The organism is Dietzia sp. NPDC055343, assembly GCF_053645265.1.
In genome coordinates this window covers 73,317-128,718 of sequence record NZ_JBSHMJ010000007.1, presented here as the reverse complement: position 1 = coordinate 128,718, position 55,402 = coordinate 73,317, and the positions used below count along the sequence as shown (strand labels likewise).

45 protein-coding genes are annotated in these 55,402 nt (G+C 70.5%); 29 read left to right on the top strand and 16 right to left on the bottom strand.

Annotated elements, in window-relative coordinates; translation table 11 throughout:
- Window positions 1–45: 45 nt before the first annotated feature.
- Together ACWIE7_RS05720 and ACWIE7_RS05715 are read right to left on the bottom strand one after the other, a co-directional pair.
- Window positions 46–3,264, bottom strand: a complete 3,219-nt coding sequence (locus tag ACWIE7_RS05720) for a (Fe-S)-binding protein (protein WP_454068778.1) — start codon at window positions 3,262–3,264, stop codon at window positions 46–48.
- Window positions 3,265–3,441: 177 nt separating this feature from the next.
- Window positions 3,442–5,064 carry a S1 family peptidase gene (locus ACWIE7_RS05715; RefSeq protein WP_454068777.1) on the bottom strand — a complete coding sequence of 541 codons (1,623 nt, stop codon included), beginning with the start codon at window positions 5,062–5,064 and terminating at the stop codon, window positions 3,442–3,444.
- Between the two features lie 225 nt (window positions 5,065–5,289).
- Between ACWIE7_RS05715 and gdhA the strand changes: the two genes are divergently transcribed.
- The 7 genes from gdhA to ACWIE7_RS05680 all read left to right on the top strand — a co-directional run bounded on the left by gdhA (window position 5,290) and on the right by ACWIE7_RS05680 (window position 13,201).
- Entirely contained in the window at window positions 5,290–6,639 is a 1,350-nt protein-coding gene (gene gdhA, locus ACWIE7_RS05710; protein WP_454058479.1) for an NADP-specific glutamate dehydrogenase, read from the top strand.
- Window positions 6,640–7,029: 390 nt separating this feature from the next.
- A complete protein-coding gene (gene dnaK, locus ACWIE7_RS05705) occupies window positions 7,030–8,883 on the top strand; it encodes a molecular chaperone DnaK (RefSeq protein ID WP_454068776.1) in 1,854 nt (617 codons plus the stop codon).
- Window positions 8,880–9,458: a nucleotide exchange factor GrpE gene (gene grpE / locus ACWIE7_RS05700; RefSeq protein WP_452099928.1), complete on the top strand. Its 579-nt coding sequence runs from the start codon at window positions 8,880–8,882 to the stop codon at window positions 9,456–9,458. The genes dnaK and grpE overlap by 4 nt, the downstream gene beginning before the upstream one ends.
- Before the next feature lie 109 nt (window positions 9,459–9,567).
- The gene (gene dnaJ / locus ACWIE7_RS05695; RefSeq protein ID WP_454058478.1) at window positions 9,568–10,749 is read left to right on the top strand and encodes a molecular chaperone DnaJ; all 1,182 of its coding nucleotides are present in this window, start codon (window positions 9,568–9,570) and stop codon (window positions 10,747–10,749) included.
- Window positions 10,746–11,171, top strand: coding sequence for a heat shock protein transcriptional repressor HspR (locus ACWIE7_RS05690; protein WP_344993139.1), 426 nt, complete (start codon window positions 10,746–10,748; stop codon window positions 11,169–11,171). Before dnaJ ends, ACWIE7_RS05690 begins: the two co-directional genes overlap by 4 nt.
- A gap of 150 nt (window positions 11,172–11,321) precedes the next feature.
- A complete protein-coding gene (locus ACWIE7_RS05685) occupies window positions 11,322–12,179 on the top strand; it encodes a carbon-nitrogen hydrolase family protein (RefSeq protein ID WP_452099926.1) in 858 nt (285 codons plus the stop codon).
- Window positions 12,176–13,201 carry a hypothetical protein gene (locus tag ACWIE7_RS05680; protein ID WP_454068775.1) on the top strand — a complete coding sequence of 342 codons (1,026 nt, stop codon included), beginning with the start codon at window positions 12,176–12,178 and terminating at the stop codon, window positions 13,199–13,201. The genes ACWIE7_RS05685 and ACWIE7_RS05680 overlap by 4 nt, the downstream gene beginning before the upstream one ends.
- 40 nt (window positions 13,202–13,241) lie before the next feature.
- Here the strand turns inward: ACWIE7_RS05680 and ACWIE7_RS05675 are convergent, their stop codons facing one another.
- Both ACWIE7_RS05675 and ACWIE7_RS05670 read right to left on the bottom strand, forming a co-directional pair.
- Window positions 13,242–14,585 (bottom strand): FAD-binding oxidoreductase, encoded by a 1,344-nt coding sequence (locus ACWIE7_RS05675; protein WP_454068774.1) that lies wholly within the window; start codon window positions 14,583–14,585, stop codon window positions 13,242–13,244.
- Between the two features lie 94 nt (window positions 14,586–14,679).
- A complete protein-coding gene (locus ACWIE7_RS05670; RefSeq protein WP_454058475.1) occupies window positions 14,680–15,357 on the bottom strand; it encodes a hypothetical protein in 678 nt (225 codons plus the stop codon).
- Between the two features lie 154 nt (window positions 15,358–15,511).
- Here ACWIE7_RS05670 and ACWIE7_RS05665 point away from each other — a divergent pair, with 154 nt between their 5' ends.
- Window positions 15,512–16,576 carry a DUF368 domain-containing protein gene (locus ACWIE7_RS05665; protein WP_454058474.1) on the top strand — a complete coding sequence of 355 codons (1,065 nt, stop codon included), beginning with the start codon at window positions 15,512–15,514 and terminating at the stop codon, window positions 16,574–16,576.
- A gap of 4 nt (window positions 16,577–16,580) precedes the next feature.
- On the opposite strand, the gene ACWIE7_RS05660 is transcribed toward ACWIE7_RS05665, so the two are convergent.
- Window positions 16,581–17,852 (bottom strand): hypothetical protein, encoded by a 1,272-nt coding sequence (locus ACWIE7_RS05660; protein ID WP_454068773.1) that lies wholly within the window; start codon window positions 17,850–17,852, stop codon window positions 16,581–16,583.
- A gap of 209 nt (window positions 17,853–18,061) precedes the next feature.
- Between ACWIE7_RS05660 and ACWIE7_RS05655 the strand changes: the two genes are divergently transcribed.
- Window positions 18,062–21,469, top strand: a complete 3,408-nt coding sequence (locus ACWIE7_RS05655) for a DEAD/DEAH box helicase (protein ID WP_454068772.1) — start codon at window positions 18,062–18,064, stop codon at window positions 21,467–21,469.
- Window positions 21,470–21,506: 37 nt separating this feature from the next.
- Here ACWIE7_RS05655 and ACWIE7_RS05650 read toward each other — a convergent pair whose 3' ends face one another.
- On the bottom strand, window positions 21,507–22,298 hold the full coding sequence (locus tag ACWIE7_RS05650; RefSeq protein ID WP_452099919.1) for an ROK family protein: 792 nt from the start codon (window positions 22,296–22,298) through the stop codon (window positions 21,507–21,509).
- A 300-nt stretch (window positions 22,299–22,598) separates the two neighbouring features.
- Here ACWIE7_RS05650 and ACWIE7_RS05645 point away from each other — a divergent pair, with 300 nt between their 5' ends.
- Window positions 22,599–23,249, top strand: coding sequence for a hypothetical protein (locus tag ACWIE7_RS05645; protein WP_454068771.1), 651 nt, complete (start codon window positions 22,599–22,601; stop codon window positions 23,247–23,249).
- Window positions 23,250–23,279: 30 nt separating this feature from the next.
- Here ACWIE7_RS05645 and ACWIE7_RS05640 read toward each other — a convergent pair whose 3' ends face one another.
- Entirely contained in the window at window positions 23,280–24,464 is a 1,185-nt protein-coding gene (locus tag ACWIE7_RS05640) for a polysaccharide deacetylase family protein (RefSeq protein WP_454068770.1), read from the bottom strand.
- Window positions 24,465–24,671: 207 nt separating this feature from the next.
- Entirely contained in the window at window positions 24,672–25,502 is an 831-nt protein-coding gene (locus tag ACWIE7_RS05635) for a hypothetical protein (protein ID WP_454068769.1), read from the bottom strand.
- Between the two features lie 222 nt (window positions 25,503–25,724).
- Between ACWIE7_RS05635 and clpB the strand changes: the two genes are divergently transcribed.
- From clpB to ACWIE7_RS05600, 7 genes are all read left to right on the top strand, one after another.
- On the top strand, window positions 25,725–28,277 hold the full coding sequence (gene clpB, locus ACWIE7_RS05630) for an ATP-dependent chaperone ClpB (RefSeq protein ID WP_454068768.1): 2,553 nt from the start codon (window positions 25,725–25,727) through the stop codon (window positions 28,275–28,277).
- 151 nt (window positions 28,278–28,428) lie between these two features.
- Complete coding sequence (locus ACWIE7_RS05625) at window positions 28,429–29,313, top strand: sulfurtransferase (RefSeq protein ID WP_452099914.1); 885 nt, start codon at window positions 28,429–28,431, stop codon at window positions 29,311–29,313.
- A 60-nt stretch (window positions 29,314–29,373) separates the two neighbouring features.
- Complete coding sequence (locus ACWIE7_RS05620; RefSeq protein ID WP_454068767.1) at window positions 29,374–31,506, top strand: hypothetical protein; 2,133 nt, start codon at window positions 29,374–29,376, stop codon at window positions 31,504–31,506.
- A gap of 142 nt (window positions 31,507–31,648) precedes the next feature.
- Window positions 31,649–32,206, top strand: coding sequence for an orotate phosphoribosyltransferase (gene pyrE / locus ACWIE7_RS05615; RefSeq protein WP_452099912.1), 558 nt, complete (start codon window positions 31,649–31,651; stop codon window positions 32,204–32,206).
- A 2-nt stretch (window positions 32,207–32,208) separates the two neighbouring features.
- Window positions 32,209–32,967 carry a lysoplasmalogenase family protein gene (locus ACWIE7_RS05610; RefSeq protein ID WP_454068766.1) on the top strand — a complete coding sequence of 253 codons (759 nt, stop codon included), beginning with the start codon at window positions 32,209–32,211 and terminating at the stop codon, window positions 32,965–32,967.
- On the top strand, window positions 32,964–33,653 hold the full coding sequence (locus tag ACWIE7_RS05605) for a TrmH family RNA methyltransferase (protein ID WP_452099910.1): 690 nt from the start codon (window positions 32,964–32,966) through the stop codon (window positions 33,651–33,653). The genes ACWIE7_RS05610 and ACWIE7_RS05605 overlap by 4 nt, the downstream gene beginning before the upstream one ends.
- Before the next feature lie 18 nt (window positions 33,654–33,671).
- The gene (locus ACWIE7_RS05600) at window positions 33,672–34,667 is read left to right on the top strand and encodes an MsnO8 family LLM class oxidoreductase (protein WP_454068765.1); all 996 of its coding nucleotides are present in this window, start codon (window positions 33,672–33,674) and stop codon (window positions 34,665–34,667) included.
- Here the strand turns inward: ACWIE7_RS05600 and ACWIE7_RS05595 are convergent.
- Window positions 34,653–35,303 (bottom strand): DedA family protein, encoded by a 651-nt coding sequence (locus tag ACWIE7_RS05595; RefSeq protein ID WP_454058499.1) that lies wholly within the window; start codon window positions 35,301–35,303, stop codon window positions 34,653–34,655. The two genes, ACWIE7_RS05600 and ACWIE7_RS05595, sit on opposite strands and share 15 nt — an antisense overlap.
- A gap of 190 nt (window positions 35,304–35,493) precedes the next feature.
- On the opposite strand from ACWIE7_RS05595, the gene fbaA reads away from it, so the two are divergent.
- Window positions 35,494–36,537, top strand: coding sequence for a class II fructose-bisphosphate aldolase (gene fbaA, locus ACWIE7_RS05590; protein ID WP_452099908.1), 1,044 nt, complete (start codon window positions 35,494–35,496; stop codon window positions 36,535–36,537).
- A 151-nt stretch (window positions 36,538–36,688) separates the two neighbouring features.
- Here the strand turns inward: fbaA and ACWIE7_RS05585 are convergent, their stop codons facing one another.
- A complete protein-coding gene (locus ACWIE7_RS05585; RefSeq protein ID WP_454068764.1) occupies window positions 36,689–37,276 on the bottom strand; it encodes an Rv0361 family membrane protein in 588 nt (195 codons plus the stop codon).
- A 181-nt stretch (window positions 37,277–37,457) separates the two neighbouring features.
- On the opposite strand from ACWIE7_RS05585, the gene ACWIE7_RS05580 reads away from it, so the two are divergent.
- Window positions 37,458–38,849 (top strand): outer membrane protein assembly factor BamB family protein, encoded by a 1,392-nt coding sequence (locus tag ACWIE7_RS05580; RefSeq protein WP_454068763.1) that lies wholly within the window; start codon window positions 37,458–37,460, stop codon window positions 38,847–38,849.
- Between the two features lie 211 nt (window positions 38,850–39,060).
- Here ACWIE7_RS05580 and ACWIE7_RS05575 read toward each other — a convergent pair whose 3' ends face one another.
- A complete protein-coding gene (locus tag ACWIE7_RS05575) occupies window positions 39,061–40,791 on the bottom strand; it encodes an alkaline phosphatase D family protein (RefSeq protein WP_454058464.1) in 1,731 nt (576 codons plus the stop codon).
- A 52-nt stretch (window positions 40,792–40,843) separates the two neighbouring features.
- Entirely contained in the window at window positions 40,844–42,298 is a 1,455-nt protein-coding gene (locus ACWIE7_RS05570; RefSeq protein ID WP_454068762.1) for an NAD(P)-binding domain-containing protein, read from the bottom strand.
- A gap of 344 nt (window positions 42,299–42,642) precedes the next feature.
- On the opposite strand from ACWIE7_RS05570, the gene ACWIE7_RS05565 reads away from it, so the two are divergent.
- Both ACWIE7_RS05565 and ACWIE7_RS05560 read left to right on the top strand, forming a co-directional pair.
- On the top strand, window positions 42,643–43,059 hold the full coding sequence (locus ACWIE7_RS05565; RefSeq protein ID WP_452099903.1) for a DUF3151 domain-containing protein: 417 nt from the start codon (window positions 42,643–42,645) through the stop codon (window positions 43,057–43,059).
- Window positions 43,016–44,305 carry an FUSC family protein gene (locus tag ACWIE7_RS05560; protein WP_454068761.1) on the top strand — a complete coding sequence of 430 codons (1,290 nt, stop codon included), beginning with the start codon at window positions 43,016–43,018 and terminating at the stop codon, window positions 44,303–44,305. The genes ACWIE7_RS05565 and ACWIE7_RS05560 overlap by 44 nt, the downstream gene beginning before the upstream one ends.
- Here ACWIE7_RS05560 and ACWIE7_RS05555 read toward each other — a convergent pair.
- On the bottom strand, window positions 44,250–44,906 hold the full coding sequence (locus ACWIE7_RS05555; protein WP_454058462.1) for a hypothetical protein: 657 nt from the start codon (window positions 44,904–44,906) through the stop codon (window positions 44,250–44,252). The two genes, ACWIE7_RS05560 and ACWIE7_RS05555, sit on opposite strands and share 56 nt — an antisense overlap.
- A gap of 131 nt (window positions 44,907–45,037) precedes the next feature.
- On the opposite strand from ACWIE7_RS05555, the gene ACWIE7_RS05550 reads away from it, so the two are divergent.
- From ACWIE7_RS05550 to ACWIE7_RS05535, 4 genes are all read left to right on the top strand, one after another.
- Window positions 45,038–45,865: a LamB/YcsF family protein gene (locus ACWIE7_RS05550; RefSeq protein ID WP_454068760.1), complete on the top strand. Its 828-nt coding sequence runs from the start codon at window positions 45,038–45,040 to the stop codon at window positions 45,863–45,865.
- Between the two features lie 12 nt (window positions 45,866–45,877).
- Window positions 45,878–46,663, top strand: a complete 786-nt coding sequence (locus ACWIE7_RS05545) for a 5-oxoprolinase subunit B family protein (RefSeq protein ID WP_454068759.1) — start codon at window positions 45,878–45,880, stop codon at window positions 46,661–46,663.
- A complete protein-coding gene (locus ACWIE7_RS05540; protein WP_454068758.1) occupies window positions 46,660–47,562 on the top strand; it encodes a 5-oxoprolinase subunit C family protein in 903 nt (300 codons plus the stop codon). The genes ACWIE7_RS05545 and ACWIE7_RS05540 overlap by 4 nt, the downstream gene beginning before the upstream one ends.
- Window positions 47,563–47,673: 111 nt before the next feature.
- Window positions 47,674–48,960, top strand: coding sequence for an adenylosuccinate synthase (locus ACWIE7_RS05535; RefSeq protein ID WP_259842917.1), 1,287 nt, complete (start codon window positions 47,674–47,676; stop codon window positions 48,958–48,960).
- Between the two features lie 81 nt (window positions 48,961–49,041).
- Here the strand turns inward: ACWIE7_RS05535 and ACWIE7_RS05530 are convergent, their stop codons facing one another.
- A complete protein-coding gene (locus ACWIE7_RS05530; protein ID WP_454068757.1) occupies window positions 49,042–49,329 on the bottom strand; it encodes a hypothetical protein in 288 nt (95 codons plus the stop codon).
- Between the two features lie 416 nt (window positions 49,330–49,745).
- Here ACWIE7_RS05530 and ACWIE7_RS05525 point away from each other — a divergent pair, with 416 nt between their 5' ends.
- A complete protein-coding gene (locus ACWIE7_RS05525) occupies window positions 49,746–50,705 on the top strand; it encodes a hypothetical protein (RefSeq protein WP_454068756.1) in 960 nt (319 codons plus the stop codon).
- A gap of 162 nt (window positions 50,706–50,867) precedes the next feature.
- Here the strand turns inward: ACWIE7_RS05525 and ACWIE7_RS05520 are convergent, their stop codons facing one another.
- Complete coding sequence (locus tag ACWIE7_RS05520) at window positions 50,868–51,263, bottom strand: GntR family transcriptional regulator (RefSeq protein WP_344993660.1); 396 nt, start codon at window positions 51,261–51,263, stop codon at window positions 50,868–50,870.
- 2 nt (window positions 51,264–51,265) lie between these two features.
- Complete coding sequence (locus ACWIE7_RS05515; protein WP_344993663.1) at window positions 51,266–52,363, bottom strand: CaiB/BaiF CoA transferase family protein; 1,098 nt, start codon at window positions 52,361–52,363, stop codon at window positions 51,266–51,268.
- A 256-nt stretch (window positions 52,364–52,619) separates the two neighbouring features.
- Between ACWIE7_RS05515 and ACWIE7_RS05510 the strand changes: the two genes are divergently transcribed.
- The 3 genes from ACWIE7_RS05510 to ACWIE7_RS05500 all read left to right on the top strand — a co-directional run bounded on the left by ACWIE7_RS05510 (window position 52,620) and on the right by ACWIE7_RS05500 (window position 55,388).
- Window positions 52,620–53,429: a hypothetical protein gene (locus tag ACWIE7_RS05510; protein ID WP_454068755.1), complete on the top strand. Its 810-nt coding sequence runs from the start codon at window positions 52,620–52,622 to the stop codon at window positions 53,427–53,429.
- A gap of 107 nt (window positions 53,430–53,536) precedes the next feature.
- A complete protein-coding gene (gene purT, locus ACWIE7_RS05505) occupies window positions 53,537–54,772 on the top strand; it encodes a formate-dependent phosphoribosylglycinamide formyltransferase (protein WP_454068754.1) in 1,236 nt (411 codons plus the stop codon).
- Between the two features lie 52 nt (window positions 54,773–54,824).
- Window positions 54,825–55,388, top strand: coding sequence for a DUF1648 domain-containing protein (locus ACWIE7_RS05500; protein ID WP_454068753.1), 564 nt, complete (start codon window positions 54,825–54,827; stop codon window positions 55,386–55,388).
- Window positions 55,389–55,402: the final 14 nt, after the last annotated feature.

Genomic DNA, 55,402 nt, shown 5'->3' with positions numbered 1-55,402 from the left:
GATCAGAACTTCTGATCACGGGCCGCGGTCGCGTTGTCTCGTCGGTCAGCCGAGCGAGAGGCCGTATCCGCCGGACTTCTTCGACCGGGGGATCGCCCCGCCCGCAGCGGGCTTGGCCGGGGCCTCGGAGGCCGTGGCCTCGTCGGCGGCGTCGGCCTTCGCGAGCTCTGCCTGCGCGGACTCGGGACCCTCCGCCGGAGCCTCCGCGGGCTCCTCGCTCGCCGGAGCGGCCGCGGCCTTCGGCGCGCCCGGGGCCTCGGGGGCACCGGGAGCCTTGGCGCCACCCGGAGCCTTGGGAGCACCGGGGGCCTTGGCTCCACCCTTCAATCCCAGGCCGACGGTCGGCTTGGCGGGCTTGGCCGGCTCGGCGTCGGTGGCCGGGGCCTCCGTGGCCGACGCATCCGAAGCCGGGGCCGGGGCGTCGGACTCGGCGGGCGCCGCAGCAGCCGGAGCGGCAGCCTTCGGCGCGCCGGGAGCCTTGGCCCCACCCGGGGCCTTCGGTGCACCGGGAGCCTTGGCGCCACCGCCGAGCGAGAGACCGCCCGACTTCGGTGCGCCCTTGGCGGCACCGGTGGTGGCCGGAGCCTCCCCCTGGGCTGCCTCTCGGGTCTCCTCGGTGCGCTCGGCGTCCTTGACCTCGGACTGGGCCTCGGCGCCGACAGCGCTGGCACCACCCGGAGCCTTGGCGCCACCGGGGGCCTTGGGCCCGCCGGGCGCCTTGCCGCCGCCACCGAGCTTGAGGCCGCCCGACTTGGGCGCGCCCTTCGAATCGGCGACGGACGCGCCCGCCGCTGCGGCGCTGACCGCACCGGCGGTACCGGCAGCGGCCACCTCGGCGCCCTCGCCCTTGTCGGTCACCTCGTTGTCCGGGGCGGCCTCGGCGGGCGCCGCCGTGGCGGTGGCACCGGCCTTCTCGGCCTCGGCGGCCTCGCGCTCGGCCTGCTCGGCCTCCTTCTGCGCAGAGGTCTTCTCACGCTTGGGCTTCTCGATCCACGACGCCTCGCGCGGCTCGGGCAGGCCACCGTCGCGGGTGACGGACTCCAGCAGCAGCTGGGCCACGTCCACGACCTCGACCTGACCCTCCATCTCGGTGCCGTCGGTCTGGGCGGTGGTGCCGTCCGAGAGCATCACGCGGCAGAACGGGCAGCCCGTGGCGATCTTGGTGGGCGTGGTCGACAGCGCCTCGTCGACACGATCGACGTTGATGCGCTTACCGACCGTCTCCTCCATCCACATGCGCGCGCCACCGGCGCCACAGCACATGGAACGCTGCCCGTGACGCGGCATCTCCTTGAGGGTCACGCCCGAGCCGTCCATGAGCTCACGCGGCGCCTCGTAGACCTGGTTGTGGCGGCCGAGGTAGCACGGGTCGTGGTAGGTCACGGTGCCATCGATCGGGGCCACCGGCACCAGACGCTTGTCCCGCACGAGGCGGTTGAGCAGCTGGGTGTGGTGGACCACCTGGTAGTCGCCACCGAGCTCGCCGTACTCGTTCTTGAGTGCGTTGAGGCAGTGGGCACAGGTCACGACGACCTTGCGCTGCGCGGTGGGCACGCCGTCGAAGGCGTTGTTCATCGTCTCGATGTTCTGCTCGGCGAGCATCTGGAACAGGAACTCGTTGCCCGCGCGGCGGGCGGAGTCACCGGTACAGGTCTCGCCCTGGCCCAGCACCGCGAACTTCACTCCAGCGGTGTGCAGCAGCGTCGCCACGGCCTGCGTGGTCTTCTTGGCGCGATCCTCGAAGGCGCCGGCACAGCCGACCCAGAACAGGTATTCGGTGTCGGAGAAGTCCTCGATGTCCGAGCCGATGACCGGGATGTCGAAGTCGAGGGCGTTCATCCACTCGTCGCGGCCGGAGTTGTTCTGGCCCCACGGGTTGCCCTTGTTCTCGAGGTTCTTGAACAGGCCCGCCAGCTCGGTCGGGAACTCCGACTCGATGAGCACCTGGTAGCGACGCATGTCGATGAAGTGGTCGACGTGCTCGATGTCCACGGGGCACTGCTCGACACAGGCGCCACAGGTGGTGCAGGACCAGAGGGCCTCCGGGTCGATGATGCCGGCGAGGGTGGGGTCCTCGGAGACGTCGCCGGTGGTGCTGCCGACCAGCGGGCGCTGGGCCTCGATGCGGGCGGCCTCGGGGATCTTTGCCAGCTTGGTCTCGTCCGGGTTGCCCTCGGCGTCGACCAGTCCGGTCTCCTCGCCCATCGTGGTCTTGCCACCCGCGAGCAGGTACGGCGCCTTGGCCGCGCCGTGGTCGCGCAGCGCCATCATCATGAGTTTGGGGCTCAGCGGCTTACCGGTGTTCCAGGCGGGGCACTGCTCCTGGCAGCGGCCACACTCGGTACAGGTGGAGAAGTCCAGCCAGCCCTTCCACGAGAAGTCCTCGATCGCGCCGGCGCCCAGGAGGGGCTCGAAGTCCTCGTCCTCCTCGGTGCGCTGCTCGATCTTCTCCATGGTCAGAGCCTCGCCGTCCATGGTCATGGGCTTGAGCGCGCCGAGCGCGGTGCGGCCGTCGGCCTCGCGCTTGAAGTAGATGTTGAAGAACGCCGAGAAGCGGTGCCAGGCGACGCCCCAGGTGATGTTGCGGCCCACGACGTACAGCCAGATCATGCCGGTGAGCAGCTTGATCAGCGCGAAGATCGAGACCATGAGTTCGTTGGCGGGCAGGATCGTCGACAGCGGGCCGGTGACCCAGTCGGTGCTCCAGTGGAAGCCGTATCCGTCGGCGCGCAGCAGGGCGAGCTTGCCGGCCTTGACGAAGATCATGCCCAGGCCCTCGAGCAGCACGACGGCCTCGACGAAGTAGGCGGCCTTGCGGTCCGATCCGGTGAACCGGTTGAGGCCCTTACGCTGGTTGACCTGGCGGATGATGATAAGTACCAGAATGCCGATGACGGTGCCCAGGCCCAGGAACTCGTCGATGGCGTGGTACCAGACCTGGTCCGACAGCCACGGCCAGCCGCCGCGCGGGTTGAACGTCTGGATGTAGGCCTCGAACCAGACGATCGAGCCGAGCATGAAGCCCACCATGACGAACCAGTGGAAGAAGCCCACCGAGCGCTTACGCGCCATCCGCGTGTGGGCGGCGACCTCCACGATGACGTTCTTCAGTCGGGCGAAGACCGGCCCGAATCGATTGAAGCCGTCCTTCTGGCCGAGCATGATGCTCCGCACCATCCGCGAGACTCCTCCGATGAAGGAGGCCCAGCAGATCAAACTGAGTAGGACGCCTATCGTCCCGAGAGTGATGGTCACGCCTGACATGGTTCGCGGCCTTTCGTCGCACTTCTCGACGCACGGGCACCGTATTTCCGTATTAAAGGCACCCGTCGACAGTGTTGAGGTCAAAGGTATGCCACAAGGGCCCCGTTCCACGAGTTGAGGTCTCCCTTACCTGAGGGTTCCCCACTCGCGGACGGGGCCCGCGTGACGGTCAGTGTTTCAGTTGGTGCGCAGTGTCAGACCCTGGTGCGCGGCGAGCACGTCGGAGATCGGGACCGCCGACAGGCGCGGGGTGAACCCGGCGGCCTTGGACACCGCCTCGGCGTTGGCGCAGGTCCCGGTGTCGGCCACGTTGGAGGCGCTGGAGATGCCCAGTGCGCGGTCGCCCGAGAAGACCACGCCGCCGCTGTCGCCGGGGAGGGCGCACAGGTCGACCGTGAACGCGCCGGCGATGGTGCGTGAGCCGGCCACGTCGATGTCGGCGTCCACCTGCGAGATGGTGCCGCAGGAGAACCCGGTGCGGAAGCCGGTCTTGCAGGCCTTCTGGCCCACGACGGGCTCGGCGGTGCCGATGATCGACTGGGGCGCGTTGCCGTCGGCGCTGACGAGGTTGTTGCTGAACCGCTCGGCCGCGCTCTCGTCCACCGCGATGAGGGCGGTGTCGATCGCCTCACGCTTGGTGCCGGTCATGGTGCCGAACTCCTCGCCGTCGGCGAGGGCGGCGCGGGTGCCGTCTGCGCCGGCGCAGTGGGCGGCGGTGATGACGACGGGCTTGCCGTCCAGCTCACCGTTGAACCCGGTGGAGCACTCGAGCACCCCGTTCGGAACGCGGACCATGTAGCCGGTGCCGCCGACGACCGGGCCCCTGGGCGCCGCGTCCGCCTGGGCGCGCTGACGCGCCTGCGGCGTGGGCTGCGGGTCGGGGTTGGGCACGGTCTCGTTCATTCCGTCGATGATCGAGCCGGTCCCGGGGGTCAAGCCGGACAGCAACTCGACGATGGTGCGCATCGGGCCCTCGGGGATGAACCCGGTCTCGTTGAGTAGTGCCAGGCTTCCGAGCGAGCCGCCGTCGCCGCCGGTCAGCGCGCCGAGTCCGGCGCCCGCGCCAGCGCCGCCCGCGCCCTCACCGGTGGCGGCGGGCGTGAGTCCGTCGGTGGTCGGCTCGCCGCCGGAGCCGGTCTCGCCGCCCTGGCTCCCGAACGGCGCGGTGTCCCACGCCGGGTCGGGGGCCTCGATCATGTCGACCTCGGCGAGGTCGTGGAGCCGGGAGTCGATGGTGCCGAGCTGGGCGGCGTCACCGCCACGGGTGGTGACGACGACGGCGTTGCGGGTCGGATCGACACGCACACCGGTGACGAGTTCCCTGAGGTCGGTGGGCATGCCCTCGACGATCGCGCCGACCTGTCGTTCACGCGCATCGAGCTCGTGTGTGGTCAACGCCACGTCCCGGACGGTGAATCCGGCGTCGGTCGCCTCGTCGCGGAGGGTGTCGCCGATCGCTCCCTCGACCACGCCGACGATGCCGGTGCCGTCGTCGTCGAGCCAGACGCCGCCGAACGCCTCGCGGAACTTCTGCTCCCACCCGGGACGCGCCTCGGCGAGGCGCTGGCCGATGCCGGCCTGGTCGAGGAACTGCTCGGGCGTCAGACCGAGATCGCGCTTGAGCGCCTCGACGAGCGACGTCAGCTGGGGTCCCAACGCCCCGTCGAGCGCGGGGAGGGCCGTCGCGGAGGGGGAGGGGGGCGCCGCGGGCTCGGGGGCGGGCTCGGCGCCGGCGGGCGTCGCGGTGACGACGAGTGCCGCGGCCGCGCCGAGTGCGGCGAGTTTCGAAGAGATACGCATGGTGGCCTTCCGTGATGCACGGTGAGCGACTGGAGAGGTCGACCGGTCGCGAGCAAGATTACGGAGCTGTGATTACTGAGTCCAGTGTGACACGTGTGATTAGTGGGATTAGTTGGGCGATTTTTCAGAAGAGGCTGAGTCGAAGAATTTCGCCACTGGGCGCTAGGCTGCCTCTTCGGCAACGACGTACGCGTCATCCCCAGATACATATCGACCGGAGGTCCCATGTCCGACGCAGACGCCGCACTCCACGAGGCTCTCGACACAGTGGTGCGACGCAATCCCGGACAGGTTCTCTTCCGGCAGGCCGTGCACGAAGTCCTCGAGTCGCTCGCGCCCGTCGTGCACCAGCACCCCGAGTACGTCGAGGGGGGCATCCTCAAGCGCATCATCGAGCCCGAGCGCGTGGTCTCCTTCCGGGTGCCCTGGGTGGACGACAACGGCGTGGTGCAGGTCCAGCGCGGCTTCCGCGTGCAGTTCAGCTCGGACCTCGGCCCGTACAAGGGCGGCCTGCGCTTCCACAAGTCCGTCGATGAGGACACCCTGAAGTTCCTCGGCTTCGAGCAGGTGTTCAAGAACGCCCTCACCGGCCTCGGCCTGGGCGGCGGCAAGGGCGGTTCCGACTTCGACCCACACGGCAAGAGCAACGGCGAGGTCATGCGCTTCTGCCAGTCGTTCATGGCCGAGCTGGCCCACCACATCGGTGCCGACCTGGACGTGCCCGCCGGCGACATCGGCGTGGGCGGTCGCGAGATCGGCTACCTGTACGGGCAGTACCGCAAGGTGACCGGCCGCAACGAGGCCGGCGTGATCACCGGCAAGGGCGTCGGTTACGGCGGTTCCTGGGCGCGCACCGAGGCCACCGGCTACGGGCTGGTCTACTTCGTCCGCGAGATGCTGCGCGACTGCCCGGGGCTCACCCTCGAGGGCTCGCGCGTCGTGGTCTCGGGTTCGGGCAACGTCGCGCTGTACGCGGCCAAGAAGGCCTCGCAGCTCGGCGCCACCGTCGTGGCCTGCTCGGACAGCCAGGGTTACGTGCTGGACGAGGACGGCCTCGACCTGGACCTGCTGTCGGAGATCAAGGACGTGCGCCGCGAGCGCCTCTCGGCCTATGCCGACGAGCGCGGCAACTGCACCTACTTCGAGGGCCGGTCGGTGTGGGAGGTCGAGTGCGACATCGCGCTGCCGTGTGCCACCCAGAACGAGCTCGACGGTGACGCCGCGCGCACGCTCGCCGAGAACGGCTGCCGCCTCATCGCCGAGGGTGCCAACATGCCCTGCACCGAGGAGGCCATCGAGGTCATCCACGCCAAGGGCATCCTGTTCGGCCCCGCCAAGGCCGCCAACGCCGGCGGCGTGGCCACCAGTGGCCTGGAGATGCGGCAGAACGCCGGCCGTCTGCTGTGGGACTTCGAGCGCGTCGACTCCGAGCTCGACCGCATCATGACCAACATCCACGCGACCGCCGCCGCGACCGCCGAGGAGTACGGCCAGCCCGGCGACCTGATCGCCGGCGCCAACATCGCCGCGTTCCGCCGGGTCGCCGACGCGATGCTCGCCCAGGGCGTCATCTGACCCGAGTCCGTCGGCCCACCGGGCCACGGGCGATACGACGACGACAACGACCACCACGTCGTTGTCGTCGTCGTCCTCATTTCAGGGGCGGGTGACCCGGCAGCCCCGGGGGCACTGTCGCCGTGCGCGCCCGGCCTCGTCCGCGTCGCCCGGCCGACTTTGAGCCGGCGCGGCGCAGGTCTGTGCGTGAGTTGGCTCACTCCGGGAATGGAACCCTGCGCGTCTTAGTTATACGGAGCGTCAAACCTCAGCGGCCCAGGCTCAACTCGGGTTGACTCGCCACCGAACGGCGGGCAGTGTGGACACCACACTGTGGAGGGACGGGCCCCGGACTTGAGTCGGGGTCGCTGAACAGCAGTCATCATTCGCGGGAACAGTAAGGAGTTCACCATGGGACGTGCAGTCGGTATCGACCTCGGCACCACCAACTCGGCGGTCGCGGTCCTGGAGGGCGGCGAGGCCCAGGTCATCGCCAACGCCGAGGGGTCGCGCACGACCCCGTCGGTGGTCGCCTTCGCCAAGAACGGCGAGGTCCTCGTCGGCCAGCCGGCCAAGAACCAGGCGGTCACCAACGTCGACCGCACCATCCGCTCGGTCAAGCGGCACATCGGCACCGACTGGAAGTCGGATTCGATCGACGACAAGACCTACACCCCGCAGGAGATCAGCGCCCGTACGCTGCAGAAGCTCAAGAGGGACGCCGAGTCCTACCTGGGTGAGGACGTCACGGATGCCGTGATCACCGTTCCGGCCTACTTCAACGACGCCCAGCGTCAGGCCACCAAGGACGCCGGCCAGATCGCCGGGCTCAACGTCCTGCGCATCGTCAACGAGCCCACCGCCGCGGCCCTGGCCTACGGGCTGGACAAGGGCGAGCAGGAGCAGACCATCCTGGTCTTCGACCTCGGTGGCGGCACGTTCGACGTCTCGCTGCTCGACATCGGCGACGGCGTCGTGGAGGTCCGCGCGACCTCGGGCGACAACCACCTCGGTGGCGACGACTGGGACCAGCGGATCGTGGACTGGCTCGTCGAGAAGTTCAAGGCGCAGAACGGCATCGACCTGACCAAGGACAAGATGGCCCTGCAGCGTCTGCGGGAGGCCGCGGAGAAGGCCAAGATCGAGCTGTCCTCCGGGCAGTCCACCTCGATCAACCTGCCGTACATCACGGTCGACGCGGACAAGAACCCGCTCTTCCTGGACGAGACGCTCACCCGCGCCGAGTTCCAGAAGATCACCCAGGACCTGCTCGACCGCTGCCGTCAGCCGTTCCAGGCCGTGATCAAGGACGCCGGCATCTCGGTGTCCTCGATCGACCACGTGGTCCTGGTCGGTGGCTCGACCCGTATGCCCGCCGTGACCGACCTGGTCAAGGAGCTCACCGGGGGCAAGGAGCCCAATAAGGGCGTCAACCCGGACGAGGTCGTCGCCGTGGGTGCCGCGCTGCAGGCCGGCGTGCTCCGTGGCGAGGTCAAGGACGTCCTGCTGCTCGATGTGACCCCGCTGTCGCTGGGTATCGAGACCAAGGGCGGCGTCATGACCAAGCTCATCGAGCGCAACACCACCATCCCGACCAAGCGCTCGGAGACCTTCACCACGGCGGACGACAACCAGCCGTCGGTGCAGATCCAGGTGTTCCAGGGCGAGCGTGAGATGGCCGCGCAGAACAAGCTGCTCGGCTCCTTCGAGCTCGCCGGCATCGCCCCGGCTCCGCGTGGCGTGCCCCAGGTCGAGGTGACCTTCGACATCGACGCCAACGGCATCGTCCACGTCACCGCCAAGGACAAGGGCACCGGCAAGGAGAACACGATCGTCATCCAGGACGGCTCCGGTCTGTCCAAGGAGGAGATCGACCAGATGATCAAGGATGCGGAGGATCACGCCGCCGAGGACGCCAAGCGTCGCGAGGAGGCGGACGCCCGCAACCAGGCCGAGTCCACGATCTACCAGACGGAGAAGTTCGTCTCGGAGAACGAGGACAAGATCCCGGCCGACAAGAAGTCCACGCTCGAGTCGGCGATCGCCGAGGCCAAGACCGCTCTCGAGGGCTCGGACGTCGACGCGATCAAGGCCGCGGTCGAGAAGGTCAACACCGAGGCGCAGGCCGTCGGCCAGGCGATCTACGAGGCCTCCGCGGCCGAGGGTGCCGAGGCCGGGGAGGGCGCATCCGCGGGGTCCGATGACGACGACGTGGTGGACGCCGAGGTCGTCGACGAGGACGAGACCGGGAGCGATTCCAAGTGACCTCGCCCCACGCTGACGGACCGGAGACCGACAAGGCCGCATGGGCCGGTGCCGACGCCGAGACCGTCGACGCGGCCGAGGTGGCCGACGAGGCCGCGGCGGCTGAGGCCGCCGCGGCCGGCGGGGACGGTGCGCTCGAGGGCGAGATCGTCGACGAGGCGTCGACAGGGCTGCAGGCGCAGCTCGACGAGCGCACCGCCGACCTACAGCGGGTGTCGGCGGAGTTCGCCAACTACCGCCGCCGCATGGACCGCGAGCGCACGGCCGGCATCGAGGCCGCCCGCGCGGGGCTGCTCTCCGAGCTGCTCCCCGTGGTGGACGATCTCGACCGCGCCCGCGATCACGGCGACCTGGCCGACGGGCCGCTCAAGGCCTTCGCCGACAAGATGGTCGCGCTCCTGGCGGGCCAGGGCGTCGAGCAGTTCGGCGAGGAGGGCGACCCCTTCGACCCGAACCTGCACGAGGCCGTGCAGGACGAGTCCGACGGCGGCGAGCCCGTGCTCGGCACCGTCCTGCGCAAGGGCTACCGCATGGGCGAGCGCACCCTGCGCGCGGCGATGGTCATCGTCCGCTGACAGAGGCGACCGGCACGTGCAGGTGCGGCCCGCATCAGGCGGACCGCACCTGCACACCCCGGCAGACCTGAGAAACTAACTACAAAGCAGGACAGAAAGGAGGCGTCTGGTGAGCCAGCGCGAATGGGTCGAGAAGGACTACTACGCCGAGCTGGGCGTCTCCAAGACCGCCACGCAGGACGAGATCCGTAAGGCGTACCGCAAGCTCGCCCGCGAGAACCACCCGGACTCCAACCCGGGCAACACCGCGGCCGAGGAGAAGTTCAAGCGGATCAGCGAGGCGAACGACGTCATCGGTGATCCGGCCAAGCGCAAGGAGTACGACGAGTTCCGCGCCCAGGTCTCCTCGGGCGGGTTCGGCGGCTTCGGCGCGCCCGGAGGCGGCGGCGGTTACACCACCACCAGCGATTTCGATCTCGGCGACCTGTTCGGCGGCGGCGGACCGGCCGGCGGGGCCGGAGGCTTCTCCGACCTGTTCGGCGGGTTGTTCAACCAGGGACGCGCCGGCGGCGGCGGAACCGGTCGGTCCCGGGCGCAGCGCCCGCGCGGAGGTCAGGACGTGGAGACCGCGCTGACGCTCTCGTTCCGCGAGGCCGCGCTCGGTGAGACCGTCCAGATCAAGCTCTCCTCGGCGTCGCCCTGCCTGACCTGTCACGGCAGCGGCGCCAAGCCCGGCACCAGCCCCAAGGTGTGCGGCACCTGCCACGGCGCCGGCGTCACCCAGCGCAACCAGGGTGCGTTCGGCTTCGCCGAGCCCTGCACCGACTGCGGCGGTACCGGGTCCAAGATCGACGACCCGTGCACCGACTGCGGAGGCAGTGGCGTCACCGACCGCACCCGCACGATCAACGTCAAGGTGCCGGCGGGGGTCTCCGACGGCCAGCGCATCCGGCTCTCCGGACAGGGCGAGGCCGGCTTCCGGGGTGCGCCCTCCGGCGACCTGTACGTCACGGTGACGGTACAGAAGGACGCGGTTTTCCAGCGCGACGGCGCGGACCTGCTGGTCGACCTGCCCGTGTCCTATCCCGAGCTCGTGCAGGGTGCACAGGTGTCCGTCCCGACCCTGACCGGCCGGGTGACCGTCAAGGTCCCCGCCGGATCGCGGGACGGCCAGATCCTGCGGGTGCGGGGCCGGGGCATCGCACGCAAGTCCGGAACCGGCGACCTCAAGGTCACGCTCCGGGTGGCCACGCCCCCCGCCGGGATGGCCGAAGCCGAACTCGCCGCATACGACGAGGCGCTCCGCGCGGCAGGCTTCGATCCGCGGTCGGGCTGGGCCGGGTCGGCATGAGCCCCCGGCTGGACGTCGAGGACCTCGGTCCCGACGACAGCGTGCTCGTGATCTCCATGGCCGCGGAGCTGTCGGGGCTGCACGCCCAGACGCTGCGCACCTACGACAGGCTCGGGATCGTCACCCCCGAACGCACCCGGGGCGGCGGCCGCCGCTACTCGCTGCGCGACGTGGCCATGCTGCGCGAGGTGCAGCGGCTCAGCCAGGAGGAGGGCGTGAACCTCGCCGGCATCAAGCGGATCATCGAGTTGACCAATCAGGTCGACGCGCTGCGCAGCCGTGTGGCCGACCTGATCGACGAGCTCGCCGACCTGCAGCGGAGGCAGGGACGACCCGGCCGCTCCGGCGAGTTGGTGCACGTGCCGCGTTCCACCTCCGTGGTGGTCTGGCGGCCCCGCCACCAGCGTGACGACGAGGACTGAGGCCGGGGCGCGCGTGGTCAGGCGCACAGTCGGCCGACGGGTCCGGGCCCTCGCGGACGGGTAACGTCGAGCGCAGTCCGATCCCGGTCAGGCGCCCGCCCGGCCCCGGGGTCGACCGCAGTTCGACCGCAGCCGACGAGGAGGCCCGCAGTGCGCATCGCCGCCGCCCAGATCCTGTCCGGACGCGACCCGCAGGACAATCTGCGCAAGGTCCGCGAGCGGGTGGCCGAGGCCGCCGGCCGGGGGGCACGCCTCGTGGTGTTCCCCGAGGCCACCATGCGCGCATTCGGCGCCGGCCGGCTGGACGAGATCGCCGAACCCGTCGACGGCCCGTGGGCGACCGCGGTGGCCGAGGTCGCGCGGGAGTACGGCGTCGTCGTCGTCGTCGGCATGTTCACCCCCGGCGAGGGCGGCAGGGTACGTAACACCCTCCTGGTCACCGGGCCGGCCGGGGACGGCGCGGGCGGCGCCGGCGAGGACCTCCACCTCGGCTACGACAAGATCCACCTGTTCGACGCGTTCGGGTTCGCCGAATCCGACACGGTCGAGCCCGGTGACACCACGCGCGTGGTGACCATCGACGGCGTGGGGATCGGGCTGAGCGTCTGCTACGACATCCGCTTCCCCGGCCAGTACCGGCGCCTCGCTGCCGACGGCGCGCGCCTGACGCTGTGCAGCGCGTCGTGGGGGTCGGGGCCCGGCAAGGTCGACCAGTGGCGGTTGCTGGCCGGCGCCCGCGCGCTGGACGCCACCACGTTCCTGCTCGCCGTGGACCAGGCGGATCCCGAGGTGGAGGGCGTCGAGGTGAAGAACGGCGCGCCGACCGGCATCGGTCACTCGCTGCTCGTGGGGCCGGACGGGACTGTGCGTGAGGAGATCGCGGCGCAGGGCTCGGGGCTGCTGGTGGTGGAGATCGACGACGACGAGGTCAGCCGCATCCGGAAGGCGGTCCCCGTGCTCGCGAACGGGCGGGTCACCGAAGAGCCGGCCGCGGAGGTGGGGCGGTGACCGGACCGCGTGATCCGCGCGACGGCGATGATTCACGCAACGGCGACGGCCCCGCAGATCCGCCCACCGAGCAGTTCCCGCCCGCCGCGAACGAGGGCGGTGACCCGCCCACGCAGCAGTTCCCACCGGCCGACCCGCCGACCAACGCGCTGCCGCCGGTCGAGTCGGGCCCAGGGTCGGTGGCGTGGTCGCAGTACGACGACGAATCTGACGGGCCGGCTCCCACGGCCGGCATCGCGGCCGGCGGACCGGCTCACACGGGCGAGATCCCGGCCGGCGACGGCCCGCCGCCCGGTGACGTCCCGCCTGGGGGGCCCGGCTCGGGCGGTGATGGCCGGGACGACGACGGTGGCCGGAACCCGACGCCGTGGATGATCGTCGCGGCGCTGCTCGCGGTGGTGCTGGTCGCCGGCACCGTGATGTGGCTGGCCTCGCGCAGCAACAGCGACGACCAGACCGCCACGCCCACCACGACGCCCACCAGGTCGACGGTCACCTCCACCACGCGCAGCTCCCCGACCACGACCACGCCCACCACGACAGGGCCGCCGACCGCCGCACAGCGGTGCACGGCGGGTTTCGTGGCGGACGAGCTCGGCGAGGGAACCAGGGTGCGCGAGTGCGATCCGCAATTCCTGCTGGTCACGCGCGACGGCGGCGAGAGCGAGCTGTACACCTGGCGCGAGGACCACTGGGAATTCCTGGCGGCCCCGGCCTCCGATGTATGCCGTGAGCAGCTCGAACAGCTGGGTGTGCCGGACCAGTTCCGTCGCGTGTTCCAGCCCTGCGGCGTGACGACCAGTCGCACGACGAGCTCCTCCACGACCAGCCCCACGACGAGTTCCTCCACCAAGAGCTCGTCCACGAGCTCGACGACGCGCACCACCACGTCGGGCACCTCGAAGTCCACCACGAGCCGGTCGCAGAACGGCGCGGCCGCCGATCCGGACGAGGGCGAGGGCGAGGACAGCGGCGACGATGCGGTCGCGAACCGCGGAGCTGACGGCAACGCCGGCGTCTGAGACCTCCGACGTCTGAGGCAGGGGCCGTCGAGGCGGCGCCTCAGGGGCGGTCGAAGTCGATGTTCTCGCGCGGGGTGCCGGCGGCCACCATGCCGCGGACGGTCGCTCGCAGCATGTCGGGCGAGCCGGCGATGATCACCTGGCGGTCCGCCCACGAGCCCCAGCGGGTGACCGCGTCGACGAGCGTCCCGGTCTGGCGCCGGTGCAGTGTCCGGGGGAGTTCCTCGGCGGGGCCGGCCCACCACGGGTCCTCGTCCTCCTCCGACACCGGCTGGATGGTCAGCCACGGGGACGTGGCCGCGAGGTCGACCAGGGTCGGCAGGTCGTACAGGTCGCCGGGGAACCGGGCGCCGTAGAACAGGTGCACGCGTGGGTTCTGGCCGTGGCGCAGCATGTCCAGCACGAGGCAGCGCAGCGGCGCGATCCCGGTGCCGCCGGCGATCATCAACACGTCGCGGAACGGCTCGGTGCGGTCCACCTCGAGCATGCCGAGCGGCCGGGCCAGCACCCATCGGTCGCCGACGCCCACGCCACGCACCAGCGAGCCGCTGAGTTCGCCGCCCGGCACATCGCGGACGTGGAACTCGATCTGCCCGGCCGGGTTCGACGGGATGGACGGGCTCAGCCGCCGCCACACGCCCGGCGAGTACGGCGTGAGCACACTCAGGTACTGGCCTGGGTGGTAGTCGATCATGGTGTCGCTGATCAGCCGTACCACCGCGACGTCCCGGGTGGGACGCATCACCTCCACGACGGTCGCGCCGACGCGTGCGGGCCCGTCCTCCTGCCCGGCTCCCTGCTGAAGTGCAGACGACAGCACCCGGTACGCGGTGCCCAGCGTCGTCTGCAGTCTGTCGTCCCAGTCCTTCCCGGCGAGATGCCGCAGCGTGTCGGTGAGCGCCTCTCCGAAACGCTGATGGTGCCGGGGAGCGAGTTCGAGCTTGCGGTGGTCGGCGCCCAGGTGCCGGGCGAAATCGACGACCTCCTCGACCTTCGTGCGGTCGCCCCGCGCCTCTTCGGTGGTGACCAGCGCCCACGACATCGCCCGAACGAACTCGCGCAGCACCGGCCCGGCGTCGCGCGGGAACAACTCACGGAAGTCGGGGTCGGCGTGCCGTAGCGCGCGGTGGAAGATCTCGGGGAAGCGCTCGTCGTTCAGCAGGTCGCGCAGCACCAGCAGCGGGGGCGCGGAGACATCGACTGCGGCGGGCTCGTCGAGCGGCCCGGCCAGCGGGTCGTGGCGCCGATCGAGGTAGGGCTCCAGGTCGATGTCGTCGACGACCTCCTCGACGTCGGGGAGGCGGTAATCGTCGTCCACACGGCCCGCGCCGTCCGTGGACCACACGTCGCTCGCGTCCTCCGGTCCGCGCTTCTCACTGCCCACCTGATGCGCCTCCCGTCACGTCGTCGTCTGGTACTCCCGTTGGCCGTGGCTGTCGTCGTCGGGCGTGGTCTTCAGCTTAGCCGCGGCGGCGGACTCACCGGCCCAACGAGATGTCGACACCCGCGCGCAGTTCGTCCTCGGTGTAGACCAGCTGGCCGCGGCCGGGGAGTTCGATCAGGTACAGCGTGCCGTCCGGCGTGACGTCGGGGAACTGGAAGGTGAACATGCAGGAGGACAGGTCGCCGCCGTCGTAGGCCAGGCGGGCATCGATCTCGCGGCCGGTGTGGTCCTCGACGAGGGTGAGGGGCGTGCCCTCGCCGATGTCGGAGAGGGAGTCGGGCATGTCGCAGCCGGCGCGGTCGCCGGAGACGGGGTCGGCGGGCGTGGACACGACGGTGAACGTGCCGTCGACGGTGAACTCGCCCGGGCCGGGGATCGGCGCCTGCGCGGGGCCGGAGCCCGGGAACGGACCACGGATGGTGTCGGTGGGGCCGCTGCGGTCGGCGCCGGGGCCGAACAGTGCCATGCCGACGACGGCGACGACGACGAGCGCGAGCCCGCCCACGATCGCGACAGCGGCGACGGTTCCGCGCGGGCGGGATGATCCGGCGGGCGCCACGGGCGGTGATGCGTCGCCGGGGAGGCCGGGAGCGGTCGGCGGCGGCGAGTTCGGCGACAGGGGGTCGGGGCCGGGCTCGGGGGAGGGCAGCGGACGGGGCTCGTCGCCGTAGCGATAGGTGCCGTCGGCGAGCGGGGGATAGTGCATCGGCATCGCGCACGCTCCTTTCCCGCCGGCCCGCGCGCGAGGAGGGCGCGGATCTGCAGATCGATTCTAGTCGCCTCGGCGATGACGGGTTGGTCACACTTCCTGCGGCGAAGCGGGTGGTGGTTAGCCGCCCGGGTGGTTCTTCGGGGAAGGTGGAGGGATGTCTGTCGAGCCTTCCCGTCCCGACTCCGAGCCCGTCGAGGCCACGCCCGCCGGCACGGTGCCCGCCGAGTCGGTGCACCACGACCCCGTTGCGGACTCCGATCTCGATCCCGCCAGCCCCGTCCCCGGTCGGCCCGGCCCGGTCGAGGCGGTCGGCAATGTGCTGAGAGGCGCACTGATCGGTATGGCCGAGCTGGTCCCGGGTATCTCGGGTGGCACGGTCGCGCTGGTCGTGGGCGTGTACCCGCGTCTGCTCGACACCGGCGCGCACATCGTCGACGGCATGCGCTCGGCGATCCTCGGCAAGGGCCGGGCTGCCCGGACCAGGGCCGCGTTCCGGCACGCCGACTGGTGGCTGCTCGGGCTTCTCGCGCTGGGCATGCTCGCCATGGTCTTCACCATGGCCGGCGTGCTGGGAGACTTCGTCGAGAACCAGCCGGAGATCTCCAGCGGCCTGTTCTTCGGCATGGTGGCCGCGAGTATCTTCGTGCCGTTGAGCATGGCCCGCCAGACCCCGGGTGGGCGTACGTGGGTGCTCGCACTCCTGCTCGTGGTGGGCGCCGTGCTGGCCTTCTCGCTGACAAGCCTGCCCCGCGGCGATATCAGCGATCCGTCCCACCTGCTGGTGTTCGTCGCGGCAGCGGTGGCGATCTGTGCGCTCGTGCTTCCGGGGATGTCCGGCTCGTTCCTGCTGATGGCGCTGGGTCTGTACGTGCCCACGATGAACGCCGTCAGCGACCGGAACATCCCGTACATCGCGGTGTTCATCGCCGGCGCGTTCGTGGGGATCGCGCTGTTCGTCAAGGTCCTCGATCGACTGATGGAGGACTTCCGCAAACCCACGCTGATCGTCATGGTGGGTCTGATGATCGGCTCGCTGCGCGCCCTGTGGCCGTGGCGTGACGACGAGGTGGGCGCCGTGTTCGGCCCCGGCGACGACTGGCTTGTCGTGGTGGCGGCCGCGATCGGCGGCGCGATCCTCGTGGCTCTGGTGATCGTCGCCGAGCACGTGCTGTCCCGCCGGGCGGCCGGGGCGCACGACGCCCCGGGCGCGCAGGCCTGACCGTTCAGCCCTCGCGAATCATGCGTAGGTAGTCCTCGACGGAGACGCCCAGGGCTGCGGCCCGGGCGGCGTCCGCAGACTTCTGCGTTCCCACCTCGGGTGGGACGAACTCGCCGCGCTCACGGTTCGTGGCCGGGTCGGTCGTCACCGTGTACCAGACCGGTCGGTCATGATCGGGCATGGCGTCGATCCGGTACAGCAGTGTGCCCTCGGCGCCCATGTCGACGAGTTCGGGTTCGAGACCGTCGAGGAGCGCAGCCGGCGGCATGGACGAGTACGCGGCGATTCTCACGTCCGGCCATTCCATGTCGCGGACGTACCGCATCGTGAGCGCGCCGTCGACGATCGCCCGGTGCGTCCAGCCCGGGAAGAGGACGCCCGTGAGGAAGTGCAGCCCGGCGCCGCCGGCGAACTCGATGGCGGGCCCGGATTCGTGGTGAAACCGCGGCCGCCCGTCTACCCCCGGTGCCCCGAGTAGACGCAGGACCGGTCGTCGAGCGATCGCGATCTCGCCGTCCACCAAAGCGAGATAGCCGAGCCCCGCACAGAACGCGTCGGTGAGGAGCCGGCCGATCTCCAGGTCCGTCCCGAACTCCTCGATCACCCCGTCCCGGGGATGCCAGTCGTGGTCCCATCCGGCCGCGCCCTGGTCGATCATGAACCCGACATAGGCCTCCACGAGGTCGGTGACCGGCGACAGGAGGATCCCCTCGAACACCCCGTCGGTCTCCACCCAGCGCCCGGCCTCGGCATAGGCGCGCACGACGTGACCGAGGCCGTCGCTTCCGCCCGAGACCGGGTCCGCGGTGCGGCTGTGCGTCGCCGACCACTCGCGCAGCCGGCGCACGAGCCGCCGGTCGGCCAGGATCCCGAGGTGGCGCACCCACCCCATGCGCAGGGGGTTCTCCGAGCGCTCGTCGCGGCACAATTCGGCGAACGCCTCCGGGTCCACGGGGAACTCGGCCGGGTCCTCGATCAGGCGGATCCGTGTGTACTCGAGGTGCGCCAGCGCGGCGACCTCGCGGACAGCGTCGAACACGACGTCCCGATCCCATGCGACCTCCGACAGCACGAGGGCGTCGGTGCGCTCGAGGACCCGACCGGGTCCGTCCGGCCAGTGCGCGGCGACCCGCGCGGGCCCCGCGGCGGAATCGGCACCGTCGGCGCGGGGCGGTTCGTCGTGGGGCGATTCGGCGCGGGGGGACCCCATTCCGGCCATGCGCAGCGCGTCGAGGGCGGCGGCGAGCGGTACCGGCTCTCCCCCGTGGGTGGTCATGGAGCCTCCTGGCGAGCCTGGTGAGACCGGCGGGTCCCGGATGTGCGTCGAGCATGGTGGACCACGATCGATCGGGTGTCGACACAGTAGCGCCGCAGTCCGACAGGCCGCAGCCCCCGGCCATCCACAGCCTTGTCCGTCTCCACAGGCACGGGCCCCCGGGCCGAGCGGCGGGCCGCGTTGTCGTCGTCGTCCTCTAGCCTGGCGGCGTGCTCCAGTCCGACGTGTGGGTCCCCGAGTCCGAGATCGAGTCCTTCGTGGGCTCGGCCGCGCTGGGGCGCGCTCGCGGTTACGCGAACGCGGGCAGGCTCCGGCGCGTCACCTACCACTCGGACGACCGTCGGTTCACCGCCGAGGTCCGGGGCAGCGGCTCCCGGTGGTACTCCACGGCCGTCCACCTCACGGCGCCGGACCCGGACGGTTCGGCCCGGCCCACCCGCTCGATCTGCTCGTGTCCGGTCGCGCTGAACTGCAAGCACGCCGCGGCGCTCTTGCTGTTCGTGGGCGAGCAGAGGCGCCACCACGCGGCCATCCCGGAGTGGCGCAGGCTGGCGGAGGAGTCCGTGAAGTCGCTCGAGATGCACCGCGCGCACGTTGTCGAGGCTCCGGTGATCGGACTCCAGTTGTCGCTGGTGGCGGACGATTCCGAGCTCGAGCACGGCTCGGGTGGCATCCAGCCAGGGCTGGGCAACCGGCTCAAGGCGCGGATCGTGGTGCCGGGTAAGGGCGGCCGCTGGAAGTCGGCGGGTGTGGAGTGGGATCGGCTGCGCTACGGCTGGGACGGCGGGATGTCGCACGCGCAGTCCGGGTGGTTCCGGGCCGTCGACGCCCTCGCGCGCAGTCATCGTCAGGCGCGTGTGTGGCTCGATCTGTGCGACGCCGAGGTGCCCGCGCTCTGGCCCCTGTTCGCCACGGCGGCGGAGGCGGACGTGGAGATCGTGCCCGGTGACGGGTTGCTCGACGTCCGGCCCGGCCCGCCGCGCCGCGTGGGATTGACCACCTGGAGTCCGGACGGGTCGGAGCTGGTCGTGGTCGCCGCGGCAGAGGTACCGCGGGACGGTGCCGGCGGCCCGGATGGAGGTGACGACGACCACGACGACGACCACGGCGACCTCGATGACCGTGACGACGACGAGTTCGGACGCCCCCTGCCCGGCGCTCTCGTGGGTGAGCGCGGGGACATGGTCGCGGTGATCAGCGGCCGGGTGTTGGAGCTCTGCCCGGTGGGGCGGCTGGAGCCCGGGGTGGCCGAGCGGCTGCGCAGGTGGCGCTCACTGAGCATCCCCGACGAGGCGGTCGCCGAGTTCTGTGCGGAGTTCCTGCCCGAGCTGGTCGAGCGCTTCCCGGTGATCGACCGCGTGGGGCGGCTTGAGCTGCCCGAGTTCGACCATGTGGAGTTGGAGCTGACCATCCGCCCCTCCACAGTCCGCGATTCCGGGCCGGGTCGGCGGCGGATCGACTCCGGTCTGGACCTGGTGGCGCAGTGGTACCACGTCATGGTGCTGCGAATGTCCGACGGGACGCACACGCGGCGGAGCAGTCCGTTGACCGAGGCGGACCTGGGGCTCACCGGGCCGCACGAGGCGGACCCGCGCGCGATCGAGTTGATGAACGCGGTCGCGGAGGCCGGGTGGGAATGGCTGGTCGACGTCGGTGGGTTCCGGGTTGGCGGAGCGGACGCCGGCGCGTTGCTCGTTGAGGGCGTGGGCGAGCTCAACGCGCTGGAGGACATCAGCGTGACCGTCTCGGACGAGGTGCCCGAGATCCGACGGGCCGCCGAAGGGCTGCGGGTCTCGGTGGAGACCGAGGAGGACACCTCGGGGATCGACTGGCTGGGCCTGTCGGTGGCGGTGAGTGTGGAGGGGCGGCCGGTGCCGTTCGCCGCGGTCTTCGAGGCGGTGGTCCGGGGGCAAGAGGAATTCGTCACGGCCGACGGCGTGCTGGTGACGGTGGATCTGGAGCGGTTCGGGGAGCTGCGGGTACTGCTGGAGGAGGCGATCGCGGCCTCTGCCGACAAGGCCGGACGGACCCCCGACGGCACCGGGATGCGGATCGGCCTGGGACAGGCGGGACTGCTTGCGGACCTGGCCGAACTGGCCGACGACCTGGCCCCGCCCACGGGCCGTGCCAAGGCACTGCTCGAGCTGGCCTCCGACACGCCCGATCCCGTCCCGGTGCCCGTGATGCTGGAGGCCGAGCTGAGGCCGTATCAGCAGCAGGGGCTCGATTGGCTGGCCATGCTGTGGCGGCACCGGATCGGCGGGATCCTCGCCGATGACATGGGCCTGGGAAAGACCATCCAGTCGTTGGCGCTCATCGCCCACGCCCACGAGTCCTATGCACATTCGGAGGGCGTGGGCTCGACCACGGAGGCGTCCCCGGGGCCGTTCCTCGTGGTGGCACCGTCCTCGGTCGTCCCGAACTGGGAGGCGGAGGCGCGCAAGTTCGTCCCCTCCTTACGGGTCGCCCGCCGGTCGGCGACGGAGGCCAAGTCCGCCACCACGGTCGCCGATGACGCGGCCACGGCAGACATCGTGGTGACCTCCGCGACCGTCCTGCGCCTGGACGCCGAGTCGTACGCGGACGTGCCGTGGGCGGGAGTGTTCCTCGACGAGGCGCAGCAGGCCAAGAACCCGTCGTCAAAGCTTTTCGCCGCGCTCGCCGGGCTGCGGGCGGACTTCCTGCTGGCGGTCACCGGAACGCCCATGGAGAACAACCTCGCCGAGCTCTGGGCGGTGGCAGCACTGTCCTGCCGGGGCGTGCTGCCCGATGCCAAGGAGTTCCGGGCGCTCTACCGCACCCCCATCGAGAAGAACGGCGACGCCGAGGCGCTGCAGCGCCTGCGCCGCAGACTGCGGCCGTTCCTGCTCCGCCGTCGGAAGGAGTTGGTGGCCGGGGAGCTGCCACCGCGCTCCGATGCGGTGATGGAGGTCGACCTCTCGGCCGCGCACCGCCGGATCTACGACCGCGAGCTCGCCCGGCAGCGGGCCTCACTGTTGGCGTTGCTGGACGACTTCGACGCCAACCGCATCTCGATACTCGCCGGCCTCACCGTGCTGAGGCGGCTCTGCCTGGACGCGTCGCTGATCGATCCGGACCACGCGCACATCCCGTCCGCCAAAACGGACGAGCTGGTGGCCTCGCTGCGTGAGGTGGTGGCCGAGGGGCATCGTGCGCTGGTGTTCAGTCAGTTCACCACCTACCTCGACACCGTCGTGGACCGGCTGCGGGCCGAGGGGATCACGGTGGCGCACCTCGATGGCAAGACCACCGACCGCGCCGGGGCCGTGGGGCAGTTCACCGAAGGCGGGGCGCAGGTGTTCTGCCTGAGCCTCAAGGCCGGCGGAGTGGGTTTGAACCTCGTGGGCGCCGACTACGTGTTCCTGCTGGACCCGTGGTGGAACCCGGCGACCGAGGCGCAGGCCGTGGACCGGGCTCACCGCATCGGCCAGACCCGCCCGGTGCTGGTCTACCGGATGGTCGCCCGCGACACCATCGAGGAGCGCGTGGTGGAACTCCAGCAGCGCAAGGCCGAACTCTTCGCCTCCGTACTGGACAGTGGCGAGCACTTCTCCGCCGCCCTGACCGCCGACGACCTGCGGGGGCTGCTCGAATAGCGACGCTGCGGGCCGGCGGTGACCGCTCGCGCCGGTCCTAGCGCATCTCCGGCAATGCGAGCCCCGCCGCCACCGCCGCCCCGAACAGGGCGGTGTCGCGGGAGGGCGAGTACACGACCCGGGGCGTCGGCACGGAGATCGGCAGGGTGTTGAGCTGCTCGGCGACGGGGCCGTGCAGCGCCTCGCCCAGGCCCACCACGATCCCGCCGGTGAGCAGCACCGTCTGTGGCCGGAACATCTGCACGGTGTCCACGAGGAACGAGGCAAGTCGGTACGCGTAGAGCTCCGCCGCGTCGTCGCCGTGCTCGCGCTCGAGGTCGTAGAGGCCGTGGCCGCCGAGTGCCCACCACGCCTCGGTGTTGGTGTGGTCGTCCACGATCCGCCAGTGCCCCATGTCCCACCCGGTGACACCGCAGGGATGGATGAGCGCGCCGTGGCTGTTGAGGGCGCCGAATGCCAGGGATGCGCCGAGGGAGATCGCGATGCCGCCGTGGCGGACTTTCGGCAGGCGGGTCATGGCCAGGGCGTGGGCGTCCCCATCTCCGATCACCGAGACCGGGGCCTCTATCCGGGCGACGAGTTCCGTGCGTAGGTCGCCCTCGGCCCAGGCCGCTGCCCGCGAGGCCAGGACCCGGCCCCGGTCCGCGTCGACACTGCCGCTGAGGGAGACGCCCACGCCGGCGGGGGCGGGGTCCACGGCGAGGACGGCCGCCGCGAGATCCTCCGCGGTGGCGACATGGGCACTGTGCACCCGTACGACGTGGCCGTCCACGACCGCACCGATCCGCGTTCCGCTGCCGCCCATGTCCACGACGACGCCGTCTCTCATCTGCACACCTCCGTTTGCTGCGCACCATTGTCCTCTCAATTCGGCGCGGGCGTGGGAGTAGATGGATCGGGGGCGTCCATAGTCCCGGACGCGCCCGGACGCGAATGCGGATACGGGGCGAAGGGTCGCGAGGAGTGCGATGATCGAGGTTCCAGGGGTGCGGGCCTGTCGGATCCAGGGCGCCGTGCTCGAGTACTCGTCGAGGAGGCGTGCATGGGTGACAGGCGCGGTGAACCGATTTCGGCCGCTATGGCCGGTGGCCGTGACGAACCTCGCGGACGTGGGCCGTCGAAGGGACCGATGCTCCTGCTCGTCGGCGTATTGGCGGGCGCCCTGATCGCGCTCGTGGTGTTCCTGGTGGTCGATCGTGACTCCGAGGACGGCACTCCGGTCGCAGCGGAACAGCCGGCGGCCGCCGAGACCACCGCGCCGACCGATGACGAGCGTGACGGGGCGGAACAGGACGGCGCCGCCACTGCCGGCGACCCCGTCGCGACCCGCGCGCCGGGTGAGCCGACCGCGCCGGGCGAACCGGCCGCGCCGGGCGAACCGGCCGCGCCCGGTGAGCCGGCCGCACCAGGTGAGTCTGCCGAACCCGGGCAGCCGACCACATCGCCGCAGCCAGGGGAGAACATGATCGCCCCGGCGGCCGGCAACTACGGTGGCCAACTGGTCCAGCGCGGGCCGGGCCAGTCTGACTACGCGGTCGACGTGCGGATGAGCTTCTCCTCCGCCGGGTCCGGCGTGAGCTACCCGAACTCGGGATGTCGGGGCGCTCTTATCCCGATGGGAGACCAGGGCGGGGCCCGCGTCTACCGGGAAGAGATCTACTCCGGCACCTGTGACCCCACCGGCACCTGGCTCATCACCCGGGGATCCGATACGGGGATCAGTGCCGAGTACCAGCCGCCCACCGGCGAGTACATGGTCGAGGGGCGGCTGACCAGGTAGGCGCCCTGCCCGCTACCGCCACCGCTGCTACTAGTTGGCGGGCAGGACCGGTGACGGGGTGGCGGCCAGCGGCGCGGGAAGCGGGGCCGCCATTCCCGGGCCGGGCGCCGGAGGTGCGCAGTAGAACTCGACGGGACAGTTGAGCCGTGCCTCGAACAGGTCGTCAAGGGTGACGAAGGTGTACCCGCGGCCGTGCAACGAATCGATGATCCCCGGGACAGCGTCGACCGAGGACCGGTGGATGTCGTGCAGCAGGATCACGTCACCGGGGGCGACCTGACCTTCCACGTGCTGCACGACGGTCGCCGAGTTACGGTACAACCAATCCTGCGGATCGACTTCCCACAGCACTGGACGCATCCCGTGGGTCGGGGTGTAGCCGGGCGTCCACGCACCGTACGGGGGCCGCATGTAGCGGGGTGTGTACCCGAGCACCCGGGACAACTCCTGGTTGGTCCGGGCCAGTTGGTCGGTCACGCCGGCGGGGGAGAGCATGGTCAGGTCGGGATGATCCCAGGTGTGGTTCTCCACGCCCATCCCCAGCCGCTGCATGCGGAGGACGATGTCCTCGTTACCCGCGATGAGCGTGCCCAGCACGAAGAAGTTGGCCGGAACTCCGCGGGATTCGAGGACGTCCAGCAGTGCGGGGGTCGTGTGGCGGTCCGGGCCGTCGTCGAACGTCAGGACCGCGCACTTGAGGACGGTGCAGTCCGGCCGGGGCTCCTCGACGATCGCGGCGATCTCCGGCGGCAGTGGGATGTCGGAGCTGGCCGCCGACGCGATGGTGAACGTGCTGGGCGCGATACCGGACACCATCACCGAGCCGACCGTGCACAGCGTCAGCAGACTCGCGGCCAGGGCGACGCGCGTGGCCGGACGACGACGCCCGGTACGCGACTGCCCGGCGACGACGACGCGCTCGGCGGACGCCTTGTGGGATCCGGGCGGGGAATGGTCGCACGGTCCGGCCGGGCCGGGGGTGTCCGTGCTGCCGGAGACGGGCAGCTCGTCGTCGAAAAGATGCTCGTTGACCCCGGCCGCGGCCGCGGCCGGGTCCTCGACTTCGGCTCGGACGCTGGCGGCCGACGGGAATGATGAGAGCTGGCTGGTCGTGGCGGTCCGGCGCCGGCCCACCAGGGCCGCGATGAGGCCGACGACGACCACCGCGACGACTGCAGCGGGGCCCAGTAGGCGGCTCCATAGGGGACGACTCATCGGGCGCCGGAGGGAGGGGGAATGAGGATAATTCTGCTGCTCAGCCCGGTTGAAGCCCGCCTCAGACATCTCATCCCATCCGTTGTACACGCGGCGCCGTTCTCTTGTGTATCGCCGTCGCGATGACCATAGTCGACGGCTCTGACATTCCCGCCGCCACGGCGAGCGATTCCTTATTTCGGGGGGCGGCGACGGTGGCGGTGGCGATCAGCGGCAGCCGACCATGTGGAGGGCGAACTGGTCACCGGGCCCGAGGGCTGTTCTGAAGTCGTCGAGTCGTCTGGTGGTCATGATCTCGTGACGATGGTCGCCTGCGTGACCCACGCCCAGGGCGTGCATGAGTTCGTGCAGGGTCAGCCTGCGGCTCCACGGGTCGCCGGGGTACGGGGTGACCTGACCGGGCCGAAGCGTGACCGCGCCCTGCAGTACCAATCCGTGCGGCCAGGCCGCAACCCCTCCGACGCCCGCGATCTCGGGGTCGCTGAACATCGGATGGTCCCCGTGGAAGACGGAGATGGCGCCCTCGGCGTCCCGCTCGCCGTCCGTTCCCGGGCCCGCGTACCGCAGGGGCAGGCCGCTGGCGAAGGCCAGTGTCTCGATCGCCCAGATCAAGTCCCCTTCGCTGCCCGGAGGTGCGTTGAACGCGCGGACGGGGATCTCGTGCTCGCACGGCCAGTGCGTGATGTGGCCGTCCTCGGTGATCTCGACCGAGTAGTCGATTCCGGAGGCCAGGCCGGCCGGGGACGAATAGTCCCCGGGGCGCCGTGGAGACCAGTCCCCGTGGCGGGGCAGGGGCAGGCCCTGGACGGTGGAGTTCGAGGCGCCTGCGTCGTCGAACCCGAAGATCCCCCCGTCCGAACCGGACAGGCGGGCGGCGCCGTCGCCGAACGCGGCGACGGTCCCGCGGTGCTCCTCGGGCACCTTCTCCAGCAGCGTCGGGGACGAGCCGATCACCGCCAGGACGATGGCGATCGGAACGGTGATCGCGAGGAGGTAGACGACGGCGGTGATCGCCGGATGCGGGCGCCAGTAGGTCATCGGCGGACCGGAGTCGCGGCGCGGCAGGGGCGGGTGCCGGGGAGGGGAGGGGAGGCACCTGAAATGAAAACTTACCCAGTCGTGGCGGAGTTCACGCATCATCGGCCCACCTTGAGCGGAATAGACTCAAGGCGAAGTGGGTTGTACAGACTGTCCGGAGCGGCAACGCGCCGGGATTGATTCCAGTACGCTCAACCATACGTCGAAGAAAGGACCGGTCGCATGAGCCAGTTCAACCCCACGACCAAGACCCAGGCGGCTCTGTCGGCCGCAGTCCAATCCGCCTCCGCGGCGGGGAACCCGGACGTTCGTCCGGGCCACCTGCTCGTGGCGCTCCTCGAACAGCAGGACGGCATCGCCGGCCCCCTGCTGCAGGCCTGCGGCATCGACCCGCAGCTGGCACTGACCCAGGCCAAAGAGCTCGTGGCCGGCTACCCCAAGGCCTCCGGCTCGGGGATGGCCGCACCCAACTTCAACCGCGACGCGCTCGCCGTCATCAGTACCTCGCAGGAGCTCGCGGCAGAGATGGGGGATGCCTACGTCTCCACCGAGCATGTCCTCGTCGGCATCGCCGCCGGGCACACGGGTGGCGACGCGGCCAGGATCCTGAGTGAGCTCGGCGCCACCGCTGACGCGCTCAAGGCCGCGTTCACCTCGGTCCGGGGCAACACCCGCGTGACCACCGAGAACCCCGAGGACCAGTACCAGGCACTCGAGAAGTACTCGACCGATCTCACCGCCCGTGCGCGCGAGGGCAAGATCGACCCGGTCATCGGGCGTGACTCGGAGATCCGCCGGGTCGTGCAGGTGCTCTCGCGGCGGACCAAGAACAACCCCGTGCTCATCGGTGAGCCCGGCGTCGGCAAGACCGCGATCGTGGAGGGGCTGGCCCGGCGCATCGTGGCCGGGGACGTCCCCGAGTCGCTCAAGGGCAAGACGCTGCTCTCGCTCGACCTGGGATCGATGGTCGCCGGCGCCAAGTACCGCGGCGAGTTCGAGGAGCGGCTCAAGGCCGTCCTCGACGAGATCACGGCTTCCGAGGGTCAGATCATCACCTTCATCGACGAGATCCACACCATCGTCGGCGCCGGCGCGACCGGCGAGGGCTCGATGGACGCGGGAAACATGATCAAGCCGATGCTGGCCCGTGGCGAGCTGCGGCTGGTCGGCGCCACCACGCTCGACGAGTACCGCAAGTACATCGAGAAGGACGCGGCCCTCGAGCGCCGGTTCCAGCAGGTCTTCGTCGGGGAGCCGAGTGTCGAGGACACCGTCGGCATCCTGCGCGGGCTCAAGGAGCGGTACGAGGTGCACCACGGTGTGCGCATCACCGACTCCGCGCTGGTGTCCGCGGCGACGCTCTCGGACCGGTACATCACGTCCCGGTTCCTGCCGGACAAGGCGATCGACCTCGTCGACGAGGCAGCCAGCCGTCTGAAGATGGAGATCGACTCCCGCCCGGAGGAGATCGATGCCGTCGAGCGGATCGTGCGGCGACTCGAGATCGAGGAGATGGCGCTGCAGAAGGAGACCGACGCAGCCTCCAAGGACCGGCTCGTCGCGCTGCAGGGCGAGTTGGCCGACTCCAAGGAGAAGCTCGCCGAGCTCACCGCGCGGTGGCAGAACGAGAAGAACGCCATCGAGGGCGTGCAGAAGGTCAAGGAGGAGCTCGACGCGCTGCGTACCGAGTCCGAGAAGGCCGAGCGTGACGGCGACTTCGCCCGGGTGGCCGAGATCCGCTACGGGCGGCTGCCGGAGCTGGAGAAGCAGCTCGCCGACGCGGAGGAATCCGAAGCCGCATCGGGCGCGATGCTCAAGGAGGAGGTCGGCCCCGAGGACGTGGCGGAGGTCGTCTCCACGTGGACCGGCATCCCCGTGGGCAAGATGCTCGAGGGCGAGACCGAGAAGCTCCTGCGCATGGAGGACGAGCTCGGCAAGCGGGTCGTGGGCCAGGGCGAGGCCGTCCAGGCCGTCTCCGACGCCGTCCGACGGGCGCGCGCCGGGGTCGCCGACCCCAATCGGCCGACCGGCTCGTTCCTCTTCCTGGGCCCGACGGGCGTGGGTAAGACGGAGCTCGCCAAGGCGCTCGCGCAGTTCCTGTTCGACGACGAGCGGGCCATGGTCCGGATCGACATGAGCGAGTACTCCGAGAAGCACTCGGTCTCGAGGCTGGTCGGGGCCCCTCCGGGCTACGTCGGCTACGAGGCCGGCGGGCAGCTCACCGAGGCGGTGCGGCGCAGGCCGTACACGATCGTCCTGCTCGACGAGGTCGAGAAGGCACACCCGGACGTCTTCGACATCCTGCTGCAGGTGCTCGACGACGGCCGCCTCACTGACGGGCAGGGCCGCACGGTCGACTTCCGCAACACGATCCTCGTGCTCACCTCCAACCTGGGCGCGGGTGGCACGCGGGAGCAGATGATGGACGCGGTCAAGCGCGCCTTCAAGCCGGAGTTCATCAACCGGCTCGACGACGTGGTGATCTTCGACCCGCTCAGCGAGGAGCAGCTCGAGTCGATCGTCGACATCCAGATCGACGAGCTCGCGGCACGCCTCAAGGCGCGGCGGCTGACCCTCGAGGTCGGCGACGCGGCCAAGGGCTGGCTCGCCCGGCGCGGTTACGACCCCGCCTACGGCGCCCGTCCCTTGCGCAGGCTGGTCCAGCAGGCCATCGGCGACAAGCTCGCCCGGGCGCTGCTGGGCGGCGAGATCCGCGACGGCGACACCGTCACCGTCTCGCTCGCCGAGGACGGGGATTCGCTCAGCCTCGCCTGACGCGAAGCAGCCTCGCCTGAGGCGCAGCGGCCGTGGGCTGACCGCACGTGGGAATCGAGGGGCCCGGCCACCGGGGATGGTGGTCGGGCCCCTCGTGCGTTCACGGCGCCGAACGGCACACCTCGTCGTCGTCGCGACTATCCTTGGCCCCGTGACCACAGATCCCGCTTCCGCCACCATCAACCAGGTCAGTCCCCTCCTCGTCACGGCCCGCGAGCTCATCGAGGACGTCGCTACGCTGCCGACTCCGGTGATCATCGACGTGCGGTGGCAGCTGGGCGATCCGCACGGACGCGAGCATTATTTCTCCGGCCATATCCCGGGCGCCCAGTACCTGGACCTGTCGTCCGCCCTCGCGGGCCCGCGAACCACGCGCGAGGGTCGCCACCCGCTGCCGCCTCGCGACGAGTTCCAGGAGGCGATGCGCCGTATCGGGATCAACGACGACAGCCGCGTGGTGATCTACGATGACAGTGGCAACATGTCCGCCGCCCGCGCCTGGTGGCTGCTGCGCTGGGCGGGCAAGGAGGACGTCTCCCTGCTCGATGGTGGCCTGAAGGCCTGGATCGCGGAGGGCGAGGACCTCGCTGTGGGTCCGGGTAACCCGATCGAGTACGGCGATTTCACCTTCAGGTTCGATCACATGCGGACGGTCAACGCCGACACGGCCGCCGAATGGCCTGACCGGGGTGTGCTGATCGACGTGCGCCATCGCGACCGTTACGCGGGCCGCACGGAGCCGATGGATTCGCGCGCGGGCCACATCCCGGGCGCGATCAACATGCCCACGGACGGATTCCTCGACGAGCGCGGGCGGTTCCTGCCGGCGGAGGAGATCCGCCGGATGTTCGCGGACGCGGGTGTGACGGAGGGCAAGGACGCGGTCATCTACTGCGGGTCGGGCATCCGCGCCTGCCACGCGCTGGCGGCTATGGAGGTCGCGGGCCTGGACGTGGGCGGGTTGTACCCGGGCTCGTGGTCGCAGTGGTCGGCGGATCGTTCGCGCCCGATCGCGCTGGGGGAAAACCCGCGCTAAGCCCCGCAGCGCCGCGGCGGGTGTGGGGGCGGGCCGCCGCGGCTGACTACCCTTTGGTGCATGGTCCTGTTCTGGTTCCTTCTGGCCCTCGTGCTGCTCGTGGCGGCGCTCATCATCCTGCGTCTGGACGCGAAGCAGCGTCGTGGCCGTGCCGACGCTCAGCGGCCGGAGGTGGAGCAGGATCGAGCGAGGTCGTCCGGCGAGGAGGACGAAGGCGCCGGCGGTGACGCCGTGGAGAACGACCGGGACGACGACGCCGCCGAGCACTCCACACCGCCCACCGGGGAGGGGGACGCGGACGACGGGCAGGCAGGGGATCCGGGCGAACCGAGGCTCGCTCCGTTCCAGCGTGCAGCCGACGCGGATCCTGTCGCGGGAGCCGCTGCCGACCCTGTCGCCGACGCCGACGCTTACGCGGCTGCCGACGCTACCGCTGACGACGAGGCCCTCGCCGCCGCGTCCGTCGCCGTTCCCGCTCCGCTGGACCCGACCGAGCCGACGGTGGAGTCGTCGCCGCGACTTCTCGACCGCGTCCGGGCACTGCTGCCGACACGCAGGGCGACCAGGCGGAGCCCCGAGCAGTTCGAGCCCGAGCCCGTGGATCCGCTCGCCGGCTCGCCGGTGGTGCGCTGGCTGGAGGACCGCGAGTTCGCCCCCACCCCGACGCCGGCCCCCGAGTTCCGGCACGGTGACTTCGCGGGCGGGCTCAGCGCGCTGGGCACCGTCTCCCACGGGGTGTTCCGCGGCCGTCGGGCGATCATGGGCGTGACCGGTGGTCGTACCGTCCTGGCGCTGCGCCGCGACACCGCCTCCGATGTCGTCCTCGACCTCAGCCGCCCGGATGTCGACTCCGAGCCGGGCTTCCACGATGCCGGGGACGTCGGCGGGTTCGAGGCCCGAACGACCGATTACGGGCGCCTGGACCTCGTCGACCGGGACCGCCTGATCGAATCCGTGCGGGATGTGCCGCCGAGCGTGCGCCGGGTCTGGGCGGAGGGCGAGTGGGTGGCGGCCACGATCGACGGAGTCGACGACCCCGCTGGCTGGGACGACGTGGTGATGGCCCTGCACGCGGCCGCCGACGTTCTGGCACCGTTCCCGCCGATCGGCGGCAGGGCCCGCGCGCTGCCGGCGGAGCTGGACCCCGGTGCTCCGGCCTCCGCCGAGGGACCGGATGCCGACCCGACGGTGGGCATGGACGGGGAGGTGGGAACCGGAACCCACGGGATCGCTCCGCTGCCGGACCCGGAGGACCACGTCGTCGTCGACGATCCGGCGGATTCCACTGCCGGCCCTGTCCCGGCAGGCACCACTCCGAGCGACGCGCCGACCTCGACGATCCCCGTCGCCGCGGCGGCCGGGCCCCGGCGGGCCGGCCACCTGCGGCTGGTGCCCGACCGGCCCGCCGCGCGCGACCTGTCGGACGTGCCCGTGGTGGCCGACCGCGGCGATGCGGCCGAGGACATCGGAGCGGCCGGGGTAGCCGAGCCGGTGGATGAGGCAGACGCTGCCGCGGACGTGGAGCCCGCGGTCGAGGAGTCGGACCCGTTCGACGAGATCATGAAGCCGTCGGCGCCGGTGGAGGCACGCGGCGACGTCGCGGCCGACCATCTCGAGCCGAGGCCCCCGCTGTCACGCCCGACGCGCGGCATCGGGCAGGCCTACCCGGAGGACGCAACGGTTCCCCCGCTGGCCGCGGGCGCAGCCAGCGGCGGGGCGGGCATCAAGCCGCTCGGTTCCGAGGACGACGAGGACGAGATCCGCGACGAGGTCGAGCGCTTTGACGCCGCTCGGATCGACGGGCGTTCGGACCTCGACGAGCCCTCGACCGGCCGCCACGGCGGGGCCGACCAGGAGTCGGGTGGGCGTCACGGGGCGGACGATGTGGATCCGTCCGAGGTCACGCAGCGGCTGTCGGTGGCGGAGCTCGCGGCCCGGATGGGGATCGACCCGTCCGAGATGAAGACGTCGGGGCGGCGGCGTCGTCGGGCGGAGGCCGGGGACTCCGCGAGCAAGGGGGGCGACGGCGGGGCGACCGACTCAGACGCGGACACCGATTCCGGCACCGATTCCGACGCTGGGGCCAGCCCCGCGGATTCGGACGAGCCCGCTCGGGGCAGGGAGCGGCCCGGAATCGAGCCGGACGTCGAGCAGACCGCTCGCCTGCAGCTCCCGCCAGACATCAAGGACTGACAGACAAGCCCGGGGGCCCACCCGCGCTGGATGCGCGGGCGGGCCCTTCGCGTTGCGGGAGCCGGGTGGCGGACCCGTCGGTGTCTGTCTGAGGGGCCGTCTAGAGTCATCAGCGTCAGCTGCACCGACCTCAAGGAGCCCGATGACCGCCGCCCCCGATGTCGATCCCGACGCGCGCCGCAGGCTCGCCGAGCTGGTGGCCGAGCTCGCCGTCGTCCATGGTCGCGTCACGCTCTCGTCCGGCCGCGAGGCGGACTACTACGTCGATCTTCGTCGCGCGACCCTCCACCACGAGGCGTCGCCGCTGATCGGGCGGCTCCTGCGTGAGTTGACCGCGGACTGGGAGTTCGACGCGGTGGGCGGGTTGACCCTCGGCGCGGACCCGGTCGCCACCGCGATCATGCACGCGCCCGGCCGGCCGATCGACGCGTGTGTGGTGCGCAAGGAGGCCAAGAAGCACGGTATGCAGCGCCGCGTGGAGGGACCGGACATCGTGGGCAAGCGGGTGTTGGTCGTGGAGGACACCACCACCACGGGAAACTCGCCGCTGACCGCTGTGCAGGCCCTGCGTGAGGCGGGCGCCGAGGTCGTGGGGGTGGCCACCGTGGTGGACCGCGCGACGGGAGCCGACGACGTGATCCGCGCCGAGGGCGTGGAGTACCGGGCCCTGCTGGGCCTGGCCGACCTGGGACTGGAGTGACGATGACAACGACGACGAGTGCGTTCGCAGCCACCCTGGGGCAGGCGCTGAAGAAGCGCGTCGATTCCCTGATCGACACCTCGCGTCCGGAGGGGCCCGCGTTCCTCGCGGCCACCGGCGGCACCGAGATCGCCAAGGCCACGCAGTTCGGCGCGTTGGAGAAGGTGTGCAAGCCGCTCATCGTCCCGGCGGCGCTGGCGATCGCGATGCGCGAGGGGCGGCTTTCCGCGGCCGACACGGCGCTGCTGTCGGCCACCGCCGCGGGCTACACCACGGGCGACGTGATCCTCATGCTCGGCGGCGGGCACGCCAGTCGGTCGAAGGGCCGTCTGATCGCGGGCGCCGCGGCGTTCGGCGTCGGGCACCTGGCGATCGGCTCGCTGATGCTGCGCTCGGGGCTGCGCTTCAAGCCGCTGCAGGCTGCCGTGCACGGGGTCGTCGCGGGCGGAGCGGGCGCGGTGCTGCTGGCCGAGGGCAAGGAGAACGCTCCGCTCGCCGCATACGGCGGGCTCCTGGCCGCCCTGTCGGCGCTGGCCACCTCGGTCGACCGGTCGCACGGGCCGGCGGCATCGGTGCTGGCGGTGGCCGGGCCGGCCTTCCTGCTGAGCGACGGCCTGATCCTGGCCCGCCGCAAGGCCGAGGGCGGTTCACTGTCGGCCCGCGCGCTGGACGTCGGCGTGATCGACACCTACGCGACAGCCGCGCTGCTCATGCTCACCGGAACCGCCGCGGCGGCCAGGTTCACCGGAAGCGGGCGGTGAACTCGGCCGACGCTGCCGACCCGGCGGGGCAGGACGTTGCCGGGCCGACCGAGTGGGGCGACGGGCAGGTCGGCGTCGGCCCGTGGGAGATCGAGCACCCGGGGCGGCCCCGCCCGACCGGTGATCAGTGGGATCCCGAGCTGCTGGATGCCGGCGACCGCCGCAACGTCGTCGACCGGTACCGGTACTGGCGCCGCGAGGCGATCGTCGCCGACCTCGACACCCACCGGCACCAGTTCCACGTGGCCATCGAGAACTTCGGCCATGACGCCAACATCGGCACGGTCGTCCGCACCGCCAACGCCTTCCTGGCCGCCGAGGTGCACATCATCGGGCGCCGCAGGTGGAACCGTCGCGGCGCCATGGTCACCGACCGCTATCAGCATCTTCGGCATCATGCCGACGTCGCCGAACTCATGACGTGGGCGGAGTCGGAGGGACTGCCCGTCGTCGCCGTCGACAATCTCCCCGGCGCCGAACCGCTCGAGACCGCGCGGCTGCCACGCGGGTGCGTCCTGCTCTTCGGCCAGGAGGGGCCCGGGGTCAGCGACGACGCGCGCCTGCGGGCCGCCAAGACCGTCTCCATCGCCCAGTTCGGCTCGACCCGCTCGATCAACGCGGGCGTCGCCGCCGGCATCGCGATGCACGCCTGGATCCGTGAACACGCCGGAGCGCCCGGGAACTGACGGCGCTACGGTGGGGCCGTGGCCTCCACCGACCTGCCGGACACGCTCCGGCTCTCACTGCTGGATCGGTCCCGCACCCGCCACGCCGAGCCGCATGCCTCCGCCCTCGAGGCGACGCTACGCCGGGCCGAACACGCTGACTCTCTGGGCTTTCACCGCTTCTGGATGGCCGAGCACCACTCGGTCCCCGGCATCGCCAGCGGCAGCCCGCAGCTCCTGATCGCGGCCGCCGCGGCGCGCACCGGGCGCATCCGCCTGGGCTCCGGCGGCGTGATGCTGCCCCACCACCGCCCGATGATCGTCGCCGAGCAGTTCGCCATGCTCGAGGCCCTGTACCCGGGCCGGATCGACCTGGGCGTCGGGCGGTCCCTGGGATTCACCGCGCCGGTGCGCGCGGCGCTCGGTGTCGAGGAGTACGACGACGACGCCTTCACCCACGACATCAGCTCGGTTCTGGACTTCCTGCACGGGCGCGGCCCCGTCACCGCGCTGCCCGTCATCGAGGATCCGCCGCCGGTCTTCGTACTCGCGACGGGCCGTGGCCTGGAGATCGCGGCACGGGCGGGGCTGCCCGTCGTGGTGGGCGGGCCCCGGTTGCTCGCCGACCCGACGCCGCTGGAGCGCTACCGCGCGGATTTCCGGCAAGGCGGTGCCGCATCGGAGCCGTACGTGGTGGTGAGCCTGGAGGTCGCGGTCGCCGAGTCGACCACCTCCGCGCGCGAGTTGCTGGCCTCGGAGGCCTGGGCGATGGCCGAGTCCCGCGAAGCCGGGGCGTTCGGGCCGTTGCGCTCGCCGGCCGAGGTGATGGGCCGGAAGTTCCGGCCGCAGCAGCTGCGCCGGATGGACGAGTGGATCGCCGGAACCCTCTACGGCGACGCCGAGCAGGTCGGCGCCCCGCTAGCCGCGCTGGTCGAGCGTACGGGCGCTGACGAGGTCATGGCCTCCACGTCGATGTACGACCGTGAGGCACTCGCCCGATCGGACGCGGCTCTGGCGGGCCTACTCGCCGGGTAGGTCAGAGGCCGGGGCCGCGGGCCCGTTGCGGATCCGATTGATTAGCTTGGGGCCGGCCGTGATGATCATCGGCAGCACGGACACCAGCACGATCCCGATGAGGATCAGGTCGATGTGGTCCTTGATGAACGTGAACTGCCCCAGCCACGCACCCAGTGCGGTGACGCCCGCCGCCCAGAGCACCGCGCCCACGACGTTGTAGGTGACGAACACCCGGTAGCGCATCCCGGCCATACCCGCGACCAGCGGAGCGTACGTACGGACGATCGGCACGAAGCGGCACAGGATGATCGTCGCGGGGCCCCACTTCTCGAAGAACTCGTGGGCCTCGGTGATGTACGCCTGCTTGAAGATCCGCCCGTCCGGCCGGTTCTGGAGGTGGTGCCCCCACCGGTTGCCGATGAAGTAGCCGACCTGGTCGCCGAGGAACGCGGCGATCGGTGCCGTCACCAGAACGACCCACAGCGGGGCGAAGGGACTGTCCTGCTGGGTGAGCAGGCCCGCGGTGAAGAGCAGCGAGTCTCCGGGCAGGAACGGGAACAGGAGGCCGGACTCGATGAACACCACGGCGAGCAGGGCCGGCAGGATCGCATTGCCGAACGGGCCGTCGCCGGAAAGCCAGAATTCCGGGTCCATGAAACCGGGGCCCAGGGCCACCACGTGCTGTGCCTGTTCGGCCAGGATGTGCGTATTCACCCTACGAGGCTATGCCAGTACGCCTGGGAATCCGCTGAAGGCGCGGGCGCGCGGCCAGCCCCGGGCCCGCTACCACCCGAAACCTCGTAGGATGGGGCCAATCACAGCGCCGACATCTGGAGGATCGTCAATGCCTATCGCCACCCCGGAGCAGTACAAGGACATGCTCGACCGGGCCCGCACGGAGGGGTTCGCCTACCCGGCGATCAACTGCACCTCCTCGGAGACCATCAACGCAGCCATCAAGGGCTTCGCCGATGCCGGCTCGGATGGCATCATCCAGTTCTCCACCGGTGGTTCCGAGTTCGGCTCCGGCCTGAACGTCAAGGACATGGTGACCGGTGCCGTCGCGCTCGCTGAGTTCGCGCACGTCATCGCGGAGAAGTACGACATCCTGGTCGCGCTGCACACCGACCACTGCCCCGAGGACAAGCTGGACACCTTCGTCCGCCCCCTCATCGAGATCTCCCAGGAGCGTGTCGACCGCGGCGAGAACCCGCTGTTCCAGTCGCACATGTGGGACGGCTCGGCCACCCCGCTCGACCGGAACCTCGAGATCGCCAAGGAACTCCTCGAGAAGACGGCCAACGCCAAGCAGATCCTCGAGATCGAGATCGGCGTCGTCGGCGGCGAGGAGGACGGTGTCGAGAACGAGATCAACGAGAAGCTCTACACCACTCGCGAGGACTTCCAGGCGACCCTCGACGCGCTCGGCGCCGGCAACACCGGTCAGCGCTACCTGCTCGCGGCGACATTCGGCAACGTCCACGGCGTGTACAAGCCGGGCAACGTCAAGCTCAAGCCCGAGGTCCTCAAGATGGGCCAGGACGTGGCCGTCGAGAAGCTCGGCCTCAACGCCGGCGACCTGCCGTTCGACTTCGTCTTCCATGGCGGCTCGGGCTCGGCCAAGAGCGAGATCGAGGAGGCGCTGAGCTACGGCGTCATCAAGATGAACGTGGACACCGACACCCAGTACGCGTTCACCCGCCCGATCGCCGCGCACATGTTCGGCAACTACGACGGTGTGCTGAAGGTCGACGGCGAGGTGGGTAACAAGAAGGTCTACGACCCCCGCTCGTACCTCAAGAAGGCTGAGCAGGCCATGTCCGAGCGCGTCGTCGAGGCGTGCAACGACCTCAAGTCGGCCGGCAAGTCCAAGGGCGTCAAGGCCTGATCTGACCTCCCTGACGGCGAGAGCCCCGCGACCTCATCGAGGTTTCGGGGCTCTTCGCTTGCCGGCTGGCCATGCGCCGGGGCCGGGTGGCGCGGCGTCTACGCGAGATCTCATGGGCGGCGAGCGGTCGCACGGGTGAGTCAGGGAGCGATCAGCCGGGCTGGCCCTCCTGCGGGACGGTGCCCATGCCGACGCCGGGCTCGCAGAGTTTCCACGCCCCGTCTTCGTTACGCATCTGGATCTGCTCGTTCGTCGTCTCGCCGTCCTCGCCGCCGGACTCGACAGTCGCGCTGGCCTCGGTCCCGTTGCCGTCGACCTCGACGCCGGTGACCTGCAGGTCGGCCGGGAACGATCCCGCGATGGACTCCCGCAGCATCGAGTCCAGGTCCGTGCCGGTCTGTTCGCCCGAGGCGGTGATCTGATCCACCAGTTCCTGCGGGACGCGGTTCTCCGCACACATGTGGCTGTTGAACTCGGCGAACGACTCGGCCGCGCTCATGTCGTCGAGCGTCTGCGCGACCTCGCGCTCGACCCTGCCCGCCGAAGACATGGGGCCCATCGTGAACAGCCAGCCCAGCACGGCGACCAGGACGACCACCGCGAGGAAAACGCCCGCCCAGACCAGCGAGCCCCGACGGGCGGGCCGCGCCGCTTCTCCGCAATCGCCCGCTCCGCGGCCGCCTGCACCGGGACCTCGGGACGGGTCCCCGGCGGGTGGTTGCTGGCTCGTCGTCGTCATCCACTACTCCCGGTACGGCTCGCGCGCCCCGGTCGGAGCGCATCGACCCGCCACGGTAGCGGAACCACCTGTGAGCCCGGCAGCAGCGTCCGTCTCCGATGCGGACAAGCGACCGGGGCGTGGCGGCACAGAGAGCGGACTGCCAGGTCTGTCTCAGGAAACAGCAAGTTACCCTTCCGGTATGCCTTCAACGCGACTCGATCCACGCCGTGTCATGACCAGCTTTCTGCTCGCCTCGGCGGTCGTCCTCGCCGGCATCGGATCAGCCCACGCGGACCCCGCCGACTGGACCCAATACCGGCACACCTCCACGAACAACCCCCGCGTGGTCTCCGGCGTGAATGAAATATTCAGCGGGACGATCCCCACCGCGAACGAGGTGCGGGCGACCCCCGTGGTCGCCGACGGCAAGGTCTTCGTGGGTAATCACGACAGCGGCGAGTTGCAGGCGTTCGACCTGACGACCGGTCAGCTGCTCTGGCAGGCGCAGGCCCCGAACTGGGTGCATTCGGAGATGATCCACGCCGACGGACGGGTGTTCGTCGGATTCGGGAACCGCTTCTTCCAGGACGGCTCGGAGGGGTACCGCGGTACCGGCGAGAGCGGAGTCCTGGGACTTGACCCCGACACGGGCGAGATCCTGTGGCGCCACGACACACCCGGCGAGGTGATGCCGACGCCGGTGGCCGTGGGCGGCGCGGTCTGGGCCGTGACCGGGGACCGGCGACTGTACAAGCTGGATCCGGGCACGGGAGAGGCGCTCGACGTGGTCGAGACCGGCCATATCGCCAGCATGTCCTCTCCGTCCGAGCGGGACGGCGTCCTGTTCTTCGGCGGTGGGGCCCCGGCTCCGTACACTTTTTTCGCCTACGACACGGGGGTCGACGACTTCGCGTGGCAACGGGAGTTCCCCGAGTTCAACCGCGGGCTCGACGACGTGCCGCCGGCGGTCGACGCGGGCGTCGTGGTGACCACCGCCAATCGTGCCCTCATCCCGGGGCCGGCGGGCTTTCGTGAGGAGCACTCCATCGTGGCGATGGACACGCGGTCAGGCGAGATCATGTGGCGCGACGTGCTCGGTGTGGGACCGGCGCCGACCAACAACCGGTCGGGTGCGCCGATGATCCACGACGGGGTCGTGTACGTGGGCAGCCCGACCACGGGTGCTGCCTACGCCTACGACCTGCACACCGGCGTGAGGATCTGGCGCAATCCGATCGGGACGATCAAGGCGGCCCCGGTGGCAGTGGGCGACGACGTCTACTTCTCGACGACCGCCGGCGATGTCTATCGTCTGGACACGGCGACGGGAGCGACCACCGGGATCCTGGAACTCGACGGCGCACTGGCACCCGCCGGGCCGATCGTCGTGGACGAGACACTGGTCGTGCCCAGCCAGAGCCGCAACGTCTACTTCGTGCCGCTGGCCGAGTTCCCGGACGGCCCGGCGGCGGGGGGTTCGCTGGCGAGCCTCGGCGACCCTGCGGCGCCGCTCGGCTCGGCCGGTGAGGCCCTGGGTGCGGCCGCGGGGTCGCTCGGCGCCGACGCGGGGTCGCTCGATCCGGCGTACTGACGCGCGACCGGAGATCCGCCGCTCGGAGATCGATCTGTCGCCGGAGGTCCGCAAGCAAATCGAGATCCGAGCGGCAGATCGGGCGGGAGCCGTGAATCCGAGGAGCGGATCGGGCAGGGGCAGCGAATCCGACCGGCAGATCGGGCAGGGGCAGCGAATCCCAGCGGCGGATCGTGGCCGGTGACGAAGCCGGCCACGGATCCGCCTGACCTCAGGGCAGCGGGCCTGCGGGCGCCACTTGGTTGGTGCCGTGCGCGGTCCGCCAGCTGTGCATGGGGTAGGCCCCGCTGTCGGCGCGCGTGTGATCGTGCAGCGCCCAGTAGTCGGCGTGCGCGTAATCCTGCGTGAACTCGACCACCGTGTAACCGTGTCGGTCCAGGTCGACCCAGCGGATGTGGTGGTTCGCGCCCATCAGCGCACCCTGCGCGGCCGCGGACAGGCCGTTGCCCTCGGGCAGCCCCAGGATGTCGTCGACGTTGTTGCTGGTGATCGACGGGGTCACGAACTCCACCGCGTCGGTGCCGGCGCCCGGGTATTCCGCGGCGTCGGTGGGCACCTCGTTGACCCACGAGCTGTGGATGTCGCCGGTGAGGAACACGAAGTTGCGGTTACCGGTCGCGCGGATCACCTCGAACAGGCGGCGGCGCTCACCGGCGTACCCGTCCCACTGGTCGGAGTTGTAGGTGATGCCCTCGCGCGGCATGCTCAGCAACTCGGTCATGGCGCTCATGGTGCGGTTGTCGAGCGGCGGGATCAGCACCGGCGCGACCATCACGGAATTGCCGATCACGTTCCAGCGGGCGGTCGACGAGCCCAGGCCGCGGGCCAGCCAGTCGAACTGCTCGGCGCCGGTCATGGTGCCGGTCTGGTCGACCGCGCGGCCGTCGAACCGGCCGGGCGACTCGGTGCGGTACGAGCGCAGGTCGAGCATGTTCAGCTCGGCGAGCGCGCCCCAGCGTAGGCGGCGGTAGAGGAAGCCGCCGTCGCGCAGCGAGTCGGGCCGGATCGGCATCCACTCGAAGTAGGCCTGCGAGCCGGCGGCCTTGCGGTCGGCCCACGAGCCCTCGTGCGGCTGGTGGTTCTCGGCGCCGTGCTCCCAGGCGTCGTTGGCGAGCTCGTGATCGTCCCAGGTGCAGATCCACGGCACGTGCGCGTGCAGCGACTGCAGGTCCGGGTCGGTGTGGTACTGCGCCATGCGGATGCGGTAGTCGGCGAGGGTGACGATCTCGTGCGGCGGGTCGTGGGGGCGGACGGCGCCGAACTTGGCCGTGTACCCGCCGCGCTCGTACTCGTAGATGTAGTCGCCGAGCTCGATCACCACGTCGAGGTCGCCACGCTGCACGAGGTGGCGGTACCCGGCGAAGTAGCCGGCCTCCCAGTTGGAGCAGGAGACCACGCCGGTGCGCCAGCGGCCGGAGGCGGGCATGGCGCCGTCGGCGGGGGCGGTGCGGGTGCGGCCGACGGGCGAGGTCTGGCCCAGGGCGCGGAAGCGGTAGTGGTACCAGCTGTCGGGGGCCAGGCCGGTGGCGTCGAACTTGACCGTGTGGTCGCGCCCGGCGTCGGTGGTGACGCTGCCCGAGGCGGTGATGGTGACGAACGAGGGGTCGGGGGAGACCTCCCATTCGACGACGACGGCGTCGCCGATCCCCGACCCGGGGGCGGCCTCGGCGGACGGCGTCACGCGCGTCCACAGGATGACGCGGTCCGCCATGGGGTCGCCCGACGCGACGCCGTGCTGGAAGGCCGCCACCGCGCCGCCCGCGGGGGCCCCGGCGCCGACCGGAACGGCCGCGCCGGCGGTGGCGGCCTGACCGGCGAACGCCCCGGTGCCGACAGCGGCGCCGGCCAGCGCCCCGGCCCGGAGAACGGTCCGCCGGTTGAGCCCGGTGGCGGCCCGGCCGGACGGGGTGGACGACGACGCGGGGGAGGACGGCACAGTCATGCGTCCAGTTTGCCGCTCGCTCAGGTATTCCGGGGCGAACTCCGCCTAGTCGTCACCGAACGTTCACGCGGGCGTGGCCGTCGACGCCGTTGACGGAGATCTCCTCGCTGATCACCACGGTCTCGGAAGGCTGGTCAGAGTCGGTGGCCGCGGCCGACTCCGCCGGCGTGGACAGGTAGCGCTCGAGGGAGTCGTCGAGCTCCTCCAGCCACGGGGTGTGGTGCGTGGTGGCCATGGTGCCGGTCATGACCGAGCGGTGGTTCTTGTCGCGGTAGGTGAGGATGTTCTTCACCTTGTCCTCCTTCCAGTCCAGGAAGATCTGCACGACCTCGTCGATGTCGAACATCGGGTAGTCCGTGGCCTCGATGAGGTCCCGGATGTAGTCACCCTGGAAGCGCACGTCGTCGGCATCGCCGTCCAGCTCCTGGAAGCGCTTACGCCACGAGCGCATATGGGCGGCACGCTGCTCGGCGGCGGGCAGCGTGGCCCGGCCGAGGATGAGGTCGCGGACGTACCAGGCCTGCGCGTCGAACATGTTGAACGTGAACCACTGGTCCTGGGCGCCCAGGTAGTACAGCTTCGGGTTCTTCTGCCAGACCACGCCGCGGTAGAGGCCGGCGGGGTAGATGTTGTTCGGTGACTGCAGCGCCAGCTCGGCCGGCAGGAACGGGTACTTGTGCAGGTACCCGGTGCACAGGATCACGGCGTCGAACTCGCGGGTCTCGCCGTTCGAGAAGTGGACGGTCTGACCCTCGAACCGGTCGAGGAGCGGGAGCTCCTCGATACCGTCTGGCCAGTCGTAGCCCATGGGGCTGGTGCGGTAGGACATCGTCACGGAGGCGGCGCCCATCTTGTGTGCCTGCACGCCGATGTCCTCGGCCGAGTACGAGGCGCCGATCAGCAGAACGCGCTTGCCGTCGAGGGCCTCCGCGCCACGGAAGTCGTGGGCGTGCCGCACCGAGCCGGGGAAGGTCTCGATCCCCTCGAAGTCGGGGACGTTCGGGAAGCTGAAGTGGCCGCTGGCCACGATCACCCGGTCGAACTCGGAGCTGGTGGTCTTGCCCGAGCGCAGGTTCTCCACCGTCACGGTGAAGGTGTCCTGGTCGCGGTCGTAGTCCACCCAACGGACCGCGGTCGAGAACTGCACCTTGTTCTTGACCTTGGACCTGCGGACGCGGCCGTCGATGTAGTCCCACAGCACCTCGCGCGGCGGGTACGAGGAAATGGGCCGGCCGAAGTGTTGGTCGAAGGTGTACTCGGCGAACTCCAGGGCCTCCTTGGGGCCGTTGGACCACAGGTTGCGGTACATCGAGGAGTGCACCGGCTCGCCGTAGCGGTCCGTGCCGGAACGCCAGTCGTAGTTCCACTGCCCGCCCCAGTCGTCCTGCTTCTCGTAGGCGACGATCTCGGGGATCTTCGCCCCGGCGCGCTGGGCGGACTCGAATGCCCGCAGTGCGGCGATCCCGCTCGGTCCGGCTCCGATAATCGCAATACGCTGTCTTGACACAGATTTCCTTCCGGCCCACGTGCGGCCTGTCCGTTTCTCCGACTGGCCCCGGCGGAGGCAATACCCGGCGCGATCGACTCATATGATCCGCGCTCCGAGGCCTCGACACCGACACCACGATCCCGCTCAGGAGCGGCGACCCGGGAGGGGCGCCAGCAACGAGCGCGCGGCGCCCTTTCGGAACGCCGCATGTCCTTCATGATAGCAAAACTGCACTTCACAAGCGTTCGCTTCACCCTTCTCCTGCGTATGTGACGTCTCAACCAGCAGCGATGTGGTCTGGGGCGGGTGGTCCCTGCACGCACGCGGCCAGTCGCTCGGCGGAATCATGGACAATGGAACGCATGACCCAGTTCGGAGACCTTCTCGGCCCCCCGCCCACCCGTCTGACCGGCGACCCGGAGGCGGAGGACGCCCTCGCCGCGGGCGAGGAACCCCGCACGGTGGCGGCCTCGCACCCGTCGGCGTCGGTCGCATGGGCGGAGCTGGCCGAGCGCGCGCTGGACGCCGATGACGCGGTGTCGGCGTACGCGTTCGCCCGCACCGGCTACCATCGCGGCCTCGACCAGCTGCGCCGCCACGGCTGGAAGGGCTTCGGCCCGGTGCCGTATGACCATGAGCCCAACCGGGGCTTTCTGCGCGCCGTCGCCGCACTGGCCCGTGCCGCGCAGACCATCGGCGAGGAGGACGAGTACATCCGTTGTCTGGACCTGATCAATGAGTCAGACCCGCACGCCGCCGCGCCTCTCGGCCTGGCGTGACCGACTCGACGCCCGCGCGCTGGGCGTCTACGCCGCGCTGCCGGTTCCGCTGAGGACGCGGAGCCGGCGTCTGGCGTACGCATTCCTGCCGATCCTGCAGTGCGGTATCGCCGCTGGCCTGGCCTGGTTCATCGCCAACGACCTCCTGCACCACCCGCGACCGTTCTTCGCGCCCATCGCCGCGGCCATCGCGCTGGGCATCGGCATGGGCCGGCGGGTGCGCCGCGGCATCGAACTCGTGATCGGAGTAGTGGTGGGCGTCGGTCTGGGCGACCTGCTCATCGCGCACATCGGCTCGGGGCCGTGGCAGATCACGGCCGTGGTGGTGCTGGCGATGTCGGCGGCGGTGTTCCTCGACCGGGGCGCCCTGGTGGGGACCCAGGCGGCGTCGTCGGCGATCCTCGTGGCCACGCTCCTGCCGCCGGGCAGTACCGGCGGTTACGATCGGATGGTCGATGCGTCCGTCGGCGGCGCCGTGGCGCTGCTCCTCATGGCGTTGATGCCGGTCCACCCCCTCAAGCGGGTCCGCCGCGAGGCTGCATCGCTGCTGGGCGTGGCGTCCTCGGTACTCGGGGAGGTGGCGGACGGGTTGGAGACCCGCGATTCGGACCGGATCCGACGCGCGCTGCAGGACGCGCGCGACACCCAGCCGGCGATCGACGCGATCGAGGAGCAGCTCGCCGGGGCGCGCGAGCTCGTGAAGATCTCGCCGTTCTACCGGCGGCGCAGGCCCGAGGAGGTCACGCTCGCGGCGGTCCTCAACCCGCTGGACAACGGCATCCGCAACATCCGTGTGCTCGCGCGACGGGCGATCGTCGCCGTGGACGACCAGGTGGACGTGCCGCCCGCGCTGGTCGCGCTGCTCAGGTCGCTCTCCGACGCGGTGGAGCTGCTGGCGCGGCGGGTGGCGAACGACCCTGACGCGCCCAAGGACGCGCAGGTCCACCGCGAGCTGCGGGCCGTGGCCTCGCGCGCCAAGCGTGAGCTGCTGTTCGATCCGGGCCTGACCGAGACCGTGATGCTGGCACAGGTCCGCTCGGTCCTGGTGGACATGATGCAGGTGGCGGGGCTGAGCAAGATCTCGGCCGTGGCCACCCTGCCGCCGACCGTGCGGACCCCGTCGGTGGAGCCGGAGTTGCTCGAGGAGTGGCCCGATTCGCCGGACCGGCCGACGTCCGTGCTGCCCCCGTTCAAGGCAACACGAGCCTCAATGGCTCGATATGACGATAGAAGGTCGTCCTCTTGACCGGCCGCCGCGCGGTGATGCCGTCGCGGGTGATCAGCGCGCCGGGCGTGCCGACCTGGACGGCGCGCGCCTGGAACCACTGCCGACGCCGGAACCTGCGGGGCCGGTCCGCGGTGGCGCGAACTCCCGGCAGGTCGCGGGAGACGCGCACCGTAAGGGCGTCGACCTTGCCGGTGAAGACCCTGTCGTCGTCGGCGTAGGCCTCGCCCACCAGCACGTCGTCGCCGGCCCCGGTCACGGTGGCCTCGCCCACCAGCACCGCCCCGGTCTCGTCGCGCACCAACGGCACCTCGTGCGCCCGGCCCTGCACGCCCAGCTTCGCGGCCGCGGAGCCCGTCGGCAGTCCGTAGGCGCGCGTGGCCGGGGTGGCGTCCTCGGCGATGTAGGCGATCTCCACATCAAGATTCTCAGTGCGCATCAGGCGCGTGAGCAGCGCGGACAGGCCGGCGTCGGTGCCACACACCAGTAAGCGGCGCCGGGCCCCGACCTCTGCCAGCGCCCGGTTGATCTCGTCCTTGTTGGGCACTTCGCTCACCTCGATGCGCGAGTGCTCACCCAGGACCGTCGGGACCGGCGTCGAGCCGCAGCGGATGACGATCATGACTTCCATCATGACCGTCCCGGGCCGCGGGGGCGAACCAGGGGCTGTCGCCGGCGGGGCGGGGCCCGCGAGGGGGTCGAACCACGGCCGGAGCGCCGGACCGGAGTCGACATGTGGGGCAGGATGGAGGGATGCGCAGGATCGACCTCAACTGCGACCTCGGTGAGGCCCGCCGGGGGACGCCGCGCTGGGCCGCGTCTCTCGCGCCCGGGGCCGGCCCCGACCCGGACGATGCCGCGCTGCTCGACGTGGTGACCTCGGCCAACGTCGCCTGCGGATTCCACGCCGGGAACCGGCCCACCATGAATGCCACCGCCGTGGCCGCCGCGCAGCGGGGCGTCGCGCTGGGCGCGCACCCCTCGTACCGGGACGGGGCCAACTTCGGGCGGGTGGCGCAGGACCTGTCGCGTGAGGAGGTCGCCCGCCTGGTGCAGTTCCAGCTGGAGGAGCTCGACATGGCCGCCCGCCGCCACGGCACGCGGGTGCGCTACCTCAAGCCCCACGGCGCGCTCTACAACCGTATCGTCCACGACGCGGAACAGGCGGCCGGCGTAATGGACGCCGTGCTGCGCTACGCCGAGCTGGCCCGCGAGGAGCCGCTGCCGGTGCTCGGCCTGCCGGGGTCGGTGGTGCTCGACCACGCGTCGGCAGCCGGGGTGCGGGCGGTGGCGGAGGCGTTCGCCGACCGCGGGTACCGGCCCGACGGCACGTTGGTGCCCCGCGGCGAGCCGGGCGCGGTCCTGAGCGACCCGGACCAGGTCGCCGCGCGCGTGGTGGCCATGGCGACCGGTCAGGAGATCACCGCGGCGGGCGGGGCGCACGTGGTGATCGACGCGGCGTCGGTGTGCGTGCACGGCGACACCCCCGGTGCGCTCGACCTGGCCCGCCGGGTGCGGGGCGACCTGGAGGCCGCCGGCGTGGAGGTGGCGCCGTTCGTGGAGCCGGCCGGGTCCGGGTAGGACCGGCCCGCCATGACGACGACGAGGATCCGCCCCTGCGGAGAGGCCGCGCTGTTGCTGGAGTGCGCGGATCTCGCGGCTGCGGTCGGGTGGGCCGAGGAGATCGGGGCCGCGCCTCTCGGGGCGGTGGATGTGGTGGCGGCCGCCCGGACCGTGCTGGTGACCGCCCGCGGTGCCGCCGATCTGCCGCGGCTGCGGCGGGCGCTGGAGGCCCTGCTCGCCGCCGGCCCCACGGCCCGCCCCGAGCCCGCGGGGGTAGACGTCGAAGCTGGGGCTGGTGCTGCAGCGGGCACGGTGACGCTGGATGTCCGCTACGACGGCCCCGACCTGGCCGACGTCGCCGAGTTGGCCGGCGTCTCCGTCGAGGCGTTCGTCCGGATGCACACCTCGATCACGTGGAAGGCCGCGTTCGGTGGGTTCGCTCCGGGCTTCTTCTACCTCGTCGACGCGCGAGAACTCGGAGCCGGCGAACTCGATACCGGCGCTGACCCGGGCCCCGGGCCGATGCCGACGATCCCGCGGCTGGATTCGCCGCGGCCGAAGGTGCCGGCGGGATCGGTGGCCGTGGCCGACCGGTTCTGCGCCGTCTACCCCGGCGCTTCACCCGGCGGGTGGCGACTGCTCGGCACCACCGACGCGCCACTGTGGGACATCGATCGTCCGCAGCCCGCGCTGCTCGCACCCGGCACGCTCGTGCGGTTCCGTGACATCGGTGCAGACGGCGCCGGCAGCGCCGGCAGCGCCGGCAGCGCCGACATCGGCAGCGCCGACATCGGCAGCGCCGGAGGGGCCAGATGAGTCTGCTGGTGCTCCAGGCCGGGCCATCGGTGCTCGTGCAGGACCTGGGCCGGCCCGGGCACGCCGACATCGGGGTGACCGCCTCGGGGGCCGCCGATCGCGCCGCCGCGGCCACCGCGCTGCGGGCCGTCGGCACCGACCCCGCGGCCGCCGTCCTCGAGGTGCTGCTCGGCGGGCTGACCGTACAGACCGATGTCCCGGCGGTGGTGGCGGTGACGGGGGCGGTGGGCGTTGTCGTCGTCGTCTCCCCGGGCGGGTCCCGCCGCACCGCCGCCACGGGCGAGGTCCTCCGACTCGAGGCCGGAGCGACCCTGGAGATCGGGCGGCCCGACGCCGGACTTCGCGCCTACCTGGCCGCGCGCGGCGGCATCGACGTGACGCCCGTGCTGGGAAGTCGGTCGCGCGACACCCTCGCCGCACTGGGGCCGCCACCCGTCGTCGCGGGGGACCGGCTCGGCGTGGGCGACCTCGTGGCGGGGCCGTGGGCCGAGGGCTGGCACCCCGCGGTGGGTGGCGGCGTCGGCCCCACCATCGGTGACGTGTGCGTCGAGCTGGACGTGATCCCCGGGCCGCGCGACGACCTGTTCCCCGACGAGGCGTGGGACGTGCTCGCCCTGACCGGGCACGTCAGCGGGCACGCCGACCGGGTGGGCGTGCGCATCGACCCCGCCCGCCCCGTCCCGCGGCTCTCCCGCGCGGAGATCCCCAGCGAGGGCATGGTGCGCGGCGCGGTACAGATACCGGCCGACGGCGCGCCCGTGGTGTTCGGCCCCGACCACCCGGTGACCGGCGGGTACCCCGTCATCGGTGTGCTCACCGCGCGGTCCGCGGACGCGATCTCGCAGCTTCTCCCGGGAACGCCGGTGCGATTCCGCAGGCTGCGGGGCGTCGCCGACTAGGGTGTTCACGGCGGTACGGACTATTCTGGGGCGTTGGTGTGCGCGGATTCGCTGTCAGGTGTCTGACGCCGGTGCACCGTGACGACGACTCATTCGAGGTGAATGCGAACCATGCCAGCGATCGTTCTGATCGGCGCCCAGTGGGGCGACGAGGGCAAGGGTAAGGCCACCGACATCCTGGGCGGCCACGTGGACTACGTGGTCAAGCCCAACGGCGGGAACAACGCCGGCCACACCGTCGTGGTGGGCGGTGAGAAGTACGAGCTCAAGCTCCTGCCCGCCGGCATCCTCTCGCCCACGGCCGTGCCGGTGATCGGCAACGGCGTGGTGGTGAACCTGGAGGCGCTCTTCGAGGAGATCGAGGGACTGCAGGCGCGCGGCGCCGACACCTCCCGCCTGCGGATCTCCGCCGACGCGCACCTCGTGGCGCCGTACCACCAGCAGCTCGACAAGGTCACCGAGCGGTTCCTCGGCAAGAAGGCCATCGGCACCACCGGGCGCGGCATCGGCCCCACCTACGCCGACAAGGTCTCGCGTGTGGGGATCCGCGTCCAGGACGTGTTCGACGAGTCGATCCTGCGGCAGAAGATCGAGGGTGCGCTGCACCTCAAGAACCAGATCCTGGTCAAGATCTACAACCGCCGCGCGGTCGAGGTCGAGGAGATGGTCGAGTACTTCCTCGGCTACGCCGACCGGCTGCGGCCGATGGTCGCCGACACCACGCTCATGCTCAACCAGGCGCTCGAGCGCGGCGAGTCTGTGCTCATGGAGGGCGGCCAGGCCACCATGCTCGACGTGGACCACGGCACCTACCCGTTCGTGACGTCGTCCAACCCGACCGCCGGTGGCGCCTGCGTGGGCTCGGGCATCGGGCCCACCAAGATCACCCACTCGCTGGGCATCGTCAAGGCGTACACCACCCGCGTGGGCGCCGGGCCGTTCCCCACCGAGCTCTTCGACAAGTGGGGCGAGTACCTGCAGGTCACCGGCGGTGAGGTGGGCGTCAACACCGGCCGCACCCGCCGCTGTGGCTGGTACGACGCCGTGATCGCCCGGTACGCCGCGCGCGTCAACGGCTTCACCGACTACTTCCTGACGAAGCTGGACGTACTCACCGGCATTGGCGAGATCCCGATCTGCGTGGCCTACGACGTGGACGGCGTGCGGCACGACGAGATGCCCATGTCGCAGACCGACTTCCACCACGCCGAGCCGATCTACGAGACCATGCCGGGCTGGGAAGAGGACATCACCGGAGCCCGCGTCTTCGAGGATCTGCCGCCCGAGGCTCGTGATTACGTATTGCGGCTCGAGGAGTTGGCCGGCTGCCACATGTCGTACATCGGCGTGGGACCCGGCCGCGACCAGAACGTGGTGCGGCGCGACATCCTGGCGTGAGGCTGTTCGCGGCGTGAGTTGACGAGCGCCCCGCACCCATCTCCTGAAGGGTGCGGGGCGCTTTTCTCGCTCTGTGGGCGCTTAGACCGGGAGCCCCGGGATCGGCGGGAGCTCGATCGCGCCGCCACCGATGCCCGCGCCGACCGCCAACGCGATCGAGACGCCGATGCCGGCGATGAGGACCAGCCCCACCTGCACGGCCTCGTTCTCCAAAGATCCGCTCGCGGAGGACTCGGCGCCGGTCGTGTCGTACTGAACTGTTGCCGAATCCACGGTGGCGGCCGGGGCGGCATGGGCGGGGGCGACTGCCACGGTGGCGGCGGTCAGTGCGAGGGCGGCAACGAGGGATCCGGTGCGGGTTTTGTTCATGTACGTCCTATCGGGCGCGTTGACAGGGGCATTACCGAGAGTGCCGCATTTCACGGCGTCGCCGCTCCTTGCCGGGAGGGGCAACTGGACCGGGGCTGGCCGGGCCTTGCTACCTACCGCGAGGGATCCGCATCCCATTTCTGATCGGTCGCGTTCTGGCAGGCATCGGCCGAGTAGACCCCTGCAGGATCGCGACCGGATCTCACGATATGCGACCGGATTTTACGAATCGCGACCGACCGGGCAAGGGCAGAGATGTCGGCGGGGGCGGCGCCCTGAGGCCGCAACTGAGCCCGCTGCCGAGATTCCTGCGAAATGAGGCCGCCTGGCGCAGAAACTCGGTGTCTTCGCACGTCAAACCCTGTGGATCGTCGACGGGTTATCCACATTCCGCCCTGTTCGTCGCCGATCGCCCAGTGGCCACCGACGACGATGGAATCGTGGCGCTAGATAACCCAGCAGATTTCGCGACGAGCCGGCCATCGGCAGCACGGTTTGTGGATGCGGTCTATCGCGGAGAACCCTTTCTCGGCCGGGCCGCGCTGCAGTACGGAGTGCTGACCCGCCATGATCTGCAGACCCGATTCCGAAAGGTGCACCCACGGGTCTTCGTGGCGAGGTCAGCCGAGCTGACGACGTATCAGACCATTCGGGCGGCCTGGCTCTGGGCCGGCCCCGGTTCAGTGCTGTGTGCTGGTACAGCGGCATTCCTTTCTGGGGAGGAGTACTTCGGGACTGAGATGGTCGACGACGCCGTGCAGCTCTGGAGACCGGACTTCCGAACCCCGCCGCCCGGCATAGTCGTTCGGAGATGGCGCGCTGCCCCTGAGTCCGTACAGGTCGGCGGCATGTCTGTCACCACACCAGCTCGCACGGCGATCGACCTGGCTCGGCAACTCGACTCGGATGTCAGAGCGGTCGCCGCGCTCGATTCGATGTGCAGGACCGGGCGCGCAACTCCGGACGCAATCGCCGAGACCGCGTTCACAATGGCTGGCCACACTGGCGTTCGACGGGTTCTCGGTCTCTTGCCGTCGGTGGATCCCAAGGCCGAGTCCCCTAAGGAGACCGAGTTGCGGTTGCTGATGGCAGCAACGGACCTTCCGCAACTGGAATCACAGGTCGAGGTATTTGATGAGCTGGGGCGACTCGTTTCTCGGCTGGATCTGGGGAACCGGGAGTGGAAGGTGGGACTGCAGTACGACGGGGAGGAGCATCTCAAACGGGAGCGCCGCGACCGTGATTCCATGTCGAATGCCCGGCTAGGAGTTCTGGGCTGGGACGCCCCCCGCGTGACACAGGGAATGTTGAGGTCGCCGAAAGACCTGATCGGCTTTGCGCGCGCCGCATTCGAGCGTCAAGGCTGGCGGCCGTGACAGCGTCACCGCGGTGTTCGGTGACTGGAAGTCGATACGCGATGGTGGTAGGTCGCGATTCGTGGAATCTCGTCGCATTTCGTCGAACGATGTCGCGATCCTGCAGGCGGCTACTCGGCCGATGCCTGCAGAATCGCGACCGTTCGAAGGGCGCGAGACTGGTCAGTCAACGTGGCTATATGCCACGCGGACCGCGGTGATCGCCTCGTTCAACGTGAAACCAGAGCCGACGGCCCGTTCGGCGAACTCCTCGGCGGCGCGGGTCAGAACTGCGCTCGTCAGATCGGGAGCCGTGACGAAGGTTCCCGAGCGGCCGCGGCCCTCCAACATTCCCGCCTCCTCGAGTTCGCTGTAGACTTTGGCTGCCGTCCTTGCCGCGATCCCGACCTCCGTCGCCATGGTGCGGATCGCCGGCATGCGGGTCCCGGGGGTCAGCGTTCCCCGGCGGATGGCCTCGACAATCTGCCCCTTGAGCTGGCGAAACGGCGGCTCGGTCGAGTGCGGGTCCAATGCCAGAACGATCCCGTCAATCTGCGAGCCGACCCCCGTTTCGCTCATGATCAGACCCAGACCTGGTCGATGTCGGTCACCTCGCGCGGCGGCGCGGCCGGGACCGGGGCGGCAGGGGTGCGCGAGAATCGCGGCGCGGGCGCCGGGCCCATGTCGCCGTTGACGTCGACGAAGGTCTCGCGCGCCACGTTGTGGGGGTGGTCCAGCGATTCCGTGTAGGTCAAAACCGGAGTGGTGCAGGCGTCGGTGCCGTAGAACTGCTCGGCCCACTCGTCGCGAGTCTTCTCCGCGAACGTGTCGGCGATGATCTCTCGCAACTCGTCCCAGCGGTCCACGTCGAACTGGCCGGGGACCTCGTCGCCGTCGATGCCGAGAATGCGAACGAACTCGGCATAGAACTGGGGCTCGAGGGCGCCGACGGCCATGAACTTGCCGTCCGAGCAGGTGTAGACGTCGTAGAACGGGTACCCCGTGTCGAGCATGTTCGTTCCGGCGACGTCGGACCATTGATCGCGGCCGCGCATGGCCCACTGGAACTGGCCCAGCACCGAAGCGCCGTCAGTCATGGCGGCGTCGATGACCTGGCCGATTCCGGAGGTCGAGCGCTCGATGATCGCCGCGAGGATGCCCTGGATGAGGAACATCGACCCGCCACCGAAATCGCCCACGAGGTTCAGCGGGGGCACCGGGCGCTCGCCCTTGCGAGCGGTCGCATTGAGGTGGCCGGTGAGCGAGATGTAGTTGAGGTCGTGGCCAGCGGTGAGGGCGAGCGGCCCGAACTGCCCCCAGCCGGTCATCCGCGCGTACACCAGCCGCGGGTTGAGTTCGAGGCACTCGTCCGGGCCCAGGCCCATTCGTTCCGTGACCCCGGGTCGGAAGCCTTCGACCAGCACGTCCGCCTTGGCGATCAGGCCGCGAACCTGTGCCAGGCCCTCATCGCTCTTGAGGTTTGCCTCCACGACGGTTCGGCCGCGACGGGTGATGTGTGCCCAGCCGTCGACCTGGGTGGCCAGTTCACCCGGACGCATGACGGTCACGACGTCGGCGCCCAGGTCGGCCATCATCATGCAGGCGTGCGGACCGGGGCCAATGCCGTTCAGTTCGACGACGCGGATGCCGGCGAGCGGGCCGGTAGATGCAGTGGTCACAGGTGTGCCCTTTCGTGTGGCTTTCCCCACACGTTATCGCCTTCACCGCCTGACGAGCGCGGCACCTCCAATGTGGCACGAGTGACACAAGTGGCACGGGTGGGCGCCGGGGGTGAGAATCAGCTCATCTTGTGGGTCGGTCGTCCAAATAGCCACGCAGTTCCTGTGACTTCCACCACCGTGGGCCACGGCATTCACTGAGACGTCAACGCGTCCATCAGGTTTGCGCGGAGTTTTCCCCACGCAAGGAGTTTCAATGTCTTGTCTCAAAGGATTCGCTGCCGGCGCTTCTGCGCTGGCGTTGGCCGCCGGAACCACTCTCGCCGGGGCCGGCGTCGCTGCCGCGCAAGACGACGATCAGGGTGCGACCGGCTCACTCGGTAGCAGCTCACTTGGCCTCGGAGACGTCGCCGGTGACCTCGAGACCGCCGCTGAAGCGCTCAACGGCCCGGTTGCCGTGACGCCGAACGCCGAGGGCGGCCCTGCCATCACGTACGTCAATGAGACCGATGGCGCGCAGGAGTGCCTCGGTTTCACCGCGCCGTACTCGACGGTGCTGGAAAACGACATCGACACCGACTACGACCCCGACGACGCCTTAGCGGCCCTCGCTCTGATGGACGCTCTCGAAGAGGGCGGCGACGTCTCGCTCTTCGGTGGGAACGCCGAGGGCGAGCCGATAGTGAGGGCGGATCCCAATCCGGCCGAGGGCGGCGACGTGGCGGGATTCGTGGCCGGGTTCGCACTGGGCTTGGGCGGCGAGAGCATCACCGTCGATTCAGGCGACCAAGTCTCCTGGACGCCCCCCTCGCCGGAGACGTCCGCGCTCGCCGTGGTGGTGTGTCTGCCTGAGGGGAGCGGCGACCGAGAGACCTACAACGGCATCGACAAGCAGGTCGTCGCGGACCAGATCAACGAAATTGTTCCGGGCGGATCGATCCAGGCTGGCTCCGTCTCGGGCGGCAGTGTCGAGACCGGCGTCACGGCCCTCGGCTCGCTGGCCTCAGCCAGTGCCGGCGACGACGCCGACACCGAGGAGCCCCCGGCCGAGGAGCCCGCCGAGTAATCGGCCAGCCCTCAGCACCATCGCAAACCAGACGGCCCCGGGAGGCCCTCGCCACAGGCGGGTGGACCGGCCGGGGTCGTCTGCTGTCATCTACTAGCCTGTGTGCCATGACCAGCGCGCATGATCCCCTGGCTCCGCCCGTCACGGACCGCTTCGGCACCCCCGGCGCACCGGAGGCCACACGCGTGATGCTGCTCGGCTCCGGCGAGTTGGGCAAGGAGGTGGCGATCGCACTCCAGCGCTTGGGCGTGGAGGTGATCGCCGTGGACCGCTATGACGGTGCGCCCGCCCACCAGGTCGCACACCGCTCGCACACCATCGACATGACGAACGCCGACGAGGTTCGCCGGGTCGTGGAGCTGGAGCGGCCTCAGGTGATCCTGCCCGAGATCGAGGCCATCGCCACCACCGCACTCGAGGAGATCGAGCGCGAAGGTCTGGCGCGAGTCGTGCCCACCGCGCGGGCGGTCAGGCTGACCATGGACCGCGAGGGCATCCGCCGCCTCGCCGCCGAGGAGCTGGGCCTGCCCACCAGTCGGTACGCCTTCGCCTCGTCGCTCGAGGAGCTACGCGAGGCCTGCGACACGACCGGGTATCCGTGCCTGGTGAAGCCAACAATGTCGTCGTCGGGCAAGGGACAGTCTTCCCTCGACGGTCCCGACGACGTTGAGGCGGCATGGAACTACGCGCAGTCCGGCGCCCGCGTCGCGGGGGCGCGCGTGATCGTGGAGTCGTTCGTCGACTTCGAGTACGAGATCACCCTGCTCACCGTCCGCAGCGTGGACCCAGAGACCGGCCGGATCCGCACCGATTTCTGCGAGCCGATCGGCCACACCCAAGAGCGTGGGGACTACGTGGAATCGTGGCAGCCGCAGGCCATGACGCAGGACGCCTACGACTCGGCGCGCTCGGTCGCGGCGCGGATCACGGGCGCGCTCGGCGGGGTCGGCGTGTTCGGTGTCGAGCTCTTCGTCAAGGGCGTCGACGTGTACTTCTCCGAGGTCAGCCCGCGCCCCCACGACACGGGTCTGGTGACGCTACGCAGCCAGGTGCTCAGCGAGTTCGAGATGCACGCCCGCGCGGTGCTGGGCCTGCCGGTCGTCACGACCATGTCCAGCCCGGGCGCGTCCGCGGTGATATACGGCGGGATGGACGCCGAGGGGGTGGGCTTCACGGGCGTGGCCGCGGCGATGGCAGTGCCGGAAGCTGACCTCCGCCTGTTCGGCAAGCCCTCGACCAGCGAGTTCCGCCGCATGGGCGTGGCAGTTGCCACCGCTGAGAACATCGAGACCGCCCGCGAGCGCGCCCGCAAGGCCGCGTCGCACGTGCGGGTGGTGAAGTAGGTACCGCGCGCGTACTGATCATGGCGAAGACTGTGCCCGAGGGGTCCGACATATGACGACGACGAGTTCGCCGCTCGACGACGCCCGCGACCTGCCGCGTGAGCCCACTGCACCATGGATCCGTGTGCTGGCGATCGTCGCGGTGGCGGTCTGGCTGGCGGTGGTGATCTGGCAGTTCATGGTCCTGCCCGACCGGATCCCCACCCACTTCGACGGCTCCGGCCGGGCAGACGGCTGGTCCAGCAAAAACGGCGCGCTCGCGTTCTCGGTGTTGATCCCCTTGCTGTGCGTGATCCCGCTGCCGTCCCTGGCCCGACTGGTGCTGCGTTGGCCGCAGGCCATCAACGCGCCCAATCGGGACTGGTGGATCACATCCGGCCCACGACTGCGTAGGTTCGAGCGGTTGATCCGGGAGGACCTGTGGCTGATCGCGGTACTCACTCTGGCTCTGCTGGTGGCGATCGACGTGGGGATCGCGATGACCGCGCGGGCGGAGTCGGATTCCATGGCGAACGGGGTGCTGTACGGTTCGCTGGCGGTGTTCGGCGTAGGACTGTTCGCGGTGTTGGCCCGCATGTACGCCGGTGGCCGCTACGCCGAACAGGATGTGCTCTGAGCAGGCGTTGAGCG

Excerpts from the sequence above, each read along its gene's own strand:
- ACWIE7_RS05535 (WP_259842917.1), top strand. The coding sequence starts at position 47,674 with ATGCCAGCGATCGTTCTGATCGGCGCCCAGTGGGGCGACGAGGGCAAG.
- ACWIE7_RS05720 (WP_454068778.1), bottom strand. The coding sequence starts at position 3,264 with ATGTCAGGCGTGACCATCACTCTCGGGACGATAGGCGTCCTACTCAGT.
- purT (WP_454068754.1), top strand. The coding sequence starts at position 53,537 with ATGACCAGCGCGCATGATCCCCTGGCTCCGCCCGTCACGGACCGCTTC.
- ACWIE7_RS05550 (WP_454068760.1), top strand. The coding sequence starts at position 45,038 with ATGCGCAGGATCGACCTCAACTGCGACCTCGGTGAGGCCCGCCGGGGG.
- ACWIE7_RS05555 (WP_454058462.1), bottom strand. The coding sequence starts at position 44,906 with ATGATCGTCATCCGCTGCGGCTCGACGCCGGTCCCGACGGTCCTGGGT.
- ACWIE7_RS05530 (WP_454068757.1), bottom strand. The coding sequence starts at position 49,329 with ATGAACAAAACCCGCACCGGATCCCTCGTTGCCGCCCTCGCACTGACC.
- ACWIE7_RS05620 (WP_454068767.1), top strand. The coding sequence starts at position 29,374 with ATGGTCCTGTTCTGGTTCCTTCTGGCCCTCGTGCTGCTCGTGGCGGCG.
- fbaA (WP_452099908.1), top strand. The coding sequence starts at position 35,494 with ATGCCTATCGCCACCCCGGAGCAGTACAAGGACATGCTCGACCGGGCC.
- clpB (WP_454068768.1), top strand. The coding sequence starts at position 25,725 with ATGAGCCAGTTCAACCCCACGACCAAGACCCAGGCGGCTCTGTCGGCC.
- ACWIE7_RS05595 (WP_454058499.1), bottom strand. The coding sequence starts at position 35,303 with ATGGACCCGGAATTCTGGCTTTCCGGCGACGGCCCGTTCGGCAATGCG.
- ACWIE7_RS05650 (WP_452099919.1), bottom strand. The coding sequence starts at position 22,298 with ATGAGAGACGGCGTCGTCGTGGACATGGGCGGCAGCGGAACGCGGATC.
- ACWIE7_RS05660 (WP_454068773.1), bottom strand. The coding sequence starts at position 17,852 with ATGACCACCCACGGGGGAGAGCCGGTACCGCTCGCCGCCGCCCTCGAC.
- pyrE (WP_452099912.1), top strand. The coding sequence starts at position 31,649 with ATGACCGCCGCCCCCGATGTCGATCCCGACGCGCGCCGCAGGCTCGCC.
- ACWIE7_RS05520 (WP_344993660.1), bottom strand. The coding sequence starts at position 51,263 with ATGAGCGAAACGGGGGTCGGCTCGCAGATTGACGGGATCGTTCTGGCA.
- ACWIE7_RS05610 (WP_454068766.1), top strand. The coding sequence starts at position 32,209 with ATGACAACGACGACGAGTGCGTTCGCAGCCACCCTGGGGCAGGCGCTG.
- ACWIE7_RS05510 (WP_454068755.1), top strand. The coding sequence starts at position 52,620 with ATGTCTTGTCTCAAAGGATTCGCTGCCGGCGCTTCTGCGCTGGCGTTG.
- ACWIE7_RS05670 (WP_454058475.1), bottom strand. The coding sequence starts at position 15,357 with ATGCCGATGCACTATCCCCCGCTCGCCGACGGCACCTATCGCTACGGC.
- ACWIE7_RS05690 (WP_344993139.1), top strand. The coding sequence starts at position 10,746 with ATGAGCCCCCGGCTGGACGTCGAGGACCTCGGTCCCGACGACAGCGTG.
- ACWIE7_RS05585 (WP_454068764.1), bottom strand. The coding sequence starts at position 37,276 with ATGACGACGACGAGCCAGCAACCACCCGCCGGGGACCCGTCCCGAGGT.
- gdhA (WP_454058479.1), top strand. The coding sequence starts at position 5,290 with ATGTCCGACGCAGACGCCGCACTCCACGAGGCTCTCGACACAGTGGTG.
- ACWIE7_RS05645 (WP_454068771.1), top strand. The coding sequence starts at position 22,599 with ATGCTCCTGCTCGTCGGCGTATTGGCGGGCGCCCTGATCGCGCTCGTG.
- ACWIE7_RS05540 (WP_454068758.1), top strand. The coding sequence starts at position 46,660 with ATGAGTCTGCTGGTGCTCCAGGCCGGGCCATCGGTGCTCGTGCAGGAC.
- ACWIE7_RS05580 (WP_454068763.1), top strand. The coding sequence starts at position 37,458 with ATGCCTTCAACGCGACTCGATCCACGCCGTGTCATGACCAGCTTTCTG.
- ACWIE7_RS05565 (WP_452099903.1), top strand. The coding sequence starts at position 42,643 with ATGACCCAGTTCGGAGACCTTCTCGGCCCCCCGCCCACCCGTCTGACC.
- ACWIE7_RS05575 (WP_454058464.1), bottom strand. The coding sequence starts at position 40,791 with ATGACTGTGCCGTCCTCCCCCGCGTCGTCGTCCACCCCGTCCGGCCGG.
- ACWIE7_RS05545 (WP_454068759.1), top strand. The coding sequence starts at position 45,878 with ATGACGACGACGAGGATCCGCCCCTGCGGAGAGGCCGCGCTGTTGCTG.
- ACWIE7_RS05560 (WP_454068761.1), top strand. The coding sequence starts at position 43,016 with ATGAGTCAGACCCGCACGCCGCCGCGCCTCTCGGCCTGGCGTGACCGA.
- ACWIE7_RS05635 (WP_454068769.1), bottom strand. The coding sequence starts at position 25,502 with ATGACCTACTGGCGCCCGCATCCGGCGATCACCGCCGTCGTCTACCTC.
- ACWIE7_RS05640 (WP_454068770.1), bottom strand. The coding sequence starts at position 24,464 with ATGAGTCGTCCCCTATGGAGCCGCCTACTGGGCCCCGCTGCAGTCGTC.
- dnaK (WP_454068776.1), top strand. The coding sequence starts at position 7,030 with ATGGGACGTGCAGTCGGTATCGACCTCGGCACCACCAACTCGGCGGTC.
- ACWIE7_RS05665 (WP_454058474.1), top strand. The coding sequence starts at position 15,512 with ATGTCTGTCGAGCCTTCCCGTCCCGACTCCGAGCCCGTCGAGGCCACG.
- ACWIE7_RS05715 (WP_454068777.1), bottom strand. The coding sequence starts at position 5,064 with ATGCGTATCTCTTCGAAACTCGCCGCACTCGGCGCGGCCGCGGCACTC.
- ACWIE7_RS05500 (WP_454068753.1), top strand. The coding sequence starts at position 54,825 with ATGACGACGACGAGTTCGCCGCTCGACGACGCCCGCGACCTGCCGCGT.